Source organism: Pseudarthrobacter ribosi (genome assembly GCF_055412865.1).
The window spans coordinates 1-49,804 of sequence record NZ_JBVAYZ010000029.1 but is presented as its reverse complement, the minus strand read 5'-3'; the positions used below and the strand labels follow the sequence as shown (position 1 = coordinate 49,804).

Here is a 49,804-nt window from a genome sequence, read left to right as displayed (position 1 = left end):
TTGCGCCCTGGCTCCAGCACTACAACACTGAACGAATCCACACCGGCATCGGAACCACACCCATCACCCGAGTGTCACCAACCTAATGGCGCAGTACACCTAGAGTAGGCGACAATCCAAGAAGAAACGTTTTGGCATATTTCGGCGGGTTTGCCTCTGTTTTGCCGACGTCGGACCCGGGCCCGGGATCTCGTCAGACCCTGCAGGCGGGCCGAGCGGTACAAGGATGTCGTGGGCCATCAGCAGTCGCTCGAACCGGACGAGGACGTGTCCGGGGCCAGGGTGAGTTGCACCTCCCCGCTGCGGACGTGGTTCGACCTCGCCGGCATACTGAGCCCCGATGATCTGGTGATTGCCGGCGATTTTCTGCTGCGCCGGCGGAGGCTGGTGGCCGCGGGCTAGAGCCCCGAGTAGGAGTGCAGGCCGTTGAAGAACTGGTTCACGATGGTGAAGTTGAAGACCACGCAGAGGTAGCCGACGATCGACAGCCAGGCCGCGCGGGTTCCGGTCCAACCACGGGTGGCGCGGGCGTGCAGGTAGCCGGCGTAGACCACCCAGATCACGAAGGTCCACACTTCCTTGGTGTCCCAGCCCCAGAAACGGCCCCAGGCCTTCTCGGCCCAGATGGCGCCGAACATGAGCGTGAAGGTCCAGCCAACAAACGCAATGGCGTTGATCCGGTAGGAGAGGTTCTCCAGGCTCAGCGCGGACGGCACCAGGCGCATGAAGCCCAGCTTGTCGGCACCCCCGGCGGCGATGGTCTTCTGCCGGTGTGTCTGGACCAGCTGCAGCGCGGACATCGCGAAGGTCAGCGTGAAGAGCGCGGAGGAGAGCACGGCGATCGAGACGTGGATGATCAGCCAGTAGCTCTGCAGCGCGGGAACGAGGTGCCCCACCGGCGTCCAGTACGCCACGGAGGCGGCCACAAGCATGATGATCGCCAGGCCCACCACGAAGGTGCCGAGGAAACGCAGGTCGCGCCGGACGAGGACCAGCAGGAAGACGGCCACGGCCACGAAGGCGCCGGTGGTGAGGAACTCATACATGTTCCCCCACGGCACCCGGCCCGCGCCGATGGCCCGGGTGATGACGCCGGCCGCGTGGATGGCGGCACCCAGCACGGTCAGCGCGACGGCCACCCGGGCGGGCGCGCGGCGCTCGGCGGAGTAGCGCATGGCGCCGTCGGCGGTATGGCCGATCCCGGCGGCGTTCCCGGCGGAGCCACCCGCCACGGACGACGTCGGGCGCTCGGCCCGGCCAACCGGCCCGGCCACGTCCCCGTCGGCCCGGTCAACAGCACCGGCAGAGGATGACGAGGAGGCCCCGACGCCGGCAGCGACGGGGACGCGGGCGGCCGCGGCACCGGAGAGTTCGGCGGCCTTGAGGTCCACCGCGCGCAGCGTCTTGCTGCTCTTGGCCAGGTCCCATGCGAAGGCGATGAACGCCACCGTGTAGGTGCCTGCCGCGAGGAGCATGAACAACTCGCTGTACTGGCCCATGGTTTCGTTGATGGGGAGCATTACTTTTCCTTCTTTGACTCGGAAGAGCCTGCTGTTGACTGGATGAAGTCTGCTGCGGGGTGGTCCGGGGAGGCCTGCTCAGCACCGGCACCGGGCAGCGTGGTATCCGCCCGGCCATTATCCGCTCCCCCGCTGGGAGCCGACTGGGAGCCGCCGTCGTCGAGATCCCAGGCGCCGGCGAGCAGCCTGCGGATCGCGGCTGCCTCGCCGGCCAGCCGGTGGTCCTCGCCGCGGGCCAGGAGCCCGTATTCGACCATGGTGCGGCCGTCCGCGTGGGTGCCGGTCCGGACCCAGACGCGGCGGCGGTTCACGTAGAGCGAGGTGACCAGGCCGGCCACCGCCAGCAGCGCGAAGATCAGGGCGTAGAGCTGGCCCGGGTTGTGGTGGATGTCGACGCCGATGTAGCGCTTCACGCCGTCGAAGCTGATGGTGCCCTTGCCGTCCGGGAGGGTGTACGTGGCGCCCGGCGAGAGGGTGATGCCGCCGGCGTCGAGGTTGCGGGCGTTGAGCGGCGTGAGCTTCTTGACGTCGAGTTCGAAGACGTTCTGCGGGGCCCCGTCGTCCAGGCCGAGGTCGCCGTAGTACGAGTTCAGGGTCAGCTGCGGGTTGAACAGCTCCGGATCCCCGCTGAAGGACACACCCTCCTCGGTGACGAACGCGGTGGGCAGGAAGAAGCCGGCGAAGGCGAGCTGCTCCGGCTTGGCGTCCGGGACCTTGATGACCGCGGAGGAGTAGTAGTTGTCGCCCTGCAGCTTGGCCACGACCGGGCCCTGCATGGCGACGTTCCCGGCGCCGTCGCGGATGGTGACGACCGGGGCGTAGCCGTTGCCGGTGAGGTACATGCTGGTGCCGCCGAGGGTGAGCGGGTCGTTGACCTTCAGCACCTCTTTCTGGGCGGTCGCGTCCGGAGATTCCCTGGTGGTGACGTCGGCCTGGAAGTCGATGGGCTGGCCGATCTTGCCCTGGGATTCCCGGTCGAAGGTGATCTGGAACTTGTCCAGCTGGACCGAGTACGGCTCCAGCTGGCTGCTTTGGAAGTTGGTGCCCGGGGTGAACTGGTCGTAGCCGACGAGCGTGTTCACGAAAGTGTCGCCCTCCACGAGGATCCGCTGCCCGCTGTAGCCGAACAGCCCGCCGATCGCGACCGAGACGAGCACGCCGATCAGCGAGGTGTGGAAGACCAGGTTCCCGACTTCGCGCAGGAAGCCGCGCTCCGCACCGATCGAGGGCCGGGCGCCGTCGCGGTCGCGGACGTCGACACGGTAGCCGCGCCTCGTCAGCAGCCCGGCGGCGTCGTCAATGGCGCGTGACGCCGGGATCCCGGCACCGGCGGGTATCACCAGGGTGCCGTATTCGGGCAGCCGGGACAGCCGCGCGGGCGTCCGCGGCGGCTGGGAGCGCATCGCCTTGTAGTGCGCGATGGCGCGCGGGACCACGCAGCCGATCAGCGAGATGAACAGCAGGATGTAGATCGCCGAGAACCACGCCGAGGAGTACACGTCGTAGAGCTGGAGGGAGTCGAGGATCTTGCCGTAGTCCGGGTTGTCCTTGATGTACTGCGTGACGATCGAGGGGTTCGCAGGCCGCTGCGGGAACAACGAACCGGGAACCGCACCGACCGCGAGCATCAGCAGCAGGAACAGCGCGGTGCGCATGCTGGTCAGCTGGGTCCAGGCCCAGCGGAGCATGCCCAGCGGCCCGAGCGTAGGAAGGACAGCTTCAGCCTTGGCGGCGGCCACCGGGCTGCCCCCCGACTTGCCGGGTTTCCCGCCGGACCCGCCCCCGGACATGCCGTCGGGTGTGCTGCCGCCGGACTTGCCGGGGGACGGGGACTTCTTCTCTTCGTTCACTCGCTCGCTCATCAGATCGGCAATTTCACATCGGTTTGGAACCAGTACTGCAATTCGGACACCCAGGTTCCCCAGACGCCGCTGGCCATCAGCAGGCCCAGCCCCACCAGGATGCCGCCGCCGATCCGCTGGATGGCGAGCCGGTGCCTGCGGAAGAAGGACATCACGCCGATGCCGCGGCGCACGGCCAGGGCGATCAGCAGGAACGGGATGCCCAGGCCCAGGCTGTAGACGAACGCCAGGAAGGCGCCCTTGGCGGCCGAGGACCCGCCGGAGAGGCTCAGCAGCTGGACCGCGGAGTAGGTCGGGCCGATGCACGGCGCCCAGCCGAGGCCGAAGGTGATGCCCAGCAGCGGCGCACCCCACAGCCCCGCCGGCGGTTTCGACTGGATCTTGGCATCGCGCTGGAGCCACCCGAAACCGCCCATGAACACAACGCCCATGACGATCACGAGGATGCCCAGGACCTGGGTGATCCATTTGCTCTCCGAGCCGGTGATCAGCGTCCCCAGTTGCCCGAACGCACCGCCGAGCAGCACAAAAATCACCGAGAACCCCAGGACAAACAGCCCGATGCCGGCCAGCATGCGGCCGCGCTTCTGCTTCTGCAGGTCGACGCCGGTCAGCCCCGTGACGTAGCCCAGATACCCCGGCACGAGGGGCAGCACGCAGGGCGACAGGAAGGAGACGAAGCCGGCGAGCAGTGCCACGGGGATGGCAAGCAGCAGCGATCCGCTCAGGATGGCTTCGGCGAAGGGACTGTTCACGGTGGCTGGCCCGTCCGCTACTCGGCCACGGCAGCGGCGATGAGAGACTTGAGCGTCCCTCTTTGGATCTCGCCGAGGACACGGGAGGCCACGCGGCCCTGCTTGTCGAGCACGAGCGTGGTGGGCACGGCCCCCGGCGGAACCAGCCCGGACACGGCCAGCAGCACGGCGCCGTCCTTGTCGTTGAAGCTCGGGTAGGTCAGGTTGAAGGACTTGTCGAACGCATCCGCCGTGGCCTTCTCGTCGCGGAGGTTAACGCCGAAGAACTGCACACCCTGGCTCTTGAACTCCTGGTGCAGGGCCTCCAGCTCGGGTGCCTCCACCCGGCAGGGCGCGCAGGCCGCGAACCAGAAGTTGAGCACGGTCACCTGGCCCTGAAAGGCCTCGGGTGTCACCGCGGTGCCGTCAAACAGCATGCCCTGGATGGCAATGGCGCTCTTGCGGTCCGCGGCGGCGAATTCGGTCACCGAACCGTCGCCGGCCACGTAGTTCTTGTTGTCGCCGGCCTTGGCCTGCTGCGCCAGCGCGTCCTCCTGGGCGCAGCCGGAAAGGCCCAGCACGACGGCGAGGGCGGCACCGCCCGCCGTCAGGACGCTGCGGCGGGACACCGGTGATGAGTTGCCGTTGTTTGCGGTCATGCTCAGGCTCCGGGGGTGCTGGAGGCACCGGGGAGGAGGACGGCAGCAGGCTCGCTGTACTCGACGCGCAGGAGGTTCCCGTCGTCGTCGAACACCAGGGAGGTGACCGAGGTGAGGGTGCATTCGCGCTTGCGCGGATCATGCCACAGCGGCCTGCCCTCGGCGCTGAGCCGGGTGGCCCAGATGGGCAGCTGGTGGCTGACGAGGATCGCCTCCGCGCCCTCGCCGCCGAGCTCGATGGCGCGCAGCCGGGCATCCTGCACCGCGGCGATGACCCGGGCGGCCTGGTCCTTGTAGGGCTCGCCCCAGGAAGGCCGGAAGGGGTTGCGCAGCATGGGCCAGTGCCTGGGCCTGAAGATCTCGCCCTTGTTGACGTGCAGGCCCTCGAAGTAGTTGGCCGCCTCAATGATCCGGTCCTCGGTGCTGATCCCGAGGTTGAGCGCCTCGGCGATAGGCTGCGCCGTTTCCTGCGCGCGGGTCAGCGGCGAGGCGGCGAGGTGGACGATGTTGGCTCCCTGCGCTGCCCTTGCACTGAAGTGCTCGGCCAGCATCCGGGCCATTTCCTGGCCGAGCTCGGAGAGATGGAACTCGGGCAGCCTGCCGTACAGGACGCCGTCGGGATTGTAGACCTCGCCGTGGCGGAGCAAATGAACAGTGGCTTGGGGCATGTGTACCAGTTTCTCAAAGGGCAGGGGCAATGACGAAATCTTCTACAAGAAGTAGAACTGAAGAGTTTGGAGAAATGTTCCCCGGAGTTGGAATAAAAGATGCAAATGCATGTTTATACTGGGTGAAGCAGTTAGTTGAGACTTCAACAAATGAGCTCCAACTGACGATCAGACCACCCGCACGACCCACCCGACTCAAGGAGCAACACCATGGCACTTCCCGCTAACGTCACCACCGGCACCTGGACCCTCGACAACTCGCACAGTGAGATCGCCTTCACCGTCCGCCACGCGGGCATCAGCAAGGTCCGCGGTCAGTTCAAGGACGCGGAGGCCACCCTGGACCTCGCCGAGAACGTGGCCGATTCCAAGGTCAAGGCCACGATCCAGACCGCGAGCTTCGACTCCGGCGACGCCAACCGCGACGGCCACGTCCGCGGCGAAGACTTCTTCGACGTCGAGAAGTTCCCGGAAATCTCCTTCGTCTCCCACAGCATCGTCCCCAAGGGTGACAGCTACGAGCTCCAGGGCGAGCTGACCATCAAGGGTGTTACCCGCCCGGTGGCCCTCGAGACCGAGTTCAACGGCGTTGCCGTGGACCCGTTCGGCATGACCCGCGCCGGCCTGTCCGCCGAGACCACCATCAGCCGCAAAGACTTCGGCCTGACCTGGAACGCAGTCCTCGAAACCGGCGGCGTGCTGGTCAGCGACAAGGTTGCTGTCAACCTCGAACTGGCCTTCATCGCTCCCGCAGCCTAGTCACTCAAACGCTTGACCGGCCGGTCCCCCAGGGGACTGGTCGGACCCGCGGCCCCGAGCCGCCCGCACCCCGCTCCGTCCGCGTGACGGAGCGGGGTGTTGTGCTTAATCCGGGGCCCCGGATTTGCGCGTCCCACGGGGCGCGAGCGGGCCCCGGCCGACGGCGCCCCGACATGGCCCGCAACATGCCGAAGGTCCCTCGATACCCGGCTCATCCGCCGTCTAAAGTGAGAGCCATGAGCAAACCCAACGAGGTACCTCAGCCGCAGCAGCCGCAGCAGCCGGGACAGCCGACACCGGGCAAACAGCCCTCGAAGCAGCCTTCGGGCCAAACGCCTGGCGGGTTCCGCTTTGAGATGCCGACGGACCGGCCCCGGAACTTCAACGACGTGATGCCGCACGGCGGGTTCTCCGGCATGTTCACGGTCAGCTGGCTGCCAATCGAGCTGAAGGTCGCCTACTGGATCTGGCTCATCAGCGGACTGCTGGGCCTGCTGGGCGGAGTCGTCGGCCTCTTCGGGGCGTTCGTGCTCCTGGCCGTGGTTCCGGGCCTGGGCTTCCTGGTGTTCTTGCTGGTGCTGGTGGCACTGGCCCTTTCGGGGGCACAAGTCATCCTGGCCATGAAGATGAAGGAAGGCCACGAGTGGGCCCGCTTCGCCCTCACGATCGTCGCCGGCATTTCCCTGCTGCTTGCCATTCTCAACACGAGTGCGGCGGACGGCCGTGGCGGCGGCAGCTGGCCGAGCTTCACTATCAGCCTGGTGGCCGCGGTGCTGATGTGGCTGCCCAACTCCCAGGCGTGGTTCACCTCGCTGCGTGGCCGGGCCTGACTTGGACCTGACCTGCGCCGTAGCAGCTTCGGGGCGGCCTCGGACCTTCGCGGTACCGGCTCCTTGAACTCCGCCCAGGCACCCGGCGAGAATACCTCTCCGGAATGATCCGCGCGGGCGCCGGCCCGCGGTACGGTGGACGTAAACCATGCTGGGGGCAGGGCAGGAAGCTGTTTCCGGTATCCGAATCAGACCGCCACGCAAAGGAACGCCCATGAGCATCCCGCCAGTCCCGCCGTCGAACCCGGACTCCCCGGAGCCGGGCGAAAAGCCGGCCCCCCGTTACGGCCAGAACGCACCCCAGCCCGGCGAGCAGCCGTCGGCGCCGCAGTACGGCCAGAACGCGCCGCAGTACGGCCAGAACGCGCCGCAGTACGGCGAGCAGCCGCCGTCGGCGCCGCAGTACGGTCAGAACGCGCCGTCCGCGCCGCAGTACGGCCAGGCCCCGTCCGCTCCGCAGTACGGGCAGAACCCGCCGCAGTACAACCAGCCCCAGTACAACCAGCAGCCCCCGCAGTACGGCCAGTCCCCCTACGCCCAGTTCCCCTCCGAGCAGCCGCAGGCCATGGCCGGCACGGCGGGCACGGCGCCCAAGCTCGTCAATACGGCCTTCTGGCTCATCGTCGCCGCCGGTGCGGTCTGGGTCCTGTCGCTCCTGATGGCGATGGGCATGATCGACTCCCCCGAAATGCGGTCCCAGTTCGAACAGCAGATGGCCGGGAGCGGCGCTGACATCAGGTACGAAGACCTCAAGGGATTCCTGGTCGGCAGCATCGTCGCCTTCGCCGTGATCGGCGCCGGGCTCTACGCGCTCGTGGCCTTCAACGTGCGCAAGGGCAAGAACTGGGCGCGGATCCTCGGGACGGTCTTCGCCGCCCTGTCCCTCCTCAGCCTCTTCCCGCTGAGCCTCGGCACGCTGGCAGTCCTCCTCGGCATCGCAGGCATTGTGATGCTGTACCTGCCGGCCACGTCGCCGTACTTCGCCAAGCGGCAGCCGTTCGCCAACCCCTACGGGCAGCCGGGCCGACCGTACTAAGCCGCAGGCACCAGCGCAGCGGGCGCGGGAGCCGGACGGGCCGACTGAAGCTAGTCGGCATCCTCCGGGTTCTGCGCCCTTTGTGCGTGATAGGCGAGGATCTGCAGTTCGGTGGCCATATCCACTTTGCGCAGGTTGACCCCGGGCGGCACCTGCAGCATCACCGGGGCGAAGCTGAGGATGCTCCGCACGCCGGCGGCAACGACCCGGTCGCAGACGTCCTGCGCCACGGCGGCCGGCAGGGCCAGCACCACCATGTTGGCGCCGGTCCGCTGCAGCACCGGCTCGAGGTCGGCAGCGTCACTGACCCGCAGCCAGCCCACCTCGCTGCCCACGACCATCTGGTCCGCATCGAAGATCGCCACAATGTCAAAGCCCCGGGATTCGAATCCGCCGTACCGGGCCAGTGCCTTGCCGAGGTTGCCGGCACCGACGATGGCGACCTTCCAGTCGCGCGTCAAACCCAGCGCCGCGGCAATGTGCCGGTTGAGGTACTGCACCTCGTAGCCGACGCCACGGGTCCCGTAGGAGCCGACGTAGGACAGGTCTTTGCGGAGGGTGGACGAGCTGACCCCGGAGGCCTCGGCCAGGGATTCGGACGAGACCCGGTCAATGCCGTCGGCGAGCAGGGTGGTGAGGGCGCGCAGATAAATGGTCAGCCGGGCCACGGCCGCGGGCGGAATCTGCTTGGCGGCAGTCCCTGCTCCCCCGGGCATCGCGTCAGGGGATGAATCCAGCGAAGTCACTATCTGCTCCATTGAGTCGCGTTGTGCCTTCCACTCTAGAGCCCCCGCAGTTCAGCGAACAAAGCAGCCGTCTCCGGCGCTCCCCTCAGGCCTGTTGTCCCAGGGCTCGCCGCAGCGTGCGCTCCAGCCGGGCTTCGTCAATCTTCCAGAAGTCCCGCTGGACGCCGTCCACGAGCACCACGGGAATCTCCTCCGCAAACTGTTCGCGCAGGTCGGCGTCGTCATCTATGGACTGTTCACGCCAGCCGATCCCGAGGCCCTGGGTGACGCGGTCGACGGCGGCGCGCGCCGCCGAGCACAGATGGCAGTCAGCTTTGGTGATGAGGACGACGTCGGGACTTGGCATGGCTCAACGGTAGCCCGGCGGCCGCTCCGGCGTCGACGCGCCCGACGCGCCCGGGCCGTCCAGCGCCGCGGGCCGTACCCGACATGTCCGCCGCCGCCGGCTGCGCGACGGGAACCGGCCCCGGTGTTGACTAGACTCGTGGCATGCCCGAAAAGAAGTACGCCGCTGTGGTCACCGAGCCCGTGGCTGCACAGCCTGTTGCAGCAGCGCAGCACGGCGAAGCCGCGTTCTTCGATGTCGACAACACCCTCATGCGGGGGGCCAGCCTGTTCCACGTGGCCCGCAAGATGCACCAGCGCGGGGCCTTCACAATTCCGCAGGCGCTCGGCATTGCCTGGAAGCAGTTCATGTTCGTGGTGCGCGGCGAGAAGATCGACGACGTCCATGCCGTCCGCGACACCGCCCTGGGCCTGGCCGCCGGCTTCACCGTTGAGGACATTGAGGTCCTCGGCGAAGAGGTTTATGACGAAATGATCGAATCCCGGATCTGGCCGGGAGCCAAGGCACTCGCCGAGCAGCACCTCCGGGTCGGCCGCAGGGTCTGGCTCGTGACCGCGACGCCGATCGAGGTGGCCACGGTGATCTCCACCAGGTTGGGCCTCACCGGCGCGCTCGGCACGGTCGGCGAAATCCTTGACGGCTCCTACACCGGCCGGCTGGTCGGCGAGATCCTGCACGGCCCCGCCAAGGCAGTGGCCGTCCAAGCAATGGCCGAGGCCGAGGGGCTGGACCTGACCCGGTGCTGGGCTTACAGCGATTCGCGCAACGACATCCCGCTGCTAAGCATGGTGGGACACCCCGTGGCCATCAACCCGGACTCCGGGCTCCGCCGCCATGCCCACGACAACAACTGGCCGGTCTACGATTTCCGGGCCGGACGCCGCGCGGCCACCCTGGGGCTCAAGGCCGCGACCGTCGGAGGTGCCATATACGGCCTCTGGCGGGGGTTCTCCCGCTTCCGCGGCCCCACGGTCTAACGCCAGGCCTTTTTCCGCTACGCCTCCGGTCCAGCGCTACGCGGATCCGCGTAGCGCCCGTCCCAACCCGCGTCGCCTGTCCGAAAGCGCGTCCCCGTGCAACTTCTCCCCGGCGCTTCCCGCTCAGCGCTACACTTCCGGGCGCGCGCTACACTTCCGGTCCAGCGCTTCGCCTCCCGCTCAGCGCTACGCTTCCGGTCCAGCGCTACGCGGATCCGCGTAGCGCCCGTCCCGACCCGCGTCGCCTGTCCGAACCAGGCGCGGAAATGCCAAAGAAAATGCCCGCTGCCGGGAAGGCAACGGGCATTCACATAATGCGAAGTATCTCTACTTCTTATTGCGACGCTGGTGGCGCGTCTTTCGAAGCAGCTTGCGGTGCTTCTTCTTGGCCATACGCTTGCGACGCTTCTTAATAACTGAACCCACGAAAGTTCCTTACCGGCTAGATGCAGTACCTGCCTGTTGGAAAGGGTCCGCGGGCTAAGCAGCAGACTGTACAACTGACAGGTTCTTACAATGACGTAAAACGTTCCTTAACAGGGTACCGCCTATCAGGGGCACACCACGACCGCAGGCGCCGTCCGGAGCCCGCAGATCCTGATTCCGGCCGTAGAAGACGGCGGATGCTCAGGCTGTTTCGGTGTTCCCGTCGACGACAGCACCCTTGAGGTACTGCTCGATGGCGGTTTCCGGCACCCGGTAGGAGCGCCCGAACCGGACAGCCGGCATCTCACCGGAATGAACAAGCCGGTACACGGTCATTTTGGACACGCGCATCACATCCGCGACTTCGGCCACGGTCAAGAAGCGCGCATTGGAGAAGTTAGCCTCCGAAGACATTTCCCTATTCCTTTGCTCAAGCAACGGCAGCCCCATCTGAACGACATGGCGGTGTGCCGATGCTGAGCCATCAAACAACCATGTGTTAGATACTCTAGGGGCTGCTGGTGCCAATGTGAAAGAGTTGCGGGAATCTCCGGGCCCGGCCCGCAGTCCTGCTTAGCCCCGGGTCCGGCGGACGCGCGCGGAGGCCGCCAGCTGCGCAAGTACCGAGGCCGTGACATCCCAGTCCATGCAGGCGTCCGTGACGCTCTGGCCGTGGACCAGATCATCGGTTCCGGCGGCGTGCTCGGCGACGTCGAGGTTCTGCGCCCCGCCGACAAGGAAACTCTCCAGCATGACGCCGGCGATGGCACCTGCCGAGCTACCGCCGTTCTCGAGCTGCGCGCCGATTTCGAGGGCAACTTCAGCCTGCCGGTGGTGGTTCTTGCCGCTGTTGGCGTGGCTCGCGTCAACGATCAGCCGCGGGTTGAGCTGCTTAGCGGCCAGCTTGGCGGTGGTGGCTTCCACGTCGGGGGCGGAGTAGTTGGGTCCCTTGCGTCCCCCACGCAGGATGATGTGCGTGTCCGGGTTGCCGGCAGTGGAGACCAGGGCGGCCCGGCCCTCGCCGTCAATGCCGAGGAACGCCTGGGCTGCCCCGGCGGCACTGCACGCGTCGAGCGCGACCTGCAGGTCACCGTCGGTCCCGTTCTTGAACCCGATCGGCATGGACAGCCCGGACGCCAGCTGGCGGTGGATCTGGCTTTCGGTGGTGCGGGCACCGATGGCGCCCCAGGAGACGAGGTCCGCCATGTACTGCGGGCTGATCGGTTCCAGGAACTCCGTGCCGGCCGGCAGCCCGAGTGCGGTGACCTGCTGCAGGAAGCGGCGCGCGGCGCGCAGACCGGCGGCGATGTCGTGGCTGCCGTCGAGCCGAGGGTCGTTGATCAGGCCCTTCCAGCCCACGGTGGTTCGGGGCTTCTCGAAGTAGGCACGCATCACGATCAGCAGGTCTTCCTTGTGCTTCTCGGCTTGGCTGACCAGCCGCCGGGCGTATTCGAGGCCGGCCTTGGGATCGTGGATGGAGCAGGGGCCCACGATGACAAGCAGGCGGTCATCGACGCCGTCCATGATGGCGCGGACCTCGTCCCGGCCGCGGGCCACGGTCTCGGCCTGGCGGGTGTCCAGCGGCAGCTCCGCGATGATCTCCTGCGGGGTGGGCAGCGGGGTGAACTCGCTAACGCGCAGGTTGGATGTTGACTGCTGGGATTCGGGGGCTGCTTCGATGCTCATGGGGGTCCTGTTCCGGGGGTGCGGAGCGGGCCCTGATCAGAACCCGCCGGGAAATGGCGAAGGGCAGAGAATGATCTCTGCCCGGTTGGCTCTGAAGGAAGGTTGGATGCGTGTCAGCTAGACGCGGGCCCCTCCAGAGCCAACGAAAAATACGCATACCAACGGTTAGTCATAGCCCCAAGATAACCGCACGCCGGCGCCACAGCAAAATCGCGGAGGTCACACTGAGTCTCCGGATCAGGGTGTCCCGGCGGGCCAAGGAGCGCATGCTGCGTGCCAGTGCTGGCCTATTTCCCCAACGACGCCCGCCAGTTCCGGGCGGGCCACAGCAGGACTATCGGGTTGATTGTGCTCGACGCCACCATTGAGGTCCTTGATCCCGACGGACAGAAAGTGCTCGCCGGCCGAAGGGTTGGCAACCTGCTGGTCCACCGAGCCGGCGGCGTCGTCGAGCAGTTCTGAGAAGCCGGTGTAACTGCAGGACATTAGTGTGGGATCCAGTACGCCGCTAACAAAGGAACCCGCAATGTCAGACACGGATATGCCCGCAACGAGCGCCAAGTCGCATGGGGGCTTCGACGAGGACGAACGGGCCGCGATGAAGGAACGCGCCCAGGAGCTCAAGACGGCCACCAAGCGCGGATCACGCAGCGCCAAAGTTAACGGGGAAAGCGACGTCCTCGCAAAAATCGCCGAGATGCCTGAATCCGACCGCGTCATCGCGGAGCGGATCCATGCCATCATCAAGGCCAGTGCCCCGGAACTCACACCGAAGACCTGGTACGGGATGCCCGGGTACGCCAAGGACGGCAAGGTGGTCTGCTTTTTCCAAAGCTCGCACAAGTTCAAAACGCGGTACTCAACCCTCGGCTTCAACGACGTGGCCGGTCTCGACGAAGGCTCCATGTGGCCAACCGCCTTCGCCCTGACCGAACTCACTGCCGCTGACGAAGCAAGAATCATCGAGCTCGTGAAGAAGGCCGTCAGCTAACGGCTCAGTCTGCCCGGAACGGGACGTCCGAGTGCTTTAGGTCTGCCTTAAACACCACCGTCCCGGCCGGAACACAAGGTTCCAGCCGGGACGGTGATGACCACCCGCCGTCGAGCACCCGGACCGGCGGAGGTGCCTGACGGATTGGGGTGTGCGGCTTAGCTGATGGCGCTCTTCATCTCGTCGTGGGCCTTCTTGCCGGCTTCGTCGGTGGACAGTCGGTTGAACAGCACCTCGGAGGTGTAGCGCTTGACGATTTCCTGAATGGCGCCGGCGCCCTTCGGCGGCGGAGCCGGAGCCTCGCCGAGCTCGTCCTTGATCTGGTCAATGAAGTTGACCACCTTGATGTCGGCGGGGGTCAGCTTGGACTCAATGGCCGCCCGGACGTCAGTGTTGGGGTACACACCGCGGTCGGCCAGCAGGGCCGCCCCGGCCTTTTCATTGTTGGCCAGGAAGTTGATGAACTTGGCGGTTTCCTCAGGGTGCTTGGTCCGCGATGAAGCCGACCAGAACTGGGATGCCTTGTACCAGAGCTGGGCGTCGGCAGCCTTGCCCGTGGTGGAGGGGAACCGAAGGATCTGCAGGTCCGAACCGGCAGCCTTCTCCAGGGCCGGCAACTGGTTGGACCACCAGAACGCGAGCCCGTTCTTGCCGGTGGCCAGGCCGCTCTGATCAAGCGGGGCGGCCTCGGCTTCCACGACCTCAGAGGCCGAAGGCACAGCCTTGTTCTCACTGAGCTGCTTCAGGAATGCCCACCACTCGGCGATGTCACCGGGCTCGAAGCCCAGCTTGCCGTCGGACGTGTACAAGGTCTTGCCGTTCTGCCGGAGCCAGACTCCCAGCGAGGCTTCGTCCGTGCCGTAGGCGGCGGCACCATAGGTGCCCTTCGGCGACTTGGCGGTCAGTTCGGCGGAGATGCGCTCGAAGTCGTCCCAGGTCCAGGTCTTGTCGTCCGGAAGCTCAACCCCCGCGGCCTGGAAGACTGCCGGGTTGGCCAGAATGGTGGCGGCATTGATGCCGGCCGCGATACCGGTCAGGCCTTTCTCACCCTTTCCCGCGTTGAGGGCTGCCTCGTCGAGCTTGGAGGTGTCGATTTCGTACTTGGAGAGGTCCAGCAGCGCACCGCGCGTTGAGTACTCGGTGATGTACTTCTCGTCCATCTGAATGATGTCCGGGGCGTCGTTGGCGGCAACCTGGGTAGCCAGCTTGTCCCAGTAGCCGCTCCAGTCGCCGTATTCGGGCTTGATCTTGATGTTGGGATTCTCAGCCTCGAAGGCGGCGATCGCGGCCTGCGTTACCTGTGCCCGCTTGTCGCTCCCCCACCAGGAGAAGCGCAGCTCGACGGGTCCGCCGTCACTCTGCGGGGCGCCTCCCCCGCCGCAGGCGCTGAGGGCCATAACGACGGCGGCTGCCGCGGCAACCACGCCCGTCTTCCGAATGCGGCGCCGTGCGCCAGAGGGTGACGCAGCTGCCGGACTGTTGGTGCCAGTAGCGTCAGAGCGGGGAAAAAGCGGCACTGGGTACTCCGATCTTCTTTGATCTAGTGAGGACGATTTGAGTGAGAAAGCGTTTTCTTGATCTTATGCTACAAGTTAGTGACTTGTATTACAAGAGGTTATTTGATGCCGGTGGTGGCGATGCCCTTGATGAGGAAACGCTGGCCGAAGAGGAAGACCAGGAACACCGGCAGCAGGGACACGATGGACATCGCGAACAGCGATCCCCAGCTGGTGGCGGATTGGGAGTCGACGAAGGCGCGCAGTGCCACGGGGACGGTGAACATGTCCGGGTCCGTGAGGTAGATGAGTGCGCCGAAGAAGTCGTTCCAGGTCCAGATGAAGGTGAAGATGGTGGTGGTGGCCAGGGCCGGGACCATCAGCGGCAGGATGACCCGCAGGAAGATGCGGGGGTGGCCGGCGCCGTCGATGCGTGCGGCCTCGTCCAGGTCCTTGGGGATGCCGCGGATGAACTGGACCATGAGGAAGATGAAGAACGCGTCGGTGGCCAGGAGCTTGGGCACGATGAGCGGCCAGAAGGTGTTGACCCAGCCGATCTGTGAAAACAGGATGTACTGCGGCACAATCACGACGTGGAACGGCAGCATGATGGTCAGCAGCATGATGCCGAAGAACAGTTTCTTGCCGGTGAACTGCAGGCGGGCAAACGCGTACGCGGCCATCGAGCAGGAGATGAGGTTGCCCAGGATGGAGCCGATGACGACGATGGCCGAGTTGAGCATGTAGTGGCCGAATGGGTGCGTCAGCGCGGACCAGCCGTCGGTGTAGTTGCTCATTTCCAGGCTGTTCAGCCAGAGCCCGGGATCGCGGAAGATCAGTTCATTGGGCCGGAGCGAGGAGGCAATCATCCACAGCAGCGGGTAGATCATCAGGGCCCCGGCCAGGATCAGGATGGCGTGCTTGCCAAGCGCCTTGGTCCGCTGTTTCCGGCCGAAGGCCAGGGTCCCGCGGGATTCGCGGACCTTTTTGGGCTTGGTGTGGTTCGTGGGCTTACCGGCGCCGGCGGTGTTCTTGTCCGGGGCGGGCAGCGTCTGCAGGTCAGTCGTCATAGAAAACCCAATACTTGGAGGCGATGAAGTTGATGGCGGTGAACACACCGATGATGACCAGCAGGAACCAGGCCATCGCGGAGGCGTAGCCCATGTCGAACTGGCCGAAGCCCTTCTGGTACAGGTACAAGGTGAAGAACATCGTGGAGTCTGACGGGCCGCCGTTGCCGCCCGAAACGATGAACGCCTGCGTGAAGGACTGGAAGGATCCAATGATCTGGAGCACCAGGTTGAAGAAGATGATGGGGCTGAGCATCGGCAGCGTGATCTTCCGGAACTGCTGAAGCGTGCTGGCGCCGTCCACCTTTGCGGCCTCGTAGTACATCACCGGGATCTGCCGGAGGCCGGCCAGGAAGATGATCATGGGGGCGCCGAACGTCCACACATGCAGCAGGATGATCGAACTGAGCGCGGTGCTCGGATCGGAAATCCAGCCCGGACCCTGGATGCCGAACATCGCTAGAGCCTGATTGACCAGTCCGGTGGTGCCGAAGATCTGCTTCCACAGAATCGCGATGGCCACCGAACCGCCCAGCAGGGACGGCAGGTAAAACACGGAGCGGTAGAACGGCAGGCCCCGCAGGCCCTTGTCCAGCACCAGCGCGATCAACAGGGCAACCGCGAGCTGCAGCGGCACACCCACAAACACGTAGGTGAACGTCACGGCCAGCGAGTTGTGCAGCCGGGCGTCACCGAGCATCCGGATGAAGTTATCCAGCCCGACCCATTCCGGCGGCTGCAGCAGGTTGTAGTCCGTGAAGGACAAATACAGGGACATCAGCATCGGACCGACGGTGATGGCGACCAGGCCCACCAGCCACGGCAGCAGGAAGATATATGCGGCCTTGTTATCCCGGCCGTTGGCTTTCTTTTCCGCAGCCGTCATCGGCCCCTTGCGGCCCTTAAGAGTGCTCAGTTCACTCATGGCGCTCATAGCAGCGGCTCCCTCTCGCGCAGCAGGCCCGCTGCGGCCGGCACTCCTGCCGGGCGCGGCAACTCGGTTCTGTCTCTAGCGGCCATGTGGCCTCCTTTGGTCATCGTGGCCCTTCACGTCTGGGATGATCGCACTGGGCGATAGGTTTCCGCCCTCTGCGGCGGCTGGGATTCAGCTCCCGGATCCGGCGTCCGTCACCCGGGACGTTGAAAGCGGCTCCGTACCAAAGTAAACGGTTTCTTGACTCCTGTATAGCCCTTTGGGTAGATTTTGAGAAAGCGTTTTCCGAAACGGATCCCCACCGGCTGATCACCGGAACAGATCCGACGCGCCTTCGCCATCCTCATCAATCAAACAACAGGCAGGTCAGTGAGCAAGGATTCCCGGCCGGTCCGGCCCAGCGCCATTGCAGGCTTTGAGAACTGGCCTGCCTACGTCCTGGACCGACCGCGCTTCCAGGCCGCCACCCCGGCGGCGCAGGTACTGTCGGACGCCCTGGGTGTCCCGGCCGTTGTCCCGCCGGCGGACGTAACCGTCCGTTGGGAGGACACGCACGACGGCGTCACCACCTCCCAGCTGAGCTGGCAGTTGGGCTTCGGTCCCCCCACCACGGGCTGGCTTCTGCGCCCGGCCGGGAGCTCCGGCCCGCTGCCCGGTGTGCTGGCACTGCACTGTCACGGCGGAAACAAGTTCGGCGGGGCCGACCGGCTGGTCCGGCTTCCCGACTTCCACCCGTCCGCGGCGGCGGCCCAGGCCGGACCTTACGGAGGGCACGCCCTGGCCACGGATGTTGCCCGCCGGGGCTTCGCCGTCCTGGCCCACGACACCTTCTCCTGGGGCAGCCGGCGGTTCGATCTGGCTACGCCGTCGTGGAGGACGGCAGCCGCAGTGGAGGCAAGGAAGTCGCAGTGGCGGGAGGCCGGCGTCGAACCTTCCGACGCGGAACTGTATAACGCCGCCGCGGGAATCCACGAGGACACCGTGGCCAAGGCCGCTGGCCTGCTGGGCACCAGCCTGGCGGGGATGGTGGCTCACGATGACCTTGCCGCACTGGACATCCTTGCCGGCCTGCCCGGGGTGGACGCGGAGCGGCTGGGCTGCATCGGCTTCTCCGGCGGCGGCGGCCGTGCCCTGGCCCTGGCGGTCCTCAGCCCGCGGATCCGGAACTACGTGATCACGTGCATGATGACCACGTTCCAGTCGCTGCTGCCTGCCTACCTCGATGCCCATTCCTGGCTGCTCCAGACCCCAGGACTGTGGAAGCTGGGCGACTGGCCGGAACTGACCGGCAGATCCGTTGCCCAAGGATTCCTGGTGCAGTACGCGCTGGCCGATGAGCTGTTCCCCGAAGAAGGAATGCGCCAGGCCCACCAGATCCTGGAATCCCTGCACGGGCGCGATAACTATACGGGCAGCTTCTGGCCCGGCGGCCATGTGTTTACTGCGGCGATGCAGCGTGAAGCAATCAGTTACCTGTCCAGGACCCTGCGCGCCGCCCCGGCCCACCCTTCATCCCCTACCCACCACTTAGCCACCGAGGACCTCGATGATTCCGCAACACGCTCCCACGGCACCCGCTAACCCTTCAGCGGCAGGCGAAAGCCCTGCTCCGGCGGCCCTCCCGCGCATCGCGCTCGTCGGCGTGCACGGCTTCGGCGAACGGCATCTGTCCAACTTGGCCCGGCTTGCAGCAGCCGGCGTCCTGGACCTTGTGGCGGTGGCAGACCCTCATCCGCCGGCAGAGGGCACGCTGGGCGGCTCTGTAGCGGTCTTCGACTCCTTGGACCGGTTGCTGGCGTCGGAATCGGACCCCGACGTGATCATCCTGGCCACGCCCATCCAGACCCACGCGCCCCTGGCCCTGGCCGCCCTGGCTGCGGGAGCCGATGTGTACGTGGAAAAACCGCCGGTGGCCTCAATGGCGCAATTCCAGGAGGTGCTGGCAGCGGCGGACGCCGCGGGCCGTCGTGTGCAGGTGGGGTTCCAGAGCCTGGGATCCCTGGCCCTGCCGGCGATGCGCGCGTCCATCGAATCCGGCGAAATCGGAGACGTCCTGGGCTTTAGTGCAACAGGGATGTGGCTCCGGACCAAGGGCTACTTCAAGCGTTCCCGCTGGGCGGGCAAGCGCAGCCTTGACGGGACCGACGTCGTGGACGGCGTGGCCACCAACGCCCTGGCACATGCCGTGGCCACCGGGCTGCACATGGCCGGTGCGCACACAATTGCCGATGTGGCCTCCGTGGAGACGGACCTCTACCGCGCCCACAACACCCAGAGCGACGACACCTCCGTGATCCGAGTTCGCACCGCTGCAGGCCAGACCCTGCTGTGCGCGCTCACGCTCTGCGCCCCCGAACAGCAGCACCCGTCGGTGACGGTCCACGGCACCCGGGGGGAGATCACGTTCTACTACACCCAGGACGAAGTCCGCACCACCACGCCGGCCGGCGAGCGCCGCGAAACGTTCGGGCGGACCGACCTGCTGGAGAACCTGCTTGCGGCCCGGACCGCCGGCGAACCCCTGCTGTGCGCCCTGGCTGACACCGGCGCGTTCACCGCCGTCTTGGAGGCGATCCGAACGGCCCCCGACCCGCTGGAGATCAGCCCCGATCACACCACCTGGCATGGCGACGGCGACGACGCCCACCCTGTGGTCAACGGCATCACTGAGCTGATTGCACGTGCAGCCAAGGCCCAGGCCACCTTCGCCGAACTGGGTGTCCCGTGGGCGCGCAGCCTGCCGCCGGCCCGGACGTTCGCCGTCGCCGGCAAGCCGGTCGCCGGGTACCAGGACGGAAGCCGGATCCGCGCCTCCTCCTCACCCCGGCCCTACCTCCACCCCGTCCGCACGCTCGGGGGCACCGTGGTCACGGACCACCAGCCCCTGGATCATGTGTGGCATCTGGGCGCCGGCGTGGCCCTCCAGGACGTGGCCGGCGTCAACTTCTGGGGCGGCCGCACCTACACGCGGGAAGCGGGCGAGTACGTCTGGCGGCCGGACCACGGCAGCATCGTCCGTACCGGCGAGGACGCCCCTGGCGATCCGTTCCCGGGCGAACCATCCCAGGGTGATCCATCCCCGGGTGATCCATCCCCGGGCGGCGGTGCGATGACCGAGTCCCTGTCCTGGAACGGGCCGGACGGCGCACCGCTCCTGACCGAGCAGCGCACCTGGACGTGGGCCGGCGTCGGACCTTCGCTCTGGCGCCTCACGCTGGACTTCGCCCTCTCCCCCGCCGGAAACCAGCCGGTGAGCCTCGGCAGCCCGGGTTCCAATGGCCGCGTGGGCGGCGGGTACGGCGGGTTCTTCTGGCGCCTCCCCGCGTGTTCCGGAGCGAGCGTGTGGACCCCGGACGGAGCTGGGGAAGCCGCGGTCCACGGGCGCGTCGCGCCGTGGCTCGCCTGGTCGGGCAGCTTCACTGCAGGAACAGCCGACGGCGGCGCTGACCCCGGCAGCGCCGCTAACGTTCACACCCTTCCCGGCGCCGCCACGCTGGTATTCGTCGCCGCCGCGGACTCAACCGACCCGTGGTTCGTCCGGGTGGACGGATACCCGGGGGTGGGACAGTCGCTGGCCTGGGATGAGCCGGTCATCGCCCGTCCCGGCGTCCCGGTTCACCGCACCGTGAGCGTGTACATCGCCGACGGAATCCTCAGCACCGAAGACATCCGGACACTGATCACATCACAGGGGGACAACTCATGAGCCAGACCGTCACCGCCACGCCAGCCGCCGGCACACCAAGCCCCGGCACACCGAGCACCGGCAAACGCACGGCGCCGGCCTCCACCACGGACCGCGCCATCAAGCGAGGCCGGGTCCTGGACATCCTGGACGCCGAGGGGAAGGACGCGGTGCTGCTGACCACCCACACGGCCCTGACCTGGTACCTGGACGGGAGCCGCGTGCACGTCAGCCTGGCCGGTGACCCCATCGCCGCGCTGCTGGTGGACCGGGAGGGTGACCACCTGGTGACGTTCAACAACGAAGCCGGACGGATCGCCGCAGAGGAGCTCCCTGCCGGGGTCTCCCTGCACTCCGTTCCCTGGTACGGGAACCTGCACGAGGCAGCGGCCGCCGTCGGGCTGGCTTCCCGGGCAGGCGCGGGAGCCCCGCTCACCGAGTCCGCGGTGGCCACGAGACTGCGGGCCGCCCGCCAGCAGCTGCTCCCCGGCGAGTCCGCCCGCTATGCGCAGCTCAGCGCGGAAATGGCCGGTCTCATGACCGATGTGCTCTCCACCGCCCGGCCGGACACGACCGAATTCGAGCTGGTTTCCGCCCTGGCCGCCCGTGTGGTTGCCGCCGGCGCGGAACCCCTGGTGCTCCTGTGCAACGGCAGCTCCCGGAGCGGCTTCCGCCACCCGCTGGCCACCCACGCACCCCTCGGCCGCCGCGCGATGGCCGTGATCTGCGCCCGCCGGGACGGCCTGGTTGCCAATCTCACCCGTTGGGTGAGGTTCGACGCCGGCACCCCGGAAGAGCTCGACGCCGAGGCCCGGATCGCCGCTGTTGAGGCGGACATTTTTGACGCCACCGTTCCCGGCGCCCGGCTGGACCGGGTCTTCGACGAGATCAAGGCAGCCTACGCCCGGCACGGATTCGGCGCGGAGCAGTTGGAGCAGCACCATCAGGGCGGCCCGGCCGGCTATGCGGGACGGGATCCTCGCGTCACCGCGTCCGCCACGGACTCCGTCGTACCCAACCAGCCGTTCACCTGGAACCCGTCGGGACCGGGGGTGAAGATCGAGGACACGGTCCAGCTCACCGAGTCCGGCGTGACGGTCCTGACCGTGGACAACCGCTGGCCCGCGACAACGGTCAACGGCCTGCTGCGGCCGGTCACCCTCCAGCTGTAGGCAAGAAACGCTCTCTCAGATCCTGCAGCAAAACGTGAAACGCTCTCTCAGTTGTAGCCGCAGCACCGGCAACAACTGAGAGAGCGTTTCGATTAGACCCACACCAACTGAGAGAGCGTTTCGATTAGGCCCACACCAACTGAGAGGGCGTCTACGGCAGTACGAGTTCGCCGTCCACGCGGCGCGGGATGCCCAGCGGGTTGCTGTCGTGTAGGGCCGGGTGCAGCACCGCTTCGGGAGCATCCTGGTAGGCAACGGGGCGCTGGAAGCGGCGGACCGCCGTCGCCCCCACCGAAGTGAACAGGGACGTTGTGGCCGGGTACGGACCGCCGTGCTGCTGCGCCCAGTTCACTGCGACGCCGGTGGGCCAGCCGTCGAAGAGGACTCTGCCGGCCAGGCCGGAGAGCTGCTCCACGAGCGCAGCAACGTCCTCGCCCGGCTGGTGGTGGACGGTGGCGGTCAGGCTGCCGGGAACCTTGGCCAGGACAGCTGAGAGCTCTTCCTGGTCGGCGTACTCGATCAGCAGCGTGGTGGGCCCGAAACACTCCTCGAGCAGCTCGTCCGGGCGCTGCAGGACAGTGGCAGCGGATGTGGAGAACACCACGGGCGCAGCGCCGTCGCGGGTTGCGTCCTGGTCCGCGGTGCCGCTGACGATCTGCACGCCAGGCAGCGAAGCCACGCTGCGCAGGCCTTCCGGATAGGCGTCGGAGATCCGGGTGGTGAGCATGGCCGCCGCCGGCTTGTCTTTACTGGCCTCTGCCAGCTCGGCGGCGAAGCCGGTCCCGGCCGGGAGGAACACCAGGCCGGGCTTGGTGCAGAACTGGCCGGCGCCCATCGTAAACGAGGTTGCGAGTCCTGCCGCCAGCTGGCTGGACCGCTGGGCCAACGCCGCCGGGGTGATGACCACCGGGTTCAGGCTGCCCAACTCGCCGTAGAACGGAATTGGGTCTGGCCGGGAGACTGCGAGGTCAAACAGGGCCCGGCCGCCCGGGATGGACCCGGTGAAGCCGACAGCCTTGACGGCCGGATCCTGCACCAGGGCTGTGCCCGCCTCCCGGCCAACGACCAGCGCAAACAGTCCCTCCGGGGCTCCTGCGGAGCGCAGGGCCTCCGTGACAACTTCGGCCGTCCGCTCGGACAACTTCACGTGGCCCGAGTGCGCCTTGACGATCACCGAGGAGCCCACTGCCAGGGCGGACGCCGTGTCTCCGCCTGCCACGGAAAACGCGAACGGGAAGTTGGAGGCCGAGAAGACGGCCACCGGCCCGATGGGCCGCAGGATGCGGCGCAGGTCCGGCTTGGGCGGGGTGGCGGACGGGTCCGCATGGTCAATGATTGCCTCCAGGTAGGAGCCCTCGGTGATCACGCGGGCGAAAAGCCGCAGCTGCCCGGACGTGCGGGCGACCTCGCCGGTCAGCCGCGTGGTGCCGAGGCTGGTCTCCGCATCGGCGATCGCCACGAGTTCGGTCACATTGGCGTCCAGGGCGTCGGCCACGGCGGTGAGCCAGCCTGCGCGTTCGGCGTCCGGGGCCGCCCCGGCGATGGCGGCGGCCCGGGTGGCGGCAGCCGTGAGTTCTGAAAGGGAAAGAGTTGCAGTAGTCACTGGAGTTACCTGTTCATCGTCGGGAATCGTCGGGAATCGTCGTGTCTGCGGTCATCGGTTTCGCATGAAGCCAGCTGGGATCAGCTGCGGCTGTCAGCCGGCGGGTTCTCCGTGAAGCGAAAACCCAACCCCGGCTGGTCCGTGAGGGTCAGCCGGCTGTTACTGAAGCGCACCGGTGAGGGGCCTGCCAGGACGCCCAGCTGTTCGAAGGATGCATCTTCCACGTCCTCCACCAGGGTACTTTCGGCCAGCGTGAGCGCAAGCTGTCCGGACAGCTCCGGCAGCAGGTGGGGCATCACCCGGATGCTGTTGGTCCGGGCCAGCTCCGCGATCCGGCGGAACGGCGTGATGCCGCCCACCCGGATGATGTTGGGCTGGATGATGTCCACCGCCTCCGCGTCGATGAAATCGCGGAAACGGTAGACAGTGTGGAGGTTTTCGCCCAGGGCGATGGGTACGGGTGAATGCTTCCGCAGCCGGCGGTACGCCCAAAGGTCGTCCGCGCGGATCGGTTCTTCGAGCCATTCCAGCCCGTACACCGCGAGCACGTCCAGGGCCTTGAGCGTGGTGGGCAGGTCCCACCGCTGGTTGGCGTCAATCATCAGCTTGCGGTCCGGGCCAAGGACGGACCGAACGGCCGCCACCCGCTCGGCATCCTCGCGGATATCGGGCTTGCCCACCTTGATCTTGACCGCCCGGTGACCCGCGGCAACCCAGCGTTCGGTCTGGGCCACCAGCTCCTCCAGCGTGTAGTGAAGGTTCACCCCGGAGCCGTACACTTCGGCGGAATCCTGCCGCTGGCCCAGCAGACCTGTCACTGAAGAACCGGCCCGGCGGGCCTGCAGGTCCCAGAGGGCAAGGTCGACGCCGGCCATGGCGATCGTGGTCAGTCCCCCGCCGCCGGCCTCATGCAGCCGCTTCCACAACGCGTCCCACACGGTCTCGGGATTGGCGGGCAGCCCCGTGATGAACGGCGCGATGTCGTAGTCGAGCAACGCTTTGACAGCCTGCGGGCCGATGGTGGGGGTCCAGGAGAAGCCGTGCCCGGCGCCGCCGTCGTCCGTCCGGAGTTCCGTGACGATCAGGTGGTTTTCCGGCGCATCCGCTCCCCAGCTGCGGCGCAGCCGCACTGTCAGGATGCGGGTGGTCAGGCCCGAGATGACCGGTGCAGCCCGAACGGTTTCGACGGCGGGTGCGCTCATCAGCGGCCGGCCAGCTCGTGACCCTTGGCCAGGATGGCCTTCAGCTGGACCAGCTGGTCCTCGGAGGGATCCATCAGCGGCGGCCGGACCGGGCCTACAGGGAGTCCGCCAAGCCGCAGGCCCGCCTTGACCAGCGAGACGCCGAAGCCGGGCGTCTGGTCACGAAGCCGCACCAGCGGGGCGTAAAAGCCCTCCAGGAGGGCGTTGCGGCGGTCCTCGTCACCGGAAATGTAGGCGTCGTAGTAGGCGTTGGCGATCTCCGGTGCCATGGCGAACGCAGCCGATGAGTAGAGCGGGATGCCCAGCCCACGGTAGGCGCCCTGCGTCAGTTCGGCGGTCAGCAGGCCGTTGAAGAATGCGAAATCCTCGCGTCCGGTGGCCCGGACCGCGGACACGATTTCCTGGGCCAGCCCGACATCGCCGAGCCCGTCCTTGAAGCCGATTACCTTGGGGTTGGCGGCCAGGCGGACCATGGACGCGGCAGTGAACTTGGCATTGCCGCGGTGGTAGACGATCACCGGGAGGCTGCTGGCGTCCGCCACTGCCTCGATGTAGGCCACCAGGCCGTCCGTGGGTCCGGTGACCAGGTACGGCGGCAGGACCAGAAGTGCGTCTGCACCGGCTTCCTCGGCCACCCGTGCGGCAGCCAGGGCGTGGCCCAGGGGCCCGCCGGCCCCGGCAACTACGGGCACCTTTCCGGCCACAACCTCGACGGCGGCGCGCACCACGGTGGCTACCTCGTCGATGCTCAGGGCATGGAACTCGCCGGTCCCGCAGGCCGGAAACACGCCGCCGGGTCCGAAGGGGAGCCGTGAGCCGATGTGCTCCTTGAGGAGCTCCACATCAACGTCGCCAGCCGGCGTGAACGGGGTGACGGGGAAAAACAGGACGCCGTCGAATTTCATGATGTCTCCTTGGATCCGGCTGTGACCAGCAGGGCAGTTGTCTCGTCGTTGAGCGTGGTGCTTGTCTTCAGTTCGGTCCGCCAGTTGCGCTTGGGTTCCCAGCCGAGCAGGTCCCGGGCCTTGGTGATGGCGAAAGCCGGGCTGGTGCCGGTCAGGCCGGCGGCCAGGGCTCCGCTGCCCGGCAGGAAGCGCGGCATCAGCCCGGCCAACGGCGCGGTGGCGAGGGCGTCTGCAGCTCCGACGAAGAAGGTTTCCCCGTTGGGAATGGAGTCCATCTTCTGCAGAAGCACGTCCAGGAAATCGGCGACATCGCGGGCGTCCACGTAGTTGAACAACGCCGGTGCGGACAGGGCAGGATCGGCGAGGCGTTCGGCCACGGTGTGGCCCTGCTGTGTGGGCGCGCCGTCCCATTCCTCCGGCGAGATGACGTAGCACGGGCGGAAAGCGGCGTACCTGATCTTCTCCCCCTGCGCCGCGGCAAACATCTGCACTGTCTGTTCGGCGATCAGCTTGGAGAGCGCGTAGGCGTTCCAGGGCTTGGGGGTGGTGCGTTCATCCAGCGGGAAGCTGTCCGGCAACCAGCCGGACGGCGATCCGTAGCCCAGCACCGTGGGGCTGGATGCCGTGACGATCTTGCCGACCCCCAGCTCCGTGGCGGCGCTGATGACCGCGTAGGCGAGGCGGGTGTTGGTGGCAAAGATGACCTCTTCCGGTGCGCTGAACGGAACGGCGATCGCGGCGAGGTGGATGACGGCGTCGGGCTTGGTTTCCCGCAGCAGGCGCCTGGCCTCGCCCGGTGCCAGCAGGTCGCCGGTTTCCTGCACGACGCCGGCCGGCAGCTGATCAGCCGGGATGGCGTCACGGTCCACCGAGATGACGTGGTGGCCGGCCTCGGCGAGCCCGGCCACCACGCTGCGACCCAGCCGGCCGGAGCCGCCGGTGACAAAGATCCTGCTCATATTGGTTCCTTAGGGTTCAGAAGGGCCGCTGGCCCGGCGGCCGTTAGGCGCGGCGAAGGTCGACGCCGAGATCCAGGTCGTCGATGCGGACAGGGAGGGAGGACTCCAGCGAGCGGTTGCCGGCGATGCCGACGGACACTGAGCGGAGGCCGTCCAGGTAGCCGGACGGCCGGCCCAGCGGGTCCTCGCCGGGGCCGTTGAAGAGGTCGGAGAGGAGGAGCTCGTCGCCGCCGCCGTGGCTGCCCGCGCCGTTGACGATGGGTACCTCATACGCCGGCTCCCAGTGGCGCTGGACCACCAGGCGCTCGCCGTTGCGGCGGATGGCGTCCTCTTCCTCGACGGGCGTGGCCGAGGGGTCCACCACTGTTTTCTTGTCCGTGCTGCTCAGGACGGCGGCGCGTTCCACCACTTCCAGTTCCGCCCTGCCCTCGGTGCCGTTGACCGCCACGCGGTAGCCCTCCCACGGGCTGTGCGCGTTCAGGGAGTAGCTCAGGCGCGGACCGTTCTGGTACTCCACCACCAGGGCCAGGTTGTCTTCGATGGTGATGCCGCCGGTGAAGACATCCTGGTCTCGGCGGTAACCGTCGTGGTGCTCGTTGTCCAGGAAGAGGGCCTTGAGGCGCTCATCGTCACGGAGGTCCAGCGCAAACGGATCCTTGTCCCCGGTGGCGGGAGAGCCGGCGTCGGGCGTTCCCCGCTCGGGGCGGGGGCCCAGTCCGCGCTCGGCCGCGTTGTGGTCGCCGTAGAACTTCAGCCCGCCGGAGGCAAAGACGAGCTCCGGGACATCGCTGAGCCACCAGTTGACGAGGTCGAAGTGGTGGGATGCCTTGTGGATCAGCAGGCCGCCGGAGTTCTTCTTCTCGCGGTGCCAGCGGCGGAAGTAGTCCGCGCCGTGGACCGTGTCCAGCACCCAGCTGAAGTCGACGGAGGTGACCTTGCCGATCACGCCGCTCTGGATGATTTCCTTCAGGGCGCTGTTGCGCGGTGAGTAGCGGTAGTTGAACGTGACCACCACGTTGCGGCCCGTTTCCGCCACGGCCTTGGTGATGCGGCGGCAACCCTCGGCGTCGATGGTGAGGGGCTTTTCGACGACGACGTCCGCCCCCGCCTCCAGTGACTCCACGATGTAGTCGGCGTGGGTGTAGTCCGGCGTGGTGACGACAACGCGGTCGATGCTGTTGGCCTGGATGAAGGCGGTGAGATCGGCGGGGTCAAAGGAAGCCACCGGACCCGGGGCCCCCAGTTCCTGGATGAGTTTCTGGTAGTACTCGACCCTGCCGGGGTTAACGTCCGAGAACGCCACCAGTTCAGCGGTGTCAGCGTGGTCGCCGAAGATGGCGCGGATATACATCTCGGAGCGTCCGCCGGTGCCGATCAAGGCAATGCGTGACCTGGTGCGTGCGCCCGGTCCCGGAGCGGCTGCGGCTTCGTCGCCGGTCAGCGGGGCGGAGGGGAAGGCAGCGGTAGCAGAACTCGATTCGGCTGTGTTGACCATGAGGGTCCCTTTCGAAGGCGTCAATACTCGGCCGGGCTGCGGCCGCTGGTGGTGCTCTGGAATGGCTTGGAACGTGGAGCTTGCAACTGCGGTGCTGCGAAGGTGCAGAAGATTTCGTTCAGCTGGCGAGAAAGCGTTTTCTCGCTGCCACTACATGATTTCTATCAATAGACGCACTGTCCCGTCAAGCCTTATGCTAGCTGAGAGAAAACGTTTTCTGGCCGCGGCGCCGGATCGGCTGCGGTTCGGCCGCAACACGGCGCGCCGGGAAATGGAAACCGGTTTCTGGGAGCGCTGTATGCTTTCCCTCGGGCGCCGGGCCATCACAGGGGCCCGGACTGACGAAAGGCGGGCCCATGGTGAGAAAATCTGCCACCGGCAGGATCGGCATTGCGGACGTTGCCCTGAAAGCGGGCGTCTCGCACGCCACGGTTTCACGCGTCATGAACGGAAACTTCACCGTGGACCCGGAGATCGCGGCACGGGTGCGGACGGCCGCCGTCGAACTTAAATACCAGCCCAACCCGGTCGGCCGAAGCCTCGCACTGGGAAAGACGGACACCATCGGCATTGTGGTGCCGGACCTTGCCAACCCCACGTTCCAGGCTATTCTGCGCGGGTTGAGCCGGGCTGCGGCCGAGGATGGGTACCGGGTCCTGATCGCCGATTCGTTCGAGGTCCCCAGCGAGGAAGCAATCCTGGCCGGCGAGGCCCGCCGCCGGTGCGACGGACTGGTGCTCTGCGCCCCGCGCATGACCGACGCCGCACTCGAAGAAATCGCACCGTCGCTGCACCCGCTGGTCCTGATCAACCGGACGACGGCGGCCGCCGGGGTTCCCAGCCTCGTGGTCGACTACGGGCAGGGAGTGCAGGACCTCGCCGAGCACTTGGCGGGCCTTGGCCATACGCGCCTGGCCTTCCTCGCCGGCCCTGCAGGCAGTGCCTCCAATCGGCTCCGGCTTGAGGGCCTGGAGGCGTTCAGGGCCGGGCATCCGGAGGTGGATGTCAGCATGCTCGACGGCGGATCGGACTTCGATACCGGCCATGAGGCCGTGGACGCAGTCCTGGACAGCGGCGCCACCGGCATCCTGGCCTTCAATGACCTTGTGGCCATGGGCCTGATGAGCGGACTCCATGAACGCGGCGTGAACGTTCCCGGCGACATGTCCATCACCGGCTTCGATGACATCCCCTTCGCCCGTTACACCACACCCACCCTGACCACCGCCGCCGTCCCCATCTCCGAGCTGGGCGGCCAGGCCTGGCGCCAGCTGCGGGCGCTGATCCGCAAGGAAGAGCTCGAAACGCCGGACACCCGCTACCAGCCACGCCTCGAAATCAGGGCCAGCAGCGGCCCCTCCCCCGCGACATGACATCCCGACGGCGGGTCAGGCCTTCGCGTCGGGCCTGACGCCGGCTTCCCGGTAGTAACCCTCGATGTGGGCGGCCACAAGCGTGGCCGCGCGGCCGCCGTCGTGGCCGGAGATGGCCGCCAGGATGTCCCGGTGTTCGGCCCGGAGCCGCGCCGCCGTGGAGGCCCAGTCCGGGAGGTTTCCGGTCAGCCGTCCGGCATAGTCCTGGATGGCTTCGCGGAGCGAGCCCATCATGGCGCTGACGACGGCGTTGCCCGCGGCATCCGCGAGGGCCAGGTGGAAGCGGACGTCCAGGGCCAGGAACCCTTCCGTGTCGGCACAGCCGTCCATCTGCTCCAGCAGCCGGGCCGCCTCGGCCAGCGCGGGCGACTCCGGGCTCGCCCGGGAAGCGGCCCAGGATTCGAGCAGCACGCGTGTCTCCACGATGTCCCTGACCGGCAGGTGCGAGGTGGCGACGTGCAGCCGGAGCGCCGAGCCCAGCGCCGCCGTCGGGTCGGCGATCACGACGGTCCCCGCCTCCGGGCCCGAGCCCACGCCGGCCCGGAGCACACCCATGGCCTCCAGGACGCGGATGGCCTCGCGGACGGAGGTGCGGGAGACCTGCAGCTGCTCGGCGAGGGAACGCTCGGCCGGAAGCCGCCCGCCCAGGGCCAGCTGGCCGCTGGAGAGCTGGCCCTCGATCCATTGCAGGACAAGCTGGTGGGTACGCATGGGCCCATCCTACTTGATGTGGTTGGACCACACGCCTAGACTGTGGTTGGACCACACTCCCCCGGTGGCTGGGTTTTCGTTTTTAGTCCGGCGGGGATCCCGACATCCAGGAACACGAGACCTGCCCGGAGGCAGCAATGACGCAGACCATCGAGCCCGGCAACCCCGAGGCGCCCACCCAACCCGAAGACACCGGCGCGGGCACCCGCTCCGCCGCAGCCACACCGGGGAGCATTCCGGCGGCCCTCAAGCGCCGCGTCCCCAAGTACTCGGACCTTGCCCCGCTGATGCAGTTCAAGAAGCCCGAGTTCAGCCGCGCCGCCCGGCTGCGGCGTGCCAGCACCATCTGGGACCTCCGCGACCAGGCCAAGCGCCGCACCCCGCGGGCCCCGTTCGACTACACCGACGGCGCGGCCGAAGCGGAGATCACCCTGCGCCGCGCCCGCGAGGCGTTCCTGGACATCGAGTTCCGGCCCGGCATCCTCCGTGATGTGTCCAAAATTGACCTGACCACCGACATCCTCGGCAAGACGTCCCGGCTGCCGGTCGGCATTGCGCCCACCGGCTTCACCCGGATGATGCAGTCCGAGGGCGAGTACGCCGGTTCCCAGGCGGCCGCGGCCGCCGGCATCCCGTACACGCTCTCCACCATGGGCACGGCCTCCATCGAGGACGTGGCCGCCGCCGCACCGGACGGCCGGAACTGGTTCCAGCTCTACCTGTGGACCGACCGCGACCGCTCGCTGGAGCTGATCGAGCGCGCCGCCAGGGCCGGCAACGACACCCTGATGGTCACCGTGGACACCGCCGTCGCCGGGGCCCGGCTGCGCGACGTCCGCAACGGCATGACCATCCCGCCGGCGCTGACAATCAAGACGGTGCTGGACGCCTCCTACCGGCCGGCGTGGTGGTTCAACTTCCTCACCCACGAGCCGCTGACCTTCGCCTCGCTGTCCCGCTACACCGGCACTGTCGCGGACCTGATCAACTCGATGTTCGACCCCACCCTGACGTTCGAGGACCTCGACTGGCTGCGCGAAACCTGGAAGGGCAAGCTCGTCGTCAAGGGCATCCAGACCGTGGAGGACGCCCGCCGGGTGGTGGACCACGGGGCCGACGGCATCATCCTCTCCAACCATGGCGGACGCCAGCTGGACCGCGCCCCGATCCCGTTCCACCTGCTCCCGGACGTCAAGGCGGCGCTCACGGCGGACAACAGCGACGCGGCGATCATCCTGGACACCGGCATCATGAGCGGTGCGGACATCATCGCCGCGCTGGCCCTGGGCGCCGACTTCACGATGATCGGCCGCGCCTACCTCTACGGCCTGATGGCCGGCGGGCGGGCCGGCGTGGACCGGACCATCGAGATCCTGGAGAAGGACATGCTCCGCACCATGGCCCTGCTGGGCGTCAGCCGGATCTCGGAGCTGACCCCGGACCACGTGCGGCTGCTCTCCCGGTAGCCTGCGCGAACACAACAGCGGCGGCCGTGTTCTCAAGAACACGGCTGCCGCTGTCATCCCGGCGGCTCCCGGCGGCGGACGTCCGGTCTAGATGAGCCCTTGGGCGAGCATCGCGTCGGCCACCTTCACGAAGCCGCCGATGTTCGCGCCCAGCACGTAGTTCCCCGGATCCCCGTATTCATCCGCGGTGGCCGCGCAGCGGTCGTGGATCCCGATCATGATCTCGGTGAGCCGTTCCTCGGTGTGCGCGAACGACCAGGAGTCGCGGCTGGCGTTCTGCTGCATCTCCAGCGCGGAAGTGGCCACGCCGCCCGCATTGGCTGCCTTGCCGGGGCCGAACAGGATGCCGGCGTTCTGGAAGACCGCAACGGCCTCACGGGTCGAGGGCATGTTGGCGCCCTCCGCCACCGCGAGCAGTCCGTTGCGCACCAGCCGGGCCGCGGCGTCGCCGTCGAGCTCGTTCTGCGTGGCGCACGGCAGCGCGACGGTCGCGTCGAGGTCCCAGACGGAGCCGCCCGCCACATAGTCGACGGCGGCCCGCCGGGCTTCGTAGTCCTTGAGCCGTCCGCGCTCGACCTCCTTGATCTGGCGCAGCAGCGCGACGTCGATCCCGGCCTCGTCCACGACGTAGCCGGAGGAATCCGAGCACGCCACGACGGTGGCGCCGAGGGACTGGGCCTTGGCGATGGCGTTGATGGCGACGTTGCCGGAGCCGGAGACGACCACGCGCTGGCCGTCGAAGGACTGGCCGCGGGTCTTGAGCATCTCCTCGGCGAAGATCACCGTGCCGTAGCCGGTCGCCTCGGGCCGGACCAGCGAGCCGCCCCAGGAAATGCCCTTGCCGGTGAGGACGCCGGATTCGTAGCGGTTGGTGATCCGCTTGTACTGCCCGAAGAGGAAGCCGATTTCGCGGCCGCCGACGCCGATATCCCCGGCCGGGACGTCGGTGTACTCGCCGATGTGGCGGTAGAGCTCGGTCATGAAGGACTGGCAGAAGCGCATGATCTCAGCGTCAGAGCGCCCGCGGGGATCGAAGTCGGAGCCGCCCTTGCCGCCGCCGATGGGCATGCCGGTCAGGGCATTCTTGAAGATCTGCTCGAAGCCGAGGAACTTCACGATGCCCAGGTTCACCGAGGGGTGGAAGCGCAGGCCGCCCTTGAAGGGGCCCAGCGCCGAGTTGAACTCCACCCGGAAGCCGCGGTTGATCTGGAAGCGGCCGGCGTCGTCGGCCCAGGGGACGCGGAAGATGATCTGCCGTTCGGGCTCGCAGAGCCGTTCGAGGACGGCGCCTTCGAGGAACTCGGGGTGGCGGTCGTGGACCGGGCCGAGGCTTTCGAACACCTCGGTGACCGCCTGGTGGAATTCCCCTTCGCCGGGATTCCGGGCNCATTGCAACTCCCTAAACCCTGGCGCCCCTCATCGGGCGCAACAAAAAAGCCCTTCCATGGTTGCACCGGGCGGGAGGGGATCTCCATTCGGGCACCGGAGTGCGCCGCGTGTGACCAAAACGGGGTGGCGCGGGACACAAACGGGCCGGGCGGGCCGAAACCGGCCTGGGCTACTTCTTGCGGCCGAACTTCGGCAGGCTGGCCAGGAGGTCCGCGGCCCGGGTGGCGGCCCGGCCGACGGTCCGGCCGATCTGCTGCGGCATTTTGTCCTCGCCTGCCGTGCCGACCGGAAGAACGACGGCGGGGCTCAGCGGGCTTCCGGCGGGCCGTCCGGCGAGCGCCGCGGCGGGCTGCGACGCCGCGGCGGCATGCTGCGAGACCGGCGCGGCGGGCGCGGTGGCTGTGACGGCTGCGGCGAGGGAGTCCGGCACGGCGACGGGATGGAGCCGGGGTTCTGCCGCACGCGCCGGCGACGGCTCCGGTGTGGCGGCAGCGCCGACGTCGAACGTCTCCAGCCAGCTGGCGACGCCGGCCAGCGGCTTGGGATTGAGCGTGTAGTAGCGCTTCTGGCCCTGGGCGCGCATGCTCACCAGGTCCGCTTCGCGGAGTACTTTCAGATGCTTGGAAATGGTGGGCTGGCTGGCCTCGAGCTCCTGGACCAGCTCCCCCACCGCCTTGTCCCCCTTGCGGAGGGATACCAGAATGTCACGCCGGGTTGCCTCAGCAATGACGGCAAATACGTCGTCTGTCACCATGCCCTCAACACTAGCGACATATACGCCGGATGGCATCCACTAATTGCGGCCCCGATTGTAGCCGCCGGGCATTGCCCCGTCCCGGGCGCGGTGCTAGAACGGACGCACCGCCTTCCCGGCAGGCGAGGCCGCAGCCTACCGACGCAGAGGAGTGGACCACCATGGGGGATTTCTTCCGGAACCAGCTGTTCAACATCATCGCAGCCGTGTTCCTGGCCCTGTTCGTGATCGTCTGGGGCAGCGTGCTGTTCCAGGTCTGGGTGTTCGTTCCTGAGATTCCGGGCACCCCGCCCAGGCTGAACGGCGCCGTCGTCTGCGCCGCCGGGGCGCTGTCCACTTCGCTGAGTTCCCTGACCGCCTCCGCCCTGGGCTTCACCATGGCCGAGGTCCGGCGGGAGGAGCAGAGCGGCAGCGGGAAGGCCGCCAGCCAGGCCCAGGTCGGTGTCTTCGAGGCCGGCGGGATCACCACGAAGCTCTCCGGCCGGGTCATCGCGGCGTTGATGGTGTACCTCGTGGTCGGGCTGCTGGTGCTCGGCGTGTGGCTGGTGAAAGGCACCGCCTCCACCGACCTGATCGGGGCGTTCTCGCTCTCGCTGCTGGGCTGGATCATCGGCGCGGCCGGGGTGGTGTTCCAGACCGAGAAGCCCAGCCCGCAGGCCTCCGCAGCCGGCTAGCCGGTTAGCAATCCAACTCGCAGCAGGGCCGCTGTCAGGGCTCATAACGGCCGCACCTGCCAGCTACCTAGTCGAACCAGGGGTCCAGCCCGTAGAGCGGGAAGATCTCCTTGCGGGTGGCCATGACCGTCCGGTCCACCTCGTCGTTCGGGTCGAAGCCGACTTCCCAGGAGCGCCACCAGAGATCGACGTCGTCGCCCATCATTTCCGGTGCGGCGACCCCGTACTTGTCCCCGTACTTTTCCTTCACATAGCTGCGCCAGTCCTCCGGCACTGGGGTGCGCAGCGGGACGGGGCGACCGGCGGCGATCGCGATCAGGTGGCTCCACGCCCGCGGCACCACGGTGATGACGTTGTAGCCCCCGCCGCCGGTGGAAATCCAGCGGTTCTCGCAGTAGCGGGCCGCGAGGTTGCCGATCGCGGTGGCGGCCTCCCGCTGGGCATCGACGCTGATGTTGAGGTGCGTGAGCGGGTCCAGCCGGTGCGAGTCGCAGCCGTGCTGGCTCACGATGACCTCGGGCTCGAAGGCGCCCACCAGCTGCGGCACGACGGCGTGGAAGGCACGGAGCCAGCCGCCGTCCCCGGTGCCGGCCGGCAGGGCGACGTTCACGGCGCTGCCCTGCGCGTTGGGCCCGCCGATCTCGTTGGCGTAGCCGGTGCCCGGGAACAAGGTCAGCCCGGTCTCGTGCAGGGAGATCGTCAGCACGCGCGGGTCGTCCCAGAAGATGCTCTCGGTCCCGTCGCCGTGGTGGGCGTCGATGTCGATGTAGACCACGCGCTGCAGACCGCCGTCGAGCAGCCGCTGGATGGCGAGGGCGGCGTCGTTGTAGATGCAGAATCCGCTCGCGCGCTCGCGGGCCGCGTGGTGCATGCCACCGCCGAAGTTCACCGCACGGATAGCGCTGCCGTCCAGGATGGCGGCGGCGGCGAGGATGGAGCCGCCGGCCAGCCGGGCACTGGCCTCGTGCATCCCGGCGAAGGCCGGGTCATCCTCGGTGCCGAGGCCGCGTTCCAGGTCCGGGGTGTCGGGGTCCGTGCTGACGCGCCGCACGGCGGCGACGAATTCGGGGCTGTGGACGGTGCACAGTTCCGCGTCGCTGGCGACGCCCGGCGCCGAGACGGTCACGTGCTCCAGGTCCAGCAGACCGAGGCTTCCGGCCAGCTTGGCGGTGAGCTCCATCCGCTCCGGGGCCATCGGGTGGCTGTGGCCGAAGTTGTAGGCGGTCATGGCAGGATCCCACACCACCGTCGTTGGCAGTGCGGCCTTGGCGAGCCCGGGAAGGTATGTCATCAATCACAGGCTACCCGAGCGTGGGACCCCGTCCCCCAGTCATTGCGGGGGGTTTAGTGGTTTACTACTGAAGGAAGCAGTTTCAACCGAGGAAAAGCCACACATGACGCAGAGCCAGTCGAGGTCCAAGAGCCCGGCCAACTGGCACCCCGGAACTCCGGAGCGGGAAGGCCTGTGGATCTTCACACGCCTCCGCGACTTTATCGACAACATTGCCAATACCTCCCCCGCCCGCCTCGCGCTGTCCGCGTTCGGCATGGTGATCCTGATCTTCACGGCCTTGTTGTCCCTGCCGGTTTCCTCTGCCACCGGCGAGTTCACCCCGCTGTACCAGGCGATGTTCACCGCGGTGTCCGCCGTCTGCGTGACGGGCCTGACCGTGGTGTCCACGGCCGTGCACTGGTCCTTCTTCGGCCAGCTCATCATCCTGATCGGCATCTTCGTGGGCGGCCTGGGTACGCTGACCCTGGCCTCGCTGCTGGCCCTCATGGTGAGCAAGAAGCTGGGTGTCCGCGGCAAGCTGATCGCCCAGGAGGCTTTGAACGCCGGCCGCCTCGGTGAGGTGGGCACCCTGCTGCGGATCGTCATCGTGACCTCGGTGGTGATCGAGGCCGCGCTGGCTCTGACGCTGATCCCGCGCTTCCTGATGCTGGGGGAAAGCTTTGGCCAGGCTGTCTGGCACGGGGTGTTCTATGCGATTTCGTCGTTCAACAACGCCGGCTTCACCCCACATTCGGACGGCATCGTCCCGTACGAGACCGATTTGTGGATCCTCGTGCCGCTGATGGTTGGGGTCTTCCTCGGCAGCCTGGGTTTCCCCGTGGTGATGGTGCTGCAGCAGAACGGCCTGAATTGGAAAAAGTGGAACCTGCACACCAAGCTGACCATCCAGGTCTCGCTGATCCTGCTGGTGTCCGGCACAGTGCTGTGGGGGCTGATGGAGTGGGACAACCTGCGGACCATCGGCGCCATGACCGTGGAGGACAAGGCCATCCATTCGCTCTTCGCGTCGGTGATGACCCGTTCCGGCGGCTTCAACCTCGTGGACCAGAACGAGATGGACTCCACCACCATGCTCCTCACCGACGCCCTGATGTTCGCCGGCGGAGGTTCGGCATCGACGGCGGGCGGCATCAAGGTGACCACCATCGCCGTGATGTTCCTGGCGATCGCGGCAGAAGCTCGCGGTGACTCCGACGTGAAGGTGTACGGCCGCACCATCCCGGAAGGCACCATGCGCGTGGCCATCTCGGTGATTGTCGCCGGCGCCACCCTCGTCTCCGTCTCGGCTTTCCTGCTCCTGGCGATCAGCGGGGCGTCCCTGGACCGGGTGCTCTTCGAAACCATTTCCGCTTTCGCCACGGTGGGCCTGAGCACCGGCCTCAGTGCCGAGCTGCCGCCGTCGGGCGTTTACGTCCTCACCGCCCTGATGTTCGCCGGGCGCGTCGGGACCGTCACCCTTGCTGCTGCCCTGGCCCTGCGCCAGCGCAGCCAGCTGTTCCACTACCCGGAAGAGAGACCGATCATTGGCTAGTTCCTCAGGCGCCGTCAACCGTCCCGCCCACAACGCCCCCGTGCTGGTGATCGGGCTGGGCCGGTTCGGTGCGTCCACGGCCGAACAACTCGTCAAGCAAGGCCGCGAGGTGCTGGCCATCGAACGCGACCGGAACCTGGTGCAGAAGTGGTCCAGCACCCTGACCCACGTGGTCGAGGCCGACGCCACCAACATCGATGCGCTCCGCCAGCTCGGCGCGCAGGAGTTCAGCTCCGCGGTCGTGGGGGTGGGCACCTCGATCGAGTCCTCGGTGCTGATCACCGTAAACCTCGTGGACCTCGGCATCGAGCACCTCTGGGTCAAGGCGATCACGCCCTCGCACGGCAAGATCCTGACCCGGATCGGCGCCAACCACGTGATCTATCCGGAGGCCGACGCCGGTGTCCGCGCCGCGCACCTGGTCTCCGGCCGCATGCTGGACTTCATCGAGTTCGACGACGACTTCGCGATCGTGAAAATGTATCCGCCGCGCGAAACCGTGGGCTTCACCCTGGACGAATCCAAGGTCCGCTCCAAGTACGGCGTCACGATCGTCGGTGTGAAGTCCCCGGGCGAGGACTTCACATACGCCCGGCCGGAGACGAAGGTGTCCTCCCGGGACATGCTCATTGTTTCCGGGCACGTGGACCTGCTGGAGAGGTTCGCCGCCCGGCCGTAGCGGCGTCGTGCACGGCCCCCGCGCGGCGGATTCCGCCTACCGCACCATCAGGGCCCGGCGGCCTTCGCCGCCTTCGCGGCGGCCTTGGCCGCCTGCTTGCTGGCCCGAACCTTGCTCAGCGACTCCGGATCCACAATGTCAGCGACGGACAGGAAGGCGTTCTCCTGGCCATAATGGCCGGCGGCCTCGCGCCAGCCTTCAGCCTGGAGGCCACACTGCTTCCCCAGCAGCGCCAAGAAGATCATCGCCTTTTGCTCGCCAAATCCCGGCAATGCCCTGAGCCGGCGCAGCACCTCCTGCCCGTCGGGGTCACCCTCCGTCCAGATGGCAGTAGCGTCGCCGTTCCAGTCCTTGTACACCGTCTCAGCAAGGGATTGGACGCGGCCGGCCATGGATCCGGGGAACCGGTGGACGGCCGGGCGCTCTTTGAACATCTCGACGAACTCTTGCGGATCGTAGCCGGCGATCGCGGCCGGATCCATGGAACCGATGCGCGTCCGGATTTTTTCCGGACCCGCAAAGGCCGATTCCATGGTCACCTGTTGGTCAAGCAGCATGCCGGTGAGCAGTGCAAATGCGTCGTCGCTGAGTAGTTTGTCCGCCGAGGGATCCCCTGTGATGTGCAGTTCCATGGGTCCCATCCTGCCACCCGGTCCGGCCTGCGTCATGGGTTGCGCCAGCAAACAGGCTAGCCGAGCTGTTTGGTGATCTCCGCGGCGCGTTCGGCGGCGGCGCGGGCGCCGTCGGCGATGATCGAGGGCAGGCCGCGCGCGTCAAAGGTTGCGATGGCGCGCTCGGTGGTGCCGTTGGGGCTCGTGACGGCCTTGCGCAGCGCCGACGCATCCGCGCCCACCTCGGCCAGCATCAGGCCCGCACCGGCGACGGTTTCCCGGGCAATCAGCAGCGACAGCTCACGGTCCAGTCCGAGTTCGACGCCGGCGCCCGCCATCGCTTCGGCCAGGTAAAACGCGTACGCCGGTCCGGAGCCGCTGATCGCGGACAGCGCGTCGACCTGGTCTTCCGGAATTTCGACGACGGTGCCCGCGGAGGCCAGCAGGTCCTTGGCGAGCTGGAGCTGCGCCGGGGAACAGTGCGTGCCCGGCGACACGGAAATGACGCCCCGGCCCAGCTGCGCCGGGGTGTTGGGCATGCTCCGGATCACGGGCTGGCCGGCGGGCAGGGCCGCTTCCAGCTGTTCGAGCGACACGGCGGCGGCGACACTGATGACGATCGTGTCCGGTGCCAGCGAGTCGCCGATCTCCCGGGCCAGGTCCGCGATGCCTACGGGTTTAACCCCTAGGATCACGACGCCGGAGCCGGTGGCCGCCTGTTTGTTGTTCTCCGGCTCTTCGGCGCCTGCGATGGCCGTGATGCCATGATGCTTTTTGGCCAACTGGTCCGCGCGTTCGGCGCGGCGGACCGTGGCGACGATGTCCGCCGGGTCGGTGCCGCCGGCGATCAGGCCACCTAGGATGGCCTCGTTCATTGATCCACAGCCCAGGAATGCGATTCGGTTGCTCATGCTCCCATCATTGCAGTCCGGCCCGATTCCCAGCCAGTTCCCATCTTCAGGTCAGGGTCTTCACAAAGTCCGGAACTAACGTGGTGGTTACCTCATTGAGGGTGCGAGTGATGCGGCAGGCATGCGGATGTCAGCCCGGCACCGGTGGTCTCTGCAGCGGGTTTCCCCCATTTTCCCGCAGCGGACCGCCGGTGCCTTCGCCGTTAACGGGCAGCTCCACCCCGGCTTCCCCGCGGCAGGCCCCCAGCTCCCCTCCGGCTCCCCCGCGGCTCCCCCGCGGCAGAACCGCGGGTCCACTGCGAAGCGCCGCACCTACCCGCGCTTCCCGCCTCAGGGGTCCGGCCCGGCCGCACCCGGCCGGGACTCGCGCAGGCGGGTCTCACCCAGGCGGGTCTCAAGGAATGTCCGGTCAGCGGCGTTTCCGGCCAGCTGCAGCGCAGCATCGTACGCGGCGGCGGCCTCACCGTTGCGGCCCAGCCGGGCCAGGAAGTCGGCGCGGACGGCGTGGAACGGGGCGTAGCCCTCGAGCCCGAGCTCGTCGACGAGGCGCAGGGCAGGTTCCGGGCCTTCCAGCTCGGCCACTGCGACCGCCCGGTTGAGGGCCACGACAGGTCCGGGCGCGAGCTCGAGGAGCCGGTCATACAGCCGGAGGATCTGGCGCCAGTCCGTGGCGCCGCCGTCGGACGCATCGCTGTGGACCGCGCTGATGGCGGCCTGGAGCTGGTACGGTCCGGGCCGGTTCCGCCGCAGGCACTGACGCACCAGTTCCTGGCCCTCCGCGACCAGGGCACGGTCCCACAATCGGCGGTCCTGGTCCGGCAGGAGCACGGGGCCGCCGCCGGCTCCCCGCGCGACGCGCCGGGACTCGGTCAGCAGCATCAGGGCCAGCAGGCCCTTCACCTCGGCCTCGTCCGGCATCAGCGTGGCCAGCAGGCGGCCCAGCCTGATCGCTTCCGCGCAGAGGTCCTCCCGGATGAGGGGCCCGCCGGAGCTGGCGCTGTAGCCCTCGTTGAAGATGAGGTACACCACCGCGAGCACCGGCGGCAGGCGCGCCGGAAGTTCCGCCCCGCTCGGCACCCGGTACGGGATCCTGGCGTCCCGGATTTTCGCCTTGGCCCGGACCAGGCGCTGGGCCATGGTGGCCTCCGGCACCAGGAAAGCGTGGGCGATTTCCGCCGTCGTGAGTCCGCCCAGCAGCCGCAGTGTCAAGGCCACCTGGGCGTTGGCGGCCAGGGCAGGGTGGCAGCAGGTGAACATCAGCCGCAGCCTGTCATCGTTCACCGTGCCCTCCCTTGAGAGTTCAGTGATCACGAATTCCTCGGGCGTCGGCGCTGCCGGGGACCGGGCGGCCTGCAGCTGCACGGCCTTGAGCTGTTTGTCGCCGCGTCCGGCTTCCCGGCGCAGCTGGTCGGTCGCCCGGTTCCTCGCCGTGGTGATGATCCAGCCCGCAGGGCTTGCCGGCAGGCCGGTCGAGGGCCAGTGCCGGACGGCGAGGGTGAAGGCTTCCTGGACGGCGTCCTCGGCGGCGTCGATGTCCCCGAGCACGCGGGTCAGGACGGCGACGGCGCGCCCGTATTCCTTCCGGAAGACGCGGGCGATGTCCGCCTCCGCCGCCGGTGCACCGGCGGGTTCGGGCGGCGGGGCGGACCCTGTTTCGCGGACCATTCCGGGGGTGCCTACTGCTGGATGGGTCGCACTTCGATGGGAAGGGTGGTGGCGCGGGCCAGTTTTTCGGCCCACCCGAGGGCGGCGTCGAGGTCCGCGGCCTCGATGACGGTGAACCCGCCGAGGTGTTCCTTGGCTTCGGCGAATGGGCCGTCAGTGATGAGCACCTCGGTGCCCTGCTGATGCACGACGGTGGCGGCCTCGGTGGGATGCAGCCCGGCCCCGAACACCCAGGCGCCGGCTGCCTTCATCTCGCGGTTCAGGGCCTCGACGTCCCGCATGATCGGCTCCAGGAATTCCGGGTCCGGGGCCGGGCCGGCGGGCTGGTAAACGCTGAGCAGGTACTGTGCCATGGTGCTGTCCTCCTTGACGATTCGGCCGGCTCGGTACCGGCCTCTCACCTACTAGACGAACGGCTCTCCCCCGGATCGACACGTCACTGTGGTCAAATCAGGCCTCCGGGGAAGCCGTCACCCGGCGTCGGCCGATTCGGATTTCGATGCGTCCGGCGCCTCTGAATCGGGTGACTGCGGCCCCGCGGGGTGGTCGGTCTGGGTCACGTGCGGTGCGGGATCCAGCGGCCCCTCGAAGACCAGCTGATCCAGCCGGCGGAGGATCAGGCCTTCCCGGAGCGCCCAGGGGCAGATCTCCATGCTCGGAAACTCGAACAATTCCAGGGCCGCTTCCGCCACCAGGGCCCCTGCCAGGAGCTGCGGGGCACGGGCTTCCGAGACACCGGGAAGGTTCAGCCGGTCCTCCACCTCCATCGCCGAGATGCGCTGCGCCCACAGGCCCAGGTCGGTGGCGAACAGTTCCCGCTTGACGTAGGGGCCCGCGGCGCTGGGCGCGGCACCTGCGACCCGGGCCAGCGAGCGGAAGGTCTTGGAGGTGCCCGCGACATGGTTTGCCCGGCCGAGCTTCGCGAAATCGCGTACCACCGGCTTGAGCGTGGTCCGGATATAGCGGCGGAGTTCCTTCACGCTCTTGGCCGAGGGCGGGTCCTCCTGCAGCCAGTCCCGGGTGAGCCGGCTCGCTCCGAGCGGGACGGAAGTCGCGAGTTCGGGGAGTTCATCCTCCCCGTAGGCCATCTCGAAGGAGCCGCCGCCGATATCGAGGTTCAGGATGGGTCCGGCGCCCCAGCCGTACCAGCGGCGGACCGCGAAGAACGTCATCGAGGCCTCTTCGCTGCCTGTCAGTTCCCGCAGCGTCACCGTGGTCTCATGCTTGACCCGTGCCAGCACGGCAGGGCCGTTGGTTGCCTCGCGGATGGCGGAGGTACAGAACGCCAGCAGGTCTTCGGCTTTGTGCTTGGCCGCGAATTCCCATGCTTCGAGGACGAACTCGATCAGCTCATGCTGGCCGGCGTCGTTGATGCTGCCGTCGCGCTCAAGGAACTGCACGAGGGAGAGCGGCCGCTTGTGCGAGGCGAACGGCACGGGGCGCGCACCGGGGTGGGCATCCACGAGCAGGAGGTGAACGGTGTTTGATCCAATATCGAGGACGCCAAGACGCATAGTGCCATTATTGCGCCCGGGTACGCGGCCCGCCTAACGGGCAGGCCGCGCCCCGATCAGCGGCTTAGGCCTGGCCGTCCGGGCCCGGGACGTCTTCGGGCTCGTCGGCGGGCTTGAAGTCGCGGCGGATGTTCGCCACGCCTTCCGCATCGATTTCGAAGCCGAAGGCCGCGCCGGGGTTGATGACCATGCCGAGGTCGTCGCCGAGGTTGCCCAGGATCGCGGCGCCCTGCGTGCCGAGCACGTTGGGGGCGGCGGCCAGGTACTGCTCGGTGACGCGGCTCGGGTGGGAGAACACGGCCAGGACAGGCTTCCCGGCGGAGTTGGCGAGCACCAGCGGCTCGACCTGGGAATCGGCGCCTTCGAGCGCGTCGGAGCTGACGATGTAGACCTCGTTGTTGAGGAAGGCGAGGATGACGTCAACGGGGTTGGCGTCGGGCTCCTCCCCCTTGGCAAGCTGCTCTTCGAGGTCGTTCAGCGGCTGGAGGTCCAAGTGATCGGGCTGTTCAGTCATGTCTCTACTCGACCACGTTGCGGCCGGGTCCGCAAACGCGAAATCGCCGGCAACGCACGTGGTCGCCGGAAACTTCCGGCGAACCCGCACGCTTCCGGCGACTTCGGCGCATCCGGGCGCACCCGGGCGCGGCGAGGCTACTTCTTGGCGGCAGCCTTGCGGGCCGGGGCCTTGCGAGCCGTCGTCGTGCGCTTGACCGGGCCCTTGGCGCGCTTCTCCGCGAGGAGTTCGACGGCCTGTTCCCGGGTGAGCTCCTCCAGTGCGGTGGAGCGCGGCACGGTGATGTTGGTGATGCCGTCGGTGATGTACGGGCCGAAGCGGCCTTCCTTCACCACGATGTTTTTCTCCGAGACCGGGTCCGGACCGAATTCGGCTAGCGGCGCGACGGCGGCGCGGGCGCCGCGCTGCTTCGGCTGGGAGTAGATCTCCAGCGCCTGCTCCAGCGTGATCGTGAAGATTTCCTCTTCCGAGCCGATGGACCGTGAGTCCGTGCCCTTCTTCAGGTACGGGCCAAAGCGGCCGTTCTGCACTGTGATCGGGTTGCCTTCTGCGTCCTGGCCGAGCACCCGGGGCAGGCTCATCAGCTGCAGGGCCTCATCCAGGGTGATGGTGTCCACGCTCATCGAGGCGAACAGCGAGCCGGTGCGGGGCTTGGCCTTCACCGGCTTCTTCGGCGGCTTGGGCTTGCCGTTCTTGTAGTACTCGACCGGCTGATTGGCGATCTGTTCCTCGGTCATCTCCGGGATGACCTCGGTGACGTAGGCGCCGTAGCGGCCGTTCTTGGCGACGACGGTGTGCCCGGTGTGCGGGTCCGCGCCGAGCACTCGCTCCTCGGGGGCGGCGGTTTCCATCAGTTCGACCGCCTTGGCCGCGGTGAGCTCATCCGGGGCAAGGTCCTCGGGGACGTTGGCGCGGGCGGCCTCAACCACTTCGCCGGTCTTCGGATCGACCGTGGGGACGGAGCTTTCCAGATACGGGCCGAACTTCCCGACCCGCAGGGTGATGCCCTCGGTGATCGGAATGGAGTTGATCTCGCGGGCGTCGATCTCGCCGAGGTTGTTGACGATGCTCAGCAGGCCGGGGTTGGAATCCTCGCCGAAGTAGAAGTGCTTGAGCCAGGCGGGTCCCTCGGCCTGGCCGTTGGCGATCTTGTCCAGGTCCGCTTCCATGTCGGCCGTGAACTCGTAGTCCACGTAGTCGTGGAAGTGCTGTTCAAGCAGCCGGATCACGGAGAACGCGATCCAGCTCGGGACCAGCGCGGAGCCCTGCTTCCGGACGTAGCCGCGGTCCTGGATGGTGGAGATGGTGGAGGCGTAGGTCGACGGGCGGCCGATGCCCTTCTTTTCCAGCTCGGCGGTCAGCGACGCTTCGGTGAAGCGCGGCGGCGGGGAGGTCTCGTGCCCGATGGCGGCAATCTCCGAGGCGGTGAGCGCATCGTCCTTGGCCACGTTCGGCAGCCGGCGGGCCTCGTCGGATTCGTCGTCGCCGCGGCTTTCGTCCTTGCCCTCTTCGTAGGCGGCGAGGAAGCCGGGGAAGGTGATGACGGTGCCGGAGGCGGAGAATTCGGCGTCGCGTCCGTCGGCTGCGACCGCGCCGAGGCGGATCGTGGCGGTGGAGCCCTTGGCGTCGGCCATCTGCGAGGCGACGGTGCGCTTCCAGATCAGCTCGTAGAGCCGGAACTCGTCGCCGGAGAGCTGCTTGGCCACCTGGGCCGGGGTGCGGAAGGAGTCACCGGCGGGGCGGATGGCCTCGTGGGCCTCCTGCGCATTCGCGGCCTTGCCGCTGTAGACGCGCGGGGACGCGGGAACGTATTCCGGGCCGTACAGCTCGGAGGCCTGGCGCCGCGCGGCCGTGACGGCCTCGTTGCTCAGCGCGGAGGAGTCCGTACGCATATAGGTGATGTAGCCGTTTTCGTACAGCCGCTGGGCCACCTGCATGGTGCTCTTGGAGGAGAAGCGGAGTTTGCGGCCGGCCTCCTGCTGCAGCGTCGAGGTGGTGAACGGCGCGGCCGGGCGGCGGGTGTACGGCTTGGTGTCGACGGAGCGGACGCGGAAATCGGCGTCCTGCAGGCCGGCGGCGAGGGACGTGGCGAGGTCCTCGTTGAGGTGCACGGCGTTGCGGGAGGTGAGCTCGCCGCTGTCGTTGAAGTCGCGGCCGCTGGCGACCTTGGCGCCGTCGACCATGGCCAGCTTGGCCTTGAACGAGCCGGACCCGGCGCCGAACTGGCCGGTCAGGTCCCAGTAGGAGGCCGATTTGAAGGCCATCCGCTCACGCTCGCGGTCCACGACCATGCGGGTCACGACGGACTGCACGCGGCCGGCGGAGAGCCCGCGGGCCACCTTGCGCCACAGCACCGGGGAGATCTCGTAGCCGTAGAGGCGGTCCAGCACACGGCGGGTTTCCTGCGCGTCCACGAGGTCCTGGTCAACGTCGCGCAGGTTGTCCATGGCGCGGTGGATGGCTTCCTTGGTGATTTCACCGAAGGTCATCCGGTAGACCGGAACCTTGGGCTTGAGCACTTCCAGCAGGTGCCACGCGATGGCCTCGCCCTCGCGGTCCCCATCGGTTGCGAGATAGAGAGCGTCAGCGTCTTTGAGCTGGGCCTTGAGTTCGGCGACCTTTTTCTTCTTGTCCGGGGACACCACGTAGTACGGCTTGAAGTCGTTATCAACGTCGACGGCGAACTTCCCCACCGAGGTCTTCTTCAGTTCCGCCGGCAGTTCCGAAGGCTGCGGCAGGTCGCGGATGTGACCAATGGAGGCCTCAACGATGAAGCCCTCGCCGAGGTACTTGGCGATGGTCTTGCTCTTGGCGGGAGACTCCACAATCACGAGTTTCTTACCGGTTTTGGCCTTGCTTGGCACGGTGCTCCTACAGAAAAAGGTGGCTCGGGCAGATGCGCCCATACCCGCCTAGTTCACCATATTTTGCGGATTACCGCGCATCCAGCCCCAAACGGAGGGCCCCCGGGCACGACTTCCGGACGTCATGAACCCCCGCCAGGCAGGCCTCCACCGGGCCTGCCCAAGGCGACCCGCGCTAGTGTCAGGCGGGGCTGCCGGAGGGCTTCGCTGGAGGCTTTCCGCGGTCATCTGGGATCATCGACCACATGGTCGCCATGCGTTCGGCACCGTCGGGGACCTGGTCCGGATCCTCCAGCTCGTAGTCCCGCAGCAGCTCGAAGAGCCGGTTGTTCAGCTCCTCCCGCTGGTCCGGGGTCAGATAGAGCAGATTGCTGGCCAGCACCACGGAGGATGGCCCGTCCACGGCCTCGCCGCGCTGGCGCTGCTCGTCCCGGGTTTTGGCGTAGGCATTGACCCGCCGGCGGTAGGCGTCCAGTTCAAGGTCCAGCACGGCGAATTCGGGGCTCGCCACCCCGCCGCCCGAGTTGATGGTGAAGTCGGTGCCCGCGGCTTTCCAGCGGCGCTCCCGCGCGTCGCCGGCGGTGGCGGCCGGGACCACGATGCCCCACTTCTGCAGCGCGCGCAGGTGGTAGCTCATGGCGCTCGGGGTGAGGCCGGTCTGCGCGGCGAGTTCGGTGGCGGTCCGGCTCACCTGGGTTGAATACAGTTCGGAGATGACTTCCAGCCGGGCAGCGTGGGCCAGCGCCCGGATCGCTTTCGGGTCTGTGATTTCCACTTTTTTCTCCGGGCGCTGCCGGCGTTTGGGTCCCGGCGGGACCGGTGACTCCGCCAGTGGGGTTTCTGCATTCACGCCATCAGTCTACCGAGCTTCGCCAAACTATGAAAGAAATGCTTGACACCAAAATGTACCGGAGAGTAGCTTGCTACTTATGAAACAGGCATTTCATACGGCGCCGGGTGACGCCCCGCCCGCGCAGCCGCTCTGGCGCACGCGGGACTTCGTCCTGGCCAGCAGTGCCCGTTTCATCGCCACGGCCGGCATGGGCGCCGTCATCATCAGCGTCATGCTGCACCTGCAGAACCTCGCCGCCGCCGGCCAGACGGCCATCGCCGGACCCTGGCTCGTGGCGGCCTACCTGCTCTGCTCGGCGCTCCCCCTGGTGCTGCTGGCGCCGTGGGCGGGCCGGCTGGCCGACACCCGGGATTCCAGGACGCTGGCGACGGCGTCCTCCGTGGTCAGCGCCGCGGCGGTCGCCGGGATGGGGCTTGGCATGCAGTATCTGGACAACTACCTGCCGGTGTTGTTCGCCATGACTTTCCTCCTCGACACCGCCCAGGCGGTGGCCGGGCCGACCTGGCAGGCGCTGCTGCCCCGGATCGTGGGCGAGGAACGGACCCCGCGGGCGCTGGGCACGATGCAGGCTACCATCATGATCGCCGGCATGGTCGGACCGGCGGCCGGGGGTCTGCTCAGCGGCTGGGGCGGATCCGGCCTGGTGTTTGCGGTGGCCAGCGGCTGCTACCTGGCGATGGGCGCGGCCGCCATGCTGATCCGGACCCGCCGCGGCACGGCCGCCGAGCGGGTCGGCAAAGAGCCTCCTGCCCTGCTCGACGGGCTGCGCCTGATCCGGCGCGACGGCCTGGTCTGGGCCTTGGTCCTCGGCGCGCTGTTCTTCATCACCGTCGGCGAGGCGACCAACGTCCTTGAGGTGTTCCTGGCCCGCGACGAGCTCGGCGCCACCGAGACGCAGTACGGACTGCTGGCCGCGTCGTTCGGCCTCGGGATGGCGTCCGGGGCGGGGCTTGCCAGCCGGATCAAGACCCCTCCCACCCGGCTGCGCGCGCTGCTGGTCTCGATGGCCCTGACCTCGGCCTTCCTGGGGATCATGTCCCTGGTGCCGAACATGGAACTGCTGTTCGTGGCCTACACCGCCATGGGGGCCAGCTGCGGGGTGCTGAATGCGTGTTTCGGGGCGATTGCGATCATGCGGATCCCGGAAAGCGGGCGCGGCCAGGCCATGGCGATCATCGGCGGCATGACCAGGGCCGTCGCCATCGGGGCGCTCGCGCTGGGCGGGCTGCTCGGCGCCCTGCTCCCGATCCGGGTGAGCTTCCTGGTCGCCGGGGTGGGCGGAGTCCTGGCGGCCCTGGCCGTCACCGCGTATGTCCTGCCGCGCTACGGCAGCGAGGGCGCGGCAAGCCCCGCGGTTCCCGCCGCCGGCGCCGCGCCGGCTGCGGGGTCCACAGCTCCGGCCGCGCTGGGCGCAGCCGGGGCGTCAGGCGGGCAGCAGGAAGCCGTCGCGGACCAGGTTCCCCACCTCGGTGAGGAGGCCGGCGCGGAAGGTTCCGGCGTCCCAGTCCTCGCCCCCGCCCAGGAGCGCCTCAAGGGCGCCGATGATCTGCCCGACGGACAGGTCTCCGTCGCACGCTGAGACAAAGCCGGCCAGCTCGGTGCTGAGCAGGTTGGTGCGGCGCAGGCCGGCGCCCTGGCGCAGCAGGATGACGCCGGGGTGTTCGGCTCCGGGGCGCTGGTGCCGCTCCTCGGTGACGTCCTCGGCCACCAGAAGGTGCGCCGCCGCCAGATCGTGGGCGGCCAGCCAGTCGGAGCGTTCCACGGCGGCCCCGAGGTGCGGGCCGACGGGCTGCTCGATCGGATAGGTGATCTCCTCGAAGCGCCGCAGCGCCGGAGCGGACCCCTCGACGGGCCGCCGCAGCCAGATCATCCCGAAGCCGATGGCCTCGACGCCGCGCGAGGCGAAGTCGTCCAGGTACGCGGCGTACGAGTCCTGGTAGAGCCGCCGCTCACGGGCCTCGGAGGCGTCCTGCAGCCAGGTTTCGGCGTACTGTTCCGGGCTGACCTGCTCGCGCTGGATGAACCAGGCGTCCGCGTCCGGGCCGGCCCAGCGTTGCGGCCGCTCGTCCCAGGCCGCGCCGGCCGGGATTTCCCAGTTGCCTAGGAGCTGGGCTGTCCCGCCGGGGGTGAGGACCGACGGGAGGTCGCGGACCAGCGCCGCGACGATGTCGTCACCCGGCAGGCCGCCGTCGCGGTAGGTGAACTGGTCGGAGGCGGCCTCCCCCATGCTGCGCGGCGTGATCACGAACGGCGGGTTGGAGACCACCAGCTCAAACTCCTCACCCGCCACCGGATCGAGCAGGGAGCCACGGCGCAGGCTCACCCGGGCTTCCGGGTCGGAGGGGTCCAGGTGGAGCTGGCCGGCGTTGAGGAGCAGGTTGAAGCGGGTGAACGCGAGGGCGCGGTCGGAGATGTCGGTGGCCGTCACGTGCTCGGCGTGGTGGAGCAGGTGGAAGGTCTGGATGCCGCAGCCGGTGCCGAGATCCAGTGCCCTGGCCACGTGCCGGCGGGCAGTGACCTGCACCAGCGTCGTGGAGGCCTGCCCGATCCCGAGGACGTGGTCGTGGCGCAGCACCCCGGGGCGCTGGTGCGCGGCGAGGTCGCTGGCCACCCAGAGCTCCGCGCCGCCGCTGCTGACGGTGTTTTCCCTCTGGGCGTCTTCCCTCTGGGCGTCTTCCCCCTGGGTGCCTTCCCCGGCGGTTCCGTCCCAGCCGTAGGGCCGCAGGTCCACCTTTGCCTGGATCAGGCCGTCGGCGGACGGCTCCACGAGGCCCAGTTCGAGCAGGCCCGCCGTGCGGATGCCGGGCAGGGCGGCGTCGAGGGTGGCGGCGGGCTGCGGTTCGGCCAGCAGCCAGAAGCGGACGACGGCGGCGAGCGCCGCCGTCGTCGGCTCCCCGTGGCGGGCCGACTCCGTAACGATCAGCGCGGGAACCAACTGGTCCCGGCCCAGGGCGCTGTGCGCGGCGGCGCCGAGCAGGGCGGCGACGCCGTCAACGGTGTAGCCGATGCCGCGCAGGTCCGCGGCCAAGGCGTCGAGCAGGCCGGGGAGGTCGCTGCGCGGGGCGTCGGGGGTGTTGCCGGCCTTGAAATGCGTTGAGGGAGTCACCGGACAAGTTTAGTCCCGGCCCCCGGCGGCCGGGACGCGGGTCCTAGCTGTCCGGGGCCAGGACGGCGGCCCCGGTGCGCGGGGGCCGGGACGGCGGCCCCGGTGCGCGGGGGCCGGGACGGCGGCCCCGGTGC

At 67.9% G+C, this 49,804-nt stretch carries 46 protein-coding genes and 1 pseudogene; 16 read left to right on the top strand and 31 right to left on the bottom strand.

Annotation, left to right across the window (positions count from 1 at the left end; genetic code table 11):
- Positions 1-231: 231 nt before the first annotated feature.
- A complete protein-coding gene (locus ACZYZ5_RS19550) occupies positions 232-402 on the top strand; it encodes a hypothetical protein (protein WP_463903966.1) in 171 nt (56 codons plus the stop codon).
- Here the strand turns inward: ACZYZ5_RS19550 and ccsB are convergent.
- The 5 genes from ccsB to ACZYZ5_RS19525 form a co-directional block, all read right to left on the bottom strand.
- Positions 399-1,520 carry a c-type cytochrome biogenesis protein CcsB gene (ccsB, locus tag ACZYZ5_RS19545; protein ID WP_463903965.1) on the bottom strand — a complete coding sequence of 374 codons (1,122 nt, stop codon included), beginning with the start codon at positions 1,518-1,520 and terminating at the stop codon, positions 399-401. The genes ACZYZ5_RS19550 and ccsB overlap by 4 nt on opposite strands.
- Positions 1,520-3,310 (bottom strand): cytochrome c biogenesis protein ResB, encoded by a 1,791-nt coding sequence (gene resB / locus ACZYZ5_RS19540; RefSeq protein WP_463903967.1) that lies wholly within the window; start codon positions 3,308-3,310, stop codon positions 1,520-1,522. Before resB ends, ccsB begins: the two co-directional genes overlap by 1 nt.
- A 71-nt stretch (positions 3,311-3,381) precedes the next feature.
- Entirely contained in the window at positions 3,382-4,137 is a 756-nt protein-coding gene (locus tag ACZYZ5_RS19535; protein WP_463903964.1) for a cytochrome c biogenesis CcdA family protein, read from the bottom strand.
- Between the two features lie 17 nt (positions 4,138-4,154).
- The gene (locus tag ACZYZ5_RS19530) at positions 4,155-4,775 is read right to left on the bottom strand and encodes a TlpA family protein disulfide reductase (RefSeq protein ID WP_463903963.1); all 621 of its coding nucleotides are present in this window, start codon (positions 4,773-4,775) and stop codon (positions 4,155-4,157) included.
- 2 nt (positions 4,776-4,777) lie between these two features.
- A complete protein-coding gene (locus tag ACZYZ5_RS19525; protein WP_463903962.1) occupies positions 4,778-5,443 on the bottom strand; it encodes a histidine phosphatase family protein in 666 nt (221 codons plus the stop codon).
- Positions 5,444-5,653: 210 nt separating this feature from the next.
- Here ACZYZ5_RS19525 and ACZYZ5_RS19520 point away from each other — a divergent pair, with 210 nt between their 5' ends.
- The 3 genes from ACZYZ5_RS19520 to ACZYZ5_RS19510 all read left to right on the top strand — a co-directional run bounded on the left by ACZYZ5_RS19520 (position 5,654) and on the right by ACZYZ5_RS19510 (position 8,068).
- The gene (locus tag ACZYZ5_RS19520) at positions 5,654-6,202 is read left to right on the top strand and encodes a YceI family protein (RefSeq protein WP_463903960.1); all 549 of its coding nucleotides are present in this window, start codon (positions 5,654-5,656) and stop codon (positions 6,200-6,202) included.
- A 236-nt stretch (positions 6,203-6,438) separates the two neighbouring features.
- On the top strand, positions 6,439-7,032 hold the full coding sequence (locus ACZYZ5_RS19515; RefSeq protein ID WP_463903959.1) for a hypothetical protein: 594 nt from the start codon (positions 6,439-6,441) through the stop codon (positions 7,030-7,032).
- A 214-nt stretch (positions 7,033-7,246) separates the two neighbouring features.
- Positions 7,247-8,068 carry a hypothetical protein gene (locus tag ACZYZ5_RS19510; protein WP_463903958.1) on the top strand — a complete coding sequence of 274 codons (822 nt, stop codon included), beginning with the start codon at positions 7,247-7,249 and terminating at the stop codon, positions 8,066-8,068.
- 50 nt (positions 8,069-8,118) lie between these two features.
- Here ACZYZ5_RS19510 and ACZYZ5_RS19505 read toward each other — a convergent pair whose 3' ends face one another.
- On the bottom strand, positions 8,119-8,814 hold the full coding sequence (locus ACZYZ5_RS19505; RefSeq protein ID WP_463903956.1) for a redox-sensing transcriptional repressor Rex: 696 nt from the start codon (positions 8,812-8,814) through the stop codon (positions 8,119-8,121).
- A gap of 85 nt (positions 8,815-8,899) precedes the next feature.
- Positions 8,900-9,160, bottom strand: a complete 261-nt coding sequence (locus ACZYZ5_RS19500) for a glutaredoxin family protein (RefSeq protein ID WP_463903955.1) — start codon at positions 9,158-9,160, stop codon at positions 8,900-8,902.
- Positions 9,161-9,303: 143 nt separating this feature from the next.
- Here ACZYZ5_RS19500 and ACZYZ5_RS19495 point away from each other — a divergent pair, with 143 nt between their 5' ends.
- Complete coding sequence (locus ACZYZ5_RS19495; protein WP_463903954.1) at positions 9,304-10,137, top strand: HAD family hydrolase; 834 nt, start codon at positions 9,304-9,306, stop codon at positions 10,135-10,137.
- A 327-nt stretch (positions 10,138-10,464) separates the two neighbouring features.
- Here the strand turns inward: ACZYZ5_RS19495 and ACZYZ5_RS19490 are convergent, their stop codons facing one another.
- The 3 genes from ACZYZ5_RS19490 to ACZYZ5_RS19480 form a co-directional block, all read right to left on the bottom strand.
- Entirely contained in the window at positions 10,465-10,563 is a 99-nt protein-coding gene (locus tag ACZYZ5_RS19490) for a 30S ribosomal protein bS22 (RefSeq protein WP_003792170.1), read from the bottom strand.
- 201 nt (positions 10,564-10,764) lie between these two features.
- Entirely contained in the window at positions 10,765-10,977 is a 213-nt protein-coding gene (locus tag ACZYZ5_RS19485) for a helix-turn-helix domain-containing protein (RefSeq protein WP_463903953.1), read from the bottom strand.
- A 159-nt stretch (positions 10,978-11,136) separates the two neighbouring features.
- Positions 11,137-12,249, bottom strand: coding sequence for a 3-deoxy-7-phosphoheptulonate synthase (locus tag ACZYZ5_RS19480; RefSeq protein WP_463903952.1), 1,113 nt, complete (start codon positions 12,247-12,249; stop codon positions 11,137-11,139).
- A gap of 273 nt (positions 12,250-12,522) precedes the next feature.
- Here ACZYZ5_RS19480 and ACZYZ5_RS19475 point away from each other — a divergent pair, with 273 nt between their 5' ends.
- Together ACZYZ5_RS19475 and ACZYZ5_RS19470 are read left to right on the top strand one after the other, a co-directional pair.
- A complete protein-coding gene (locus tag ACZYZ5_RS19475; protein ID WP_463903951.1) occupies positions 12,523-12,711 on the top strand; it encodes a hypothetical protein in 189 nt (62 codons plus the stop codon).
- 64 nt (positions 12,712-12,775) lie between these two features.
- Complete coding sequence (locus ACZYZ5_RS19470) at positions 12,776-13,240, top strand: iron chaperone (RefSeq protein WP_463903949.1); 465 nt, start codon at positions 12,776-12,778, stop codon at positions 13,238-13,240.
- A gap of 158 nt (positions 13,241-13,398) precedes the next feature.
- Here ACZYZ5_RS19470 and ACZYZ5_RS19465 read toward each other — a convergent pair whose 3' ends face one another.
- From ACZYZ5_RS19465 to ACZYZ5_RS19455, 3 genes are all read right to left on the bottom strand, one after another.
- Positions 13,399-14,757: an ABC transporter substrate-binding protein gene (locus ACZYZ5_RS19465; protein ID WP_463903948.1), complete on the bottom strand. Its 1,359-nt coding sequence runs from the start codon at positions 14,755-14,757 to the stop codon at positions 13,399-13,401.
- 98 nt (positions 14,758-14,855) lie between these two features.
- Complete coding sequence (locus ACZYZ5_RS19460; RefSeq protein ID WP_463903947.1) at positions 14,856-15,806, bottom strand: carbohydrate ABC transporter permease; 951 nt, start codon at positions 15,804-15,806, stop codon at positions 14,856-14,858.
- Entirely contained in the window at positions 15,796-16,740 is a 945-nt protein-coding gene (locus ACZYZ5_RS19455; RefSeq protein ID WP_307461431.1) for a carbohydrate ABC transporter permease, read from the bottom strand. The genes ACZYZ5_RS19460 and ACZYZ5_RS19455 overlap by 11 nt, the downstream gene beginning before the upstream one ends.
- Positions 16,741-17,109: 369 nt before the next feature.
- Here ACZYZ5_RS19455 and ACZYZ5_RS19450 point away from each other — a divergent pair, with 369 nt between their 5' ends.
- The 3 genes from ACZYZ5_RS19450 to ACZYZ5_RS19440 are packed head-to-tail and all read left to right on the top strand — an operon-like array spanning position 17,110 to position 21,597.
- Positions 17,110-18,321 carry an acetylxylan esterase gene (locus ACZYZ5_RS19450; RefSeq protein ID WP_463903946.1) on the top strand — a complete coding sequence of 404 codons (1,212 nt, stop codon included), beginning with the start codon at positions 17,110-17,112 and terminating at the stop codon, positions 18,319-18,321.
- Positions 18,287-20,446 (top strand): DUF6807 family protein, encoded by a 2,160-nt coding sequence (locus ACZYZ5_RS19445; RefSeq protein WP_463903945.1) that lies wholly within the window; start codon positions 18,287-18,289, stop codon positions 20,444-20,446. The genes ACZYZ5_RS19450 and ACZYZ5_RS19445 overlap by 35 nt, the downstream gene beginning before the upstream one ends.
- On the top strand, positions 20,443-21,597 hold the full coding sequence (locus tag ACZYZ5_RS19440; protein ID WP_463903943.1) for a M24 family metallopeptidase: 1,155 nt from the start codon (positions 20,443-20,445) through the stop codon (positions 21,595-21,597). Before ACZYZ5_RS19445 ends, ACZYZ5_RS19440 begins: the two co-directional genes overlap by 4 nt.
- A gap of 151 nt (positions 21,598-21,748) precedes the next feature.
- Here ACZYZ5_RS19440 and ACZYZ5_RS19435 read toward each other — a convergent pair whose 3' ends face one another.
- The 5 genes from ACZYZ5_RS19435 to ACZYZ5_RS19415 form a co-directional block, all read right to left on the bottom strand.
- Positions 21,749-23,200 carry an aldehyde dehydrogenase (NADP(+)) gene (locus ACZYZ5_RS19435; protein ID WP_463903941.1) on the bottom strand — a complete coding sequence of 484 codons (1,452 nt, stop codon included), beginning with the start codon at positions 23,198-23,200 and terminating at the stop codon, positions 21,749-21,751.
- An 80-nt stretch (positions 23,201-23,280) separates the two neighbouring features.
- A complete protein-coding gene (locus tag ACZYZ5_RS19430) occupies positions 23,281-24,402 on the bottom strand; it encodes a mandelate racemase/muconate lactonizing enzyme family protein (protein ID WP_463903939.1) in 1,122 nt (373 codons plus the stop codon).
- Positions 24,402-25,307, bottom strand: a complete 906-nt coding sequence (locus tag ACZYZ5_RS19425) for a 5-dehydro-4-deoxyglucarate dehydratase (protein WP_463903937.1) — start codon at positions 25,305-25,307, stop codon at positions 24,402-24,404. The genes ACZYZ5_RS19430 and ACZYZ5_RS19425 overlap by 1 nt, the downstream gene beginning before the upstream one ends.
- Entirely contained in the window at positions 25,304-26,266 is a 963-nt protein-coding gene (locus ACZYZ5_RS19420) for an NAD-dependent epimerase/dehydratase family protein (protein ID WP_463903935.1), read from the bottom strand. The genes ACZYZ5_RS19425 and ACZYZ5_RS19420 overlap by 4 nt, the downstream gene beginning before the upstream one ends.
- 43 nt (positions 26,267-26,309) lie before the next feature.
- The gene (locus ACZYZ5_RS19415; protein ID WP_463903933.1) at positions 26,310-27,761 is read right to left on the bottom strand and encodes a Gfo/Idh/MocA family protein; all 1,452 of its coding nucleotides are present in this window, start codon (positions 27,759-27,761) and stop codon (positions 26,310-26,312) included.
- Between the two features lie 356 nt (positions 27,762-28,117).
- Here ACZYZ5_RS19415 and ACZYZ5_RS19410 point away from each other — a divergent pair, with 356 nt between their 5' ends.
- Complete coding sequence (locus ACZYZ5_RS19410; RefSeq protein ID WP_463903931.1) at positions 28,118-29,134, top strand: LacI family DNA-binding transcriptional regulator; 1,017 nt, start codon at positions 28,118-28,120, stop codon at positions 29,132-29,134.
- 15 nt (positions 29,135-29,149) lie between these two features.
- On the opposite strand, the gene ACZYZ5_RS19405 is transcribed toward ACZYZ5_RS19410, so the two are convergent.
- Positions 29,150-29,845 carry a FadR/GntR family transcriptional regulator gene (locus ACZYZ5_RS19405; protein WP_463903930.1) on the bottom strand — a complete coding sequence of 232 codons (696 nt, stop codon included), beginning with the start codon at positions 29,843-29,845 and terminating at the stop codon, positions 29,150-29,152.
- Positions 29,846-29,982: 137 nt separating this feature from the next.
- Between ACZYZ5_RS19405 and ACZYZ5_RS19400 the strand changes: the two genes are divergently transcribed.
- A complete protein-coding gene (locus ACZYZ5_RS19400; protein ID WP_463903928.1) occupies positions 29,983-31,311 on the top strand; it encodes an alpha-hydroxy acid oxidase in 1,329 nt (442 codons plus the stop codon).
- Positions 31,312-31,398: 87 nt separating this feature from the next.
- On the opposite strand, the gene gdhA is transcribed toward ACZYZ5_RS19400, so the two are convergent.
- Both gdhA and ACZYZ5_RS19390 read right to left on the bottom strand, forming a co-directional pair.
- Positions 31,399-32,706 carry an NADP-specific glutamate dehydrogenase gene (gene gdhA / locus ACZYZ5_RS19395; RefSeq protein WP_463903927.1) on the bottom strand — a complete coding sequence of 436 codons (1,308 nt, stop codon included), beginning with the start codon at positions 32,704-32,706 and terminating at the stop codon, positions 31,399-31,401.
- A gap of 163 nt (positions 32,707-32,869) precedes the next feature.
- Complete coding sequence (locus ACZYZ5_RS19390; protein ID WP_463903925.1) at positions 32,870-33,454, bottom strand: ArsR/SmtB family transcription factor; 585 nt, start codon at positions 33,452-33,454, stop codon at positions 32,870-32,872.
- Between the two features lie 161 nt (positions 33,455-33,615).
- Here ACZYZ5_RS19390 and ACZYZ5_RS19385 point away from each other — a divergent pair, with 161 nt between their 5' ends.
- A complete protein-coding gene (locus ACZYZ5_RS19385; protein ID WP_463903923.1) occupies positions 33,616-34,128 on the top strand; it encodes a hypothetical protein in 513 nt (170 codons plus the stop codon).
- Positions 34,129-34,195: 67 nt separating this feature from the next.
- Here the strand turns inward: ACZYZ5_RS19385 and ACZYZ5_RS19380 are convergent, their stop codons facing one another.
- The gene (locus ACZYZ5_RS19380; protein ID WP_463903921.1) at positions 34,196-35,419 is read right to left on the bottom strand and encodes an acetoin utilization protein AcuC; all 1,224 of its coding nucleotides are present in this window, start codon (positions 35,417-35,419) and stop codon (positions 34,196-34,198) included.
- 103 nt (positions 35,420-35,522) lie between these two features.
- Here ACZYZ5_RS19380 and ACZYZ5_RS19375 point away from each other — a divergent pair, with 103 nt between their 5' ends.
- Together ACZYZ5_RS19375 and ACZYZ5_RS19370 are read left to right on the top strand one after the other, a co-directional pair.
- Positions 35,523-36,953: a TrkH family potassium uptake protein gene (locus ACZYZ5_RS19375; protein ID WP_463903920.1), complete on the top strand. Its 1,431-nt coding sequence runs from the start codon at positions 35,523-35,525 to the stop codon at positions 36,951-36,953.
- Positions 36,954-36,993: 40 nt separating this feature from the next.
- A complete protein-coding gene (locus ACZYZ5_RS19370) occupies positions 36,994-37,632 on the top strand; it encodes a potassium channel family protein (protein WP_370871241.1) in 639 nt (212 codons plus the stop codon).
- A 47-nt stretch (positions 37,633-37,679) separates the two neighbouring features.
- Here the strand turns inward: ACZYZ5_RS19370 and ACZYZ5_RS19365 are convergent, their stop codons facing one another.
- The 8 genes from ACZYZ5_RS19365 to ACZYZ5_RS19330 all read right to left on the bottom strand — a co-directional run bounded on the left by ACZYZ5_RS19365 (position 37,680) and on the right by ACZYZ5_RS19330 (position 46,561).
- Positions 37,680-38,264 carry an HhH-GPD-type base excision DNA repair protein gene (locus ACZYZ5_RS19365; protein WP_463903918.1) on the bottom strand — a complete coding sequence of 195 codons (585 nt, stop codon included), beginning with the start codon at positions 38,262-38,264 and terminating at the stop codon, positions 37,680-37,682.
- 56 nt (positions 38,265-38,320) lie between these two features.
- Positions 38,321-39,154, bottom strand: coding sequence for a pyrroline-5-carboxylate reductase (proC, locus tag ACZYZ5_RS19360; RefSeq protein ID WP_463903916.1), 834 nt, complete (start codon positions 39,152-39,154; stop codon positions 38,321-38,323).
- 330 nt (positions 39,155-39,484) lie between these two features.
- The gene (locus tag ACZYZ5_RS19355) at positions 39,485-40,819 is read right to left on the bottom strand and encodes an RNA polymerase sigma factor (protein ID WP_463903915.1); all 1,335 of its coding nucleotides are present in this window, start codon (positions 40,817-40,819) and stop codon (positions 39,485-39,487) included.
- A gap of 11 nt (positions 40,820-40,830) precedes the next feature.
- The gene (locus tag ACZYZ5_RS19350; protein WP_463903914.1) at positions 40,831-41,172 is read right to left on the bottom strand and encodes a YciI family protein; all 342 of its coding nucleotides are present in this window, start codon (positions 41,170-41,172) and stop codon (positions 40,831-40,833) included.
- A 117-nt stretch (positions 41,173-41,289) separates the two neighbouring features.
- Positions 41,290-42,333, bottom strand: coding sequence for a Ppx/GppA phosphatase family protein (locus ACZYZ5_RS19345; RefSeq protein ID WP_463903913.1), 1,044 nt, complete (start codon positions 42,331-42,333; stop codon positions 41,290-41,292).
- A 64-nt stretch (positions 42,334-42,397) separates the two neighbouring features.
- Positions 42,398-42,847 carry an SseB family protein gene (locus ACZYZ5_RS19340; RefSeq protein WP_463903912.1) on the bottom strand — a complete coding sequence of 150 codons (450 nt, stop codon included), beginning with the start codon at positions 42,845-42,847 and terminating at the stop codon, positions 42,398-42,400.
- Between the two features lie 137 nt (positions 42,848-42,984).
- Complete coding sequence (gene topA / locus ACZYZ5_RS19335) at positions 42,985-45,711, bottom strand: type I DNA topoisomerase (RefSeq protein ID WP_463903911.1); 2,727 nt, start codon at positions 45,709-45,711, stop codon at positions 42,985-42,987.
- Positions 45,712-45,892: 181 nt separating this feature from the next.
- Positions 45,893-46,561, bottom strand: coding sequence for an ArsR/SmtB family transcription factor (locus ACZYZ5_RS19330; RefSeq protein ID WP_463903910.1), 669 nt, complete (start codon positions 46,559-46,561; stop codon positions 45,893-45,895).
- 79 nt (positions 46,562-46,640) lie between these two features.
- On the opposite strand from ACZYZ5_RS19330, the pseudogene ACZYZ5_RS19325 reads away from it, so the two are divergent.
- A pseudogene (locus tag ACZYZ5_RS19325) lies at positions 46,641-47,906 on the top strand (MFS transporter); the annotation flags it as partial.
- Between the two features lie 81 nt (positions 47,907-47,987).
- Here ACZYZ5_RS19325 and ACZYZ5_RS19320 read toward each other — a convergent pair.
- A complete protein-coding gene (locus tag ACZYZ5_RS19320; RefSeq protein ID WP_463903909.1) occupies positions 47,988-49,670 on the bottom strand; it encodes a DUF7059 domain-containing protein in 1,683 nt (560 codons plus the stop codon).
- Positions 49,671-49,804: the final 134 nt, after the last annotated feature.

Coding starts and splice junctions, on each gene's coding strand:
- ccsB (WP_463903965.1), bottom strand. CDS start 1,520: ATGCTCCCCATCAACGAAACCATGGGCCAGTACAGCGAGTTGTTCATG.
- resB (WP_463903967.1), bottom strand. CDS start 3,310: ATGTCCGGGGGCGGGTCCGGCGGGAAACCCGGCAAGTCGGGGGGCAGC.
- ACZYZ5_RS19530 (WP_463903963.1), bottom strand. CDS start 4,775: ATGACCGCAAACAACGGCAACTCATCACCGGTGTCCCGCCGCAGCGTC.
- ACZYZ5_RS19525 (WP_463903962.1), bottom strand. CDS start 5,443: ATGCCCCAAGCCACTGTTCATTTGCTCCGCCACGGCGAGGTCTACAAT.
- ACZYZ5_RS19520 (WP_463903960.1), top strand. CDS start 5,654: ATGGCACTTCCCGCTAACGTCACCACCGGCACCTGGACCCTCGACAAC.
- ACZYZ5_RS19515 (WP_463903959.1), top strand. CDS start 6,439: ATGAGCAAACCCAACGAGGTACCTCAGCCGCAGCAGCCGCAGCAGCCG.
- ACZYZ5_RS19510 (WP_463903958.1), top strand. CDS start 7,247: ATGAGCATCCCGCCAGTCCCGCCGTCGAACCCGGACTCCCCGGAGCCG.
- ACZYZ5_RS19500 (WP_463903955.1), bottom strand. CDS start 9,160: ATGCCAAGTCCCGACGTCGTCCTCATCACCAAAGCTGACTGCCATCTG.
- ACZYZ5_RS19495 (WP_463903954.1), top strand. CDS start 9,304: ATGCCCGAAAAGAAGTACGCCGCTGTGGTCACCGAGCCCGTGGCTGCA.
- ACZYZ5_RS19485 (WP_463903953.1), bottom strand. CDS start 10,977: ATGTCTTCGGAGGCTAACTTCTCCAATGCGCGCTTCTTGACCGTGGCC.
- ACZYZ5_RS19480 (WP_463903952.1), bottom strand. CDS start 12,249: ATGAGCATCGAAGCAGCCCCCGAATCCCAGCAGTCAACATCCAACCTG.
- ACZYZ5_RS19470 (WP_463903949.1), top strand. CDS start 12,776: ATGTCAGACACGGATATGCCCGCAACGAGCGCCAAGTCGCATGGGGGC.
- ACZYZ5_RS19460 (WP_463903947.1), bottom strand. CDS start 15,806: ATGACGACTGACCTGCAGACGCTGCCCGCCCCGGACAAGAACACCGCC.
- ACZYZ5_RS19455 (WP_307461431.1), bottom strand. CDS start 16,740: ATGAGCGCCATGAGTGAACTGAGCACTCTTAAGGGCCGCAAGGGGCCG.
- ACZYZ5_RS19445 (WP_463903945.1), top strand. CDS start 18,287: ATGATTCCGCAACACGCTCCCACGGCACCCGCTAACCCTTCAGCGGCA.
- ACZYZ5_RS19440 (WP_463903943.1), top strand. CDS start 20,443: ATGAGCCAGACCGTCACCGCCACGCCAGCCGCCGGCACACCAAGCCCC.
- ACZYZ5_RS19430 (WP_463903939.1), bottom strand. CDS start 24,402: ATGAGCGCACCCGCCGTCGAAACCGTTCGGGCTGCACCGGTCATCTCG.
- ACZYZ5_RS19425 (WP_463903937.1), bottom strand. CDS start 25,307: ATGAAATTCGACGGCGTCCTGTTTTTCCCCGTCACCCCGTTCACGCCG.
- ACZYZ5_RS19420 (WP_463903935.1), bottom strand. CDS start 26,266: ATGAGCAGGATCTTTGTCACCGGCGGCTCCGGCCGGCTGGGTCGCAGC.
- ACZYZ5_RS19415 (WP_463903933.1), bottom strand. CDS start 27,761: ATGGTCAACACAGCCGAATCGAGTTCTGCTACCGCTGCCTTCCCCTCC.
- ACZYZ5_RS19410 (WP_463903931.1), top strand. CDS start 28,118: ATGGTGAGAAAATCTGCCACCGGCAGGATCGGCATTGCGGACGTTGCC.
- ACZYZ5_RS19405 (WP_463903930.1), bottom strand. CDS start 29,845: ATGCGTACCCACCAGCTTGTCCTGCAATGGATCGAGGGCCAGCTCTCC.
- ACZYZ5_RS19400 (WP_463903928.1), top strand. CDS start 29,983: ATGACGCAGACCATCGAGCCCGGCAACCCCGAGGCGCCCACCCAACCC.
- ACZYZ5_RS19390 (WP_463903925.1), bottom strand. CDS start 33,454: ATGGTGACAGACGACGTATTTGCCGTCATTGCTGAGGCAACCCGGCGT.
- ACZYZ5_RS19385 (WP_463903923.1), top strand. CDS start 33,616: ATGGGGGATTTCTTCCGGAACCAGCTGTTCAACATCATCGCAGCCGTG.
- ACZYZ5_RS19380 (WP_463903921.1), bottom strand. CDS start 35,419: ATGACATACCTTCCCGGGCTCGCCAAGGCCGCACTGCCAACGACGGTG.
- ACZYZ5_RS19375 (WP_463903920.1), top strand. CDS start 35,523: ATGACGCAGAGCCAGTCGAGGTCCAAGAGCCCGGCCAACTGGCACCCC.
- ACZYZ5_RS19365 (WP_463903918.1), bottom strand. CDS start 38,264: ATGGAACTGCACATCACAGGGGATCCCTCGGCGGACAAACTACTCAGC.
- proC (WP_463903916.1), bottom strand. CDS start 39,154: ATGAGCAACCGAATCGCATTCCTGGGCTGTGGATCAATGAACGAGGCC.
- ACZYZ5_RS19355 (WP_463903915.1), bottom strand. CDS start 40,819: ATGGTCCGCGAAACAGGGTCCGCCCCGCCGCCCGAACCCGCCGGTGCA.
- ACZYZ5_RS19350 (WP_463903914.1), bottom strand. CDS start 41,172: ATGGCACAGTACCTGCTCAGCGTTTACCAGCCCGCCGGCCCGGCCCCG.
- ACZYZ5_RS19345 (WP_463903913.1), bottom strand. CDS start 42,333: ATGCGTCTTGGCGTCCTCGATATTGGATCAAACACCGTTCACCTCCTG.
- ACZYZ5_RS19340 (WP_463903912.1), bottom strand. CDS start 42,847: ATGACTGAACAGCCCGATCACTTGGACCTCCAGCCGCTGAACGACCTC.